Origin of the sequence: Streptomyces sp. NPDC017940, from assembly GCF_044328435.1 — a bacterium.
Classification (GTDB): Bacteria; Actinomycetota; Actinomycetes; order Streptomycetales; family Streptomycetaceae; genus Streptomyces.
Genome location: NZ_JBIRHJ010000007.1, coordinates 57,672 through 115,342 on the forward strand (window position 1 = coordinate 57,672; position 57,671 = coordinate 115,342).

At 72.9% G+C, this 57,671-nt stretch carries 44 protein-coding genes (2 of these 44 cut by a window edge); 22 read left to right on the forward strand and 22 right to left on the reverse strand.

Annotation, left to right across the window (positions count from 1 at the left end; all coding sequences use genetic code 11):
- Window positions 1-454, reverse strand: the 5' portion of a protein-coding gene (locus ACH4DX_RS23950; protein ID WP_398156624.1) for a hypothetical protein. It extends 362 nt beyond the left edge of the window; only the first 454 of its 816 coding nucleotides appear in the window; it begins with the start codon at window positions 452-454; the stop codon falls past the left edge of the window.
- Between the two features lie 369 nt (window positions 455-823).
- Between ACH4DX_RS23950 and ACH4DX_RS23955 the strand changes: the two genes are divergently transcribed.
- Together ACH4DX_RS23955 and ACH4DX_RS23960 are read left to right on the forward strand one after the other, a co-directional pair.
- The gene (locus tag ACH4DX_RS23955; protein WP_398156981.1) at window positions 824-1,981 is read left to right on the forward strand and encodes an MFS transporter; all 1,158 of its coding nucleotides are present in this window, start codon (window positions 824-826) and stop codon (window positions 1,979-1,981) included.
- 538 nt (window positions 1,982-2,519) lie between these two features.
- Window positions 2,520-3,866 (forward strand): sugar ABC transporter permease, encoded by a 1,347-nt coding sequence (locus ACH4DX_RS23960; RefSeq protein ID WP_398156625.1) that lies wholly within the window; start codon window positions 2,520-2,522, stop codon window positions 3,864-3,866.
- Between the two features lie 46 nt (window positions 3,867-3,912).
- On the opposite strand, the gene ACH4DX_RS23965 is transcribed toward ACH4DX_RS23960, so the two are convergent.
- The gene (locus ACH4DX_RS23965; RefSeq protein ID WP_398156626.1) at window positions 3,913-5,025 is read right to left on the reverse strand and encodes an acyl-CoA dehydrogenase family protein; all 1,113 of its coding nucleotides are present in this window, start codon (window positions 5,023-5,025) and stop codon (window positions 3,913-3,915) included.
- A gap of 455 nt (window positions 5,026-5,480) precedes the next feature.
- Between ACH4DX_RS23965 and ACH4DX_RS23970 the strand changes: the two genes are divergently transcribed.
- Together ACH4DX_RS23970 and ACH4DX_RS23975 are read left to right on the forward strand one after the other, a co-directional pair.
- Window positions 5,481-7,379 carry a CoA transferase gene (locus ACH4DX_RS23970; protein WP_398156627.1) on the forward strand — a complete coding sequence of 633 codons (1,899 nt, stop codon included), beginning with the start codon at window positions 5,481-5,483 and terminating at the stop codon, window positions 7,377-7,379.
- A gap of 386 nt (window positions 7,380-7,765) precedes the next feature.
- Window positions 7,766-9,487, forward strand: coding sequence for a class I adenylate-forming enzyme family protein (locus ACH4DX_RS23975; protein ID WP_398156628.1), 1,722 nt, complete (start codon window positions 7,766-7,768; stop codon window positions 9,485-9,487).
- A gap of 97 nt (window positions 9,488-9,584) precedes the next feature.
- On the opposite strand, the gene ACH4DX_RS23980 is transcribed toward ACH4DX_RS23975, so the two are convergent.
- The 6 genes from ACH4DX_RS23980 to ACH4DX_RS24005 form a co-directional block, all read right to left on the reverse strand.
- Window positions 9,585-10,454: a metal ABC transporter solute-binding protein, Zn/Mn family gene (locus ACH4DX_RS23980; RefSeq protein ID WP_398156629.1), complete on the reverse strand. Its 870-nt coding sequence runs from the start codon at window positions 10,452-10,454 to the stop codon at window positions 9,585-9,587.
- Window positions 10,373-11,278, reverse strand: coding sequence for a metal ABC transporter permease (locus ACH4DX_RS23985; protein ID WP_398156630.1), 906 nt, complete (start codon window positions 11,276-11,278; stop codon window positions 10,373-10,375). The genes ACH4DX_RS23980 and ACH4DX_RS23985 overlap by 82 nt, the downstream gene beginning before the upstream one ends.
- A gap of 61 nt (window positions 11,279-11,339) precedes the next feature.
- On the reverse strand, window positions 11,340-11,978 hold the full coding sequence (locus tag ACH4DX_RS23990) for an ATP-binding cassette domain-containing protein (RefSeq protein WP_398156631.1): 639 nt from the start codon (window positions 11,976-11,978) through the stop codon (window positions 11,340-11,342).
- Window positions 11,979-12,089: 111 nt separating this feature from the next.
- Complete coding sequence (locus ACH4DX_RS23995) at window positions 12,090-12,539, reverse strand: copper chaperone PCu(A)C (RefSeq protein WP_398156632.1); 450 nt, start codon at window positions 12,537-12,539, stop codon at window positions 12,090-12,092.
- Between the two features lie 239 nt (window positions 12,540-12,778).
- The gene (locus ACH4DX_RS24000) at window positions 12,779-15,130 is read right to left on the reverse strand and encodes a heavy metal translocating P-type ATPase (RefSeq protein WP_398156982.1); all 2,352 of its coding nucleotides are present in this window, start codon (window positions 15,128-15,130) and stop codon (window positions 12,779-12,781) included.
- Between the two features lie 74 nt (window positions 15,131-15,204).
- On the reverse strand, window positions 15,205-15,471 hold the full coding sequence (locus tag ACH4DX_RS24005) for a hypothetical protein (protein ID WP_398156633.1): 267 nt from the start codon (window positions 15,469-15,471) through the stop codon (window positions 15,205-15,207).
- 225 nt (window positions 15,472-15,696) lie between these two features.
- Here ACH4DX_RS24005 and ACH4DX_RS24010 point away from each other — a divergent pair, with 225 nt between their 5' ends.
- From ACH4DX_RS24010 to ACH4DX_RS24055, 10 genes are all read left to right on the forward strand, one after another.
- Window positions 15,697-16,080 (forward strand): cell division protein SepF, encoded by a 384-nt coding sequence (locus ACH4DX_RS24010; RefSeq protein ID WP_398115689.1) that lies wholly within the window; start codon window positions 15,697-15,699, stop codon window positions 16,078-16,080.
- Window positions 16,081-16,214: 134 nt separating this feature from the next.
- Window positions 16,215-17,399: an AAA family ATPase gene (locus tag ACH4DX_RS24015; protein WP_398115687.1), complete on the forward strand. Its 1,185-nt coding sequence runs from the start codon at window positions 16,215-16,217 to the stop codon at window positions 17,397-17,399.
- A gap of 13 nt (window positions 17,400-17,412) precedes the next feature.
- Window positions 17,413-17,736, forward strand: coding sequence for a nucleotide pyrophosphohydrolase (locus ACH4DX_RS24020; RefSeq protein ID WP_398115685.1), 324 nt, complete (start codon window positions 17,413-17,415; stop codon window positions 17,734-17,736).
- Between the two features lie 404 nt (window positions 17,737-18,140).
- Window positions 18,141-18,623, forward strand: a complete 483-nt coding sequence (locus ACH4DX_RS24025) for a DUF6099 family protein (protein WP_398115683.1) — start codon at window positions 18,141-18,143, stop codon at window positions 18,621-18,623.
- Window positions 18,624-19,042: 419 nt separating this feature from the next.
- Window positions 19,043-19,966, forward strand: a complete 924-nt coding sequence (locus tag ACH4DX_RS24030) for an LLM class F420-dependent oxidoreductase (RefSeq protein WP_398156634.1) — start codon at window positions 19,043-19,045, stop codon at window positions 19,964-19,966.
- 178 nt (window positions 19,967-20,144) lie between these two features.
- A complete protein-coding gene (locus ACH4DX_RS24035; protein WP_398156635.1) occupies window positions 20,145-21,731 on the forward strand; it encodes a 3' terminal RNA ribose 2'-O-methyltransferase Hen1 in 1,587 nt (528 codons plus the stop codon).
- Window positions 21,728-24,280 carry a polynucleotide kinase-phosphatase gene (locus ACH4DX_RS24040; RefSeq protein WP_398156636.1) on the forward strand — a complete coding sequence of 851 codons (2,553 nt, stop codon included), beginning with the start codon at window positions 21,728-21,730 and terminating at the stop codon, window positions 24,278-24,280. Before ACH4DX_RS24035 ends, ACH4DX_RS24040 begins: the two co-directional genes overlap by 4 nt.
- A 126-nt stretch (window positions 24,281-24,406) precedes the next feature.
- Window positions 24,407-25,636 (forward strand): arginine deiminase, encoded by a 1,230-nt coding sequence (locus ACH4DX_RS24045; protein WP_398115676.1) that lies wholly within the window; start codon window positions 24,407-24,409, stop codon window positions 25,634-25,636.
- A gap of 112 nt (window positions 25,637-25,748) precedes the next feature.
- On the forward strand, window positions 25,749-26,756 hold the full coding sequence (argF, locus tag ACH4DX_RS24050; protein WP_398156637.1) for an ornithine carbamoyltransferase: 1,008 nt from the start codon (window positions 25,749-25,751) through the stop codon (window positions 26,754-26,756).
- 171 nt (window positions 26,757-26,927) lie between these two features.
- On the forward strand, window positions 26,928-28,403 hold the full coding sequence (locus ACH4DX_RS24055) for an amino acid permease (protein WP_398156638.1): 1,476 nt from the start codon (window positions 26,928-26,930) through the stop codon (window positions 28,401-28,403).
- On the opposite strand, the gene ACH4DX_RS24060 is transcribed toward ACH4DX_RS24055, so the two are convergent.
- On the reverse strand, window positions 28,375-28,800 hold the full coding sequence (locus ACH4DX_RS24060; RefSeq protein ID WP_398115670.1) for an ATP-binding protein: 426 nt from the start codon (window positions 28,798-28,800) through the stop codon (window positions 28,375-28,377). The two genes, ACH4DX_RS24055 and ACH4DX_RS24060, sit on opposite strands and share 29 nt — an antisense overlap.
- A gap of 378 nt (window positions 28,801-29,178) precedes the next feature.
- Here ACH4DX_RS24060 and ACH4DX_RS24065 point away from each other — a divergent pair, with 378 nt between their 5' ends.
- A complete protein-coding gene (locus ACH4DX_RS24065) occupies window positions 29,179-30,006 on the forward strand; it encodes an enoyl-CoA hydratase family protein (RefSeq protein ID WP_398115668.1) in 828 nt (275 codons plus the stop codon).
- On the forward strand, window positions 30,003-32,333 hold the full coding sequence (locus ACH4DX_RS24070; protein ID WP_398156639.1) for a bifunctional salicylyl-CoA 5-hydroxylase/oxidoreductase: 2,331 nt from the start codon (window positions 30,003-30,005) through the stop codon (window positions 32,331-32,333). Before ACH4DX_RS24065 ends, ACH4DX_RS24070 begins: the two co-directional genes overlap by 4 nt.
- 106 nt (window positions 32,334-32,439) lie before the next feature.
- Here the strand turns inward: ACH4DX_RS24070 and ACH4DX_RS24075 are convergent, their stop codons facing one another.
- Entirely contained in the window at window positions 32,440-33,258 is an 819-nt protein-coding gene (locus tag ACH4DX_RS24075; RefSeq protein ID WP_398156640.1) for a PaaX family transcriptional regulator C-terminal domain-containing protein, read from the reverse strand.
- A gap of 9 nt (window positions 33,259-33,267) precedes the next feature.
- Window positions 33,268-34,896 carry an AMP-binding protein gene (locus ACH4DX_RS24080; RefSeq protein ID WP_398156641.1) on the reverse strand — a complete coding sequence of 543 codons (1,629 nt, stop codon included), beginning with the start codon at window positions 34,894-34,896 and terminating at the stop codon, window positions 33,268-33,270.
- 131 nt (window positions 34,897-35,027) lie between these two features.
- Between ACH4DX_RS24080 and ACH4DX_RS24085 the strand changes: the two genes are divergently transcribed.
- Complete coding sequence (locus ACH4DX_RS24085; protein WP_398156642.1) at window positions 35,028-36,212, forward strand: acyl-CoA dehydrogenase family protein; 1,185 nt, start codon at window positions 35,028-35,030, stop codon at window positions 36,210-36,212.
- Window positions 36,209-36,607 (forward strand): RidA family protein, encoded by a 399-nt coding sequence (locus ACH4DX_RS24090; RefSeq protein ID WP_398156643.1) that lies wholly within the window; start codon window positions 36,209-36,211, stop codon window positions 36,605-36,607. Before ACH4DX_RS24085 ends, ACH4DX_RS24090 begins: the two co-directional genes overlap by 4 nt.
- A gap of 34 nt (window positions 36,608-36,641) precedes the next feature.
- Here the strand turns inward: ACH4DX_RS24090 and ACH4DX_RS24095 are convergent, their stop codons facing one another.
- Window positions 36,642-38,171, reverse strand: a complete 1,530-nt coding sequence (locus tag ACH4DX_RS24095; RefSeq protein ID WP_398115656.1) for a helix-turn-helix domain-containing protein — start codon at window positions 38,169-38,171, stop codon at window positions 36,642-36,644.
- Between the two features lie 530 nt (window positions 38,172-38,701).
- On the opposite strand from ACH4DX_RS24095, the gene acnA reads away from it, so the two are divergent.
- On the forward strand, window positions 38,702-41,443 hold the full coding sequence (gene acnA, locus ACH4DX_RS24100) for an aconitate hydratase AcnA (protein ID WP_398156644.1): 2,742 nt from the start codon (window positions 38,702-38,704) through the stop codon (window positions 41,441-41,443).
- A 69-nt stretch (window positions 41,444-41,512) separates the two neighbouring features.
- On the opposite strand, the gene ACH4DX_RS24105 is transcribed toward acnA, so the two are convergent.
- Entirely contained in the window at window positions 41,513-42,283 is a 771-nt protein-coding gene (locus ACH4DX_RS24105) for a hypothetical protein (RefSeq protein WP_398156645.1), read from the reverse strand.
- A gap of 491 nt (window positions 42,284-42,774) precedes the next feature.
- Here ACH4DX_RS24105 and ACH4DX_RS24110 point away from each other — a divergent pair, with 491 nt between their 5' ends.
- On the forward strand, window positions 42,775-46,092 hold the full coding sequence (locus ACH4DX_RS24110; RefSeq protein ID WP_398156983.1) for an RHS repeat-associated core domain-containing protein: 3,318 nt from the start codon (window positions 42,775-42,777) through the stop codon (window positions 46,090-46,092).
- A gap of 52 nt (window positions 46,093-46,144) precedes the next feature.
- On the forward strand, window positions 46,145-46,348 hold the full coding sequence (locus ACH4DX_RS24115) for a hypothetical protein (RefSeq protein ID WP_398115650.1): 204 nt from the start codon (window positions 46,145-46,147) through the stop codon (window positions 46,346-46,348).
- 468 nt (window positions 46,349-46,816) lie between these two features.
- On the opposite strand, the gene ACH4DX_RS24120 is transcribed toward ACH4DX_RS24115, so the two are convergent.
- The 6 genes from ACH4DX_RS24120 to ACH4DX_RS24145 all read right to left on the reverse strand — a co-directional run bounded on the left by ACH4DX_RS24120 (window position 46,817) and on the right by ACH4DX_RS24145 (window position 51,887).
- Window positions 46,817-47,209 (reverse strand): VOC family protein, encoded by a 393-nt coding sequence (locus ACH4DX_RS24120; RefSeq protein ID WP_398156646.1) that lies wholly within the window; start codon window positions 47,207-47,209, stop codon window positions 46,817-46,819.
- 162 nt (window positions 47,210-47,371) lie between these two features.
- Window positions 47,372-47,986: a Uma2 family endonuclease gene (locus ACH4DX_RS24125; RefSeq protein ID WP_398156647.1), complete on the reverse strand. Its 615-nt coding sequence runs from the start codon at window positions 47,984-47,986 to the stop codon at window positions 47,372-47,374.
- A 117-nt stretch (window positions 47,987-48,103) separates the two neighbouring features.
- Window positions 48,104-50,140, reverse strand: coding sequence for a HEAT repeat domain-containing protein (locus ACH4DX_RS24130; protein WP_398156648.1), 2,037 nt, complete (start codon window positions 50,138-50,140; stop codon window positions 48,104-48,106).
- Window positions 50,141-50,821: a DUF7019 family protein gene (locus tag ACH4DX_RS24135; protein ID WP_398156649.1), complete on the reverse strand. Its 681-nt coding sequence runs from the start codon at window positions 50,819-50,821 to the stop codon at window positions 50,141-50,143.
- Between the two features lie 8 nt (window positions 50,822-50,829).
- The gene (locus ACH4DX_RS24140; protein WP_398156650.1) at window positions 50,830-51,069 is read right to left on the reverse strand and encodes a DUF397 domain-containing protein; all 240 of its coding nucleotides are present in this window, start codon (window positions 51,067-51,069) and stop codon (window positions 50,830-50,832) included.
- Window positions 51,066-51,887: a Scr1 family TA system antitoxin-like transcriptional regulator gene (locus ACH4DX_RS24145; protein ID WP_398156651.1), complete on the reverse strand. Its 822-nt coding sequence runs from the start codon at window positions 51,885-51,887 to the stop codon at window positions 51,066-51,068. The genes ACH4DX_RS24140 and ACH4DX_RS24145 overlap by 4 nt, the downstream gene beginning before the upstream one ends.
- Window positions 51,888-51,998: 111 nt before the next feature.
- Here ACH4DX_RS24145 and ACH4DX_RS24150 point away from each other — a divergent pair, with 111 nt between their 5' ends.
- Window positions 51,999-52,460: an ATP-binding protein gene (locus ACH4DX_RS24150; RefSeq protein ID WP_398115637.1), complete on the forward strand. Its 462-nt coding sequence runs from the start codon at window positions 51,999-52,001 to the stop codon at window positions 52,458-52,460.
- Here the strand turns inward: ACH4DX_RS24150 and ACH4DX_RS24155 are convergent.
- From ACH4DX_RS24155 to ACH4DX_RS24165, 3 genes are all read right to left on the reverse strand, one after another.
- Entirely contained in the window at window positions 52,414-56,313 is a 3,900-nt protein-coding gene (locus ACH4DX_RS24155) for a GH92 family glycosyl hydrolase (RefSeq protein WP_398156652.1), read from the reverse strand. The genes ACH4DX_RS24150 and ACH4DX_RS24155 overlap by 47 nt on opposite strands.
- Before the next feature lie 227 nt (window positions 56,314-56,540).
- Entirely contained in the window at window positions 56,541-56,984 is a 444-nt protein-coding gene (locus ACH4DX_RS24160) for an NUDIX domain-containing protein (RefSeq protein WP_398156984.1), read from the reverse strand.
- A 76-nt stretch (window positions 56,985-57,060) separates the two neighbouring features.
- On the reverse strand, window positions 57,061-57,671 hold the 3' portion of the coding sequence (locus ACH4DX_RS24165; protein ID WP_398156653.1) for a tetratricopeptide repeat protein. It continues 757 nt past the right edge of the window; the window shows 611 of its 1,368 coding nt (coding positions 758-1,368); the start codon falls outside the window, past its right edge; it ends in the stop codon at window positions 57,061-57,063.

A 57,671-nucleotide genomic window follows, 5' to 3' on the forward strand; every position in this document is an offset into this window, starting at 1 on the left:
CCGGTGCGAGCGTCTCCTGCATGCCCATGGAGTGCTGGGTGTGCCCGGGCGGCGGCCCTGCCAGCCGGTCCGCGAACCCCGCGTCGGTGACGGCGCGCACCGCGTCCGCCTCCGGCACGGTCCCCGAACCCGCCGCCCCGCAGAGCAGATGACGCGCCCACTGCTGGGCGAGCGACGCACCGCCGGACGGCGTCTGGTGCAGGGCCTGGGCCAGCGAGAACCAGGTGTGCAGCGCCGCCTGGGCCACGACGGACGCGCAGGTGACGACGAGGACGCCCCGTTCGCGCCCGGCAAGGAGCCAGGCGCCCGCGAAGGTGGTGACGGCCGCGCCGGGCAGCGCCCACCAGGGCAGCGGCGTACTCGACATGAGCGCGTGGCCGGTGGCCGCGAGCAGCACGCAGGAGGCCGCGAACACCGCAGCCCGTACCGCGCGACAGCTTCGGCCCCCAGTCATGGCGGCCTCATCTTTGCATCCGACCCGCGGTGCCAGCGGCTGGGTCCGTAATGTTCCGAGGTCGACGCGGGGGTGTGGCCCGGGTCACGAAGACCACCGGGAACCAGCCGGGGCACGGATCCGACTTCTGCGACGGCCTGTTCGGCCGTACGGGACGTATGCGTGCGTACGGGGTGACGCAGGCGTACGGGACAGAGCGGGGGCGGGCGCATGGATCCGGAGCGTGCAGGGGGCGGCAGGACCGGCGCCGGAGCCGGAGCCGGGGCAGGAGCAGGAGCAGGAACCGAGGCCGGGCCTGGAGCCGAGGCCGGGCCTGGAGCCGGGCCCGGGGCGGGCGCCCGGGTGCCCACCGCCCTCCTCACCTGCGCCATGGCCTTCTCCATGCTCCAGTTGTTCCTCCTGGGGGCGCTCGGCCCCCGCCTGGTGGACGAGTTGGATATCTCACCCACCGTCCTCGGCCTGACCACGACGATCGGCTTCGGCACCGCGGCGGTCCTCTCACCGGCGGGCGGCGGCATCGTCGACCGGGTGGGCCCGCGCCGCGCCCTGGCCGCGCTGCTGTTCCTGTCGGCCGTGGCACTCGCGCTGATCGGTGCGGCTCCCGGGGCGGGCCTCCTGCTGGCGGCGGTCGCCCTGGGCGGGTTGCCGCAGGCGCTCGCCAACCCGGCGACGAACAAGGCGATCCTGGCCGCGGTGGAACCCGCGCGCCGGGGCGCGGTCACCGGTGTGAAGCAGTCCGGCGTCCAACTGGGCGCGTTCGCCGCGGGCCTGCCGCTCGCGGCCCTCGCAGCAGGGATCGGCTGGCGGGGCGCGGTGTGGACGGCGGCGGGCGCGGCGGTGGTGACCGCGGTGTGGGCGCTGCGATCGCTGCCCCCGGACCCACGGGCGGACCCGCCCGCACGGACCGGCGCCGGGCCCGCGGCCGCCGTGGTCCCGCGGGGCGCCATCGCCTGGCTGACGGTCTTCTCCCTGTTCCTGGGCTGCGGTATCGCGTCCGTGAACACGTACCTGGCGCTGTACGGGGTCCATCGTCTGGATCTGGGGCCCGGTGCGGCGGGTGCGTTGGTCGCGGTGCTCGGGGTGGCCGGGGTGGCGGGCAGGGTGGCCTGGTCGAGGGCGGCCACACCCGGACGCGCGGAGTGGCTGCCGGGCGGGCTCGCGGTGGGCGCGGTGGGTGCGGCGCTGCTGCTCGCCGGGGCTGCTGCGGCGGGGCCGCTGGTGTGGTTCGGGGCGGTGGCGGTGGGGGTGTTCGCGGTGTCGGCCAACGCGGTGTCCATGGTCCTGGTCATGCGGCGCGCCGCCCCCCGCCGCGCGGGCCGGGACTCCGCCCTGGTCTCGGCAGGCTTCTTCACCGGCTTCGCCACGGGCCCGCCCTTGTTCGGCCTGCTCGCGACGGCGGGCCACTACGGGTGGGGGTGGACCCTGGTGGCGACGGAGTTCGCTGCGGCGGGCGCGGTGGGACTGGGTTGGGCGGTACGGGAGCGGGGGCGGCTGCCGGGCGGGGGCGGTGGGGTGCGGGGCGGTTAGGGGGCGGGGGCGCGTACCGGTTGCCCGCGCCCCCAGGCGGGGCGAGCCGCAGTCGCCCCTGCGGGTTTCCCGGGGCGGAGCGTGTCGTGCCCCGTCAGGGGCGCGGGGAACGGCGCGGCCAGCCACCGACGAGCCGCGGTCGCGGTTGCGGGGTATGCGGCAGTCGCGTCTGCGGGTTTTCTGGGGCGGGGCGTGTCGTGCCCCGTTAGGGGCGCGGGGAACGGCGCGGCCAGCCACCGACGAGCCGCGGTCGCGTGTGCGGGGTATGCGGCAGTCGCGCCTGCGGGTTTTCTGGGGCGGGGCGTGTCGTGCCCCGTTAGGGGCGCGGGGAACGGCGCGGCCAGCCACCGACGAGCCGCAGTCGCGGTTGCGGGGTATTCGGCAGACGCGTCTGCGGGTTTTCTGTGGCTGAGCGCGCCGTTCCCCGCGCCCCTGACGGGGCGCCCCGCAAGGGACGTAGGGATGCGGGGACGCGGGGAACGGCGCGCCCAACAGGGCGCCGAGGACATCTACGGCGTGCGGAGTCAGTGAGGACGGAGTGAACGGAGTGGAGGGAGTGGACGACGGGTGGAGCGGGGCGGCGTTGGGGGCCGTGCTCGGGCGGGTCACCGTCGGCCTGGGCGAGGTGGGGGCACGGTTCCCACTGTCCGCCGATCCGGCCACCGGTAGGTGGACGACGACCCGTCGAGGCTCCTGGACCGGCGGCTTCTGGGCGGGACTGCTGTGGCTGCGAGCCCGGCACACCGGCTCGGCAACAGACAGGACCGCAGCCGAGGCATGCACGGCCCGGCTCACCGACTGGACCGGCGCCGACACCGCGACGCGCGGTCTGATCCTCTGGTACGGCACCGCACTCGCCCCGGACTCCGCACCCGCGAGGCGGCTCCGCGACCACGCGGCGCGCACCTGCCTCACCGCGTACGACCCGGAACTGGGCCTCGTCCCCTGGGGCGCGGCATTCGGCGGCCCCCGCGAACTGGCCCGCGCGGACGCCGTACCGGGTCTGGTCCCGCTCCTCGCGTCGGCGGGCCCGCACGGCGGCAAGGCGGCGATGTCCCATCTGTACCGGCACTTGGACCTCTGCCTCGGGACCGGGGCCGGGGCCGGGTCCGGGGCCGACGAGCCCGTGCCTGGGCAGGACGAAGCGCCAGCCCCGGCACCGCTGCGCGCGACAGCCTGGCGGCACGACCCCCGCACCGGCTGGCATCCGCTCACGGACCCGCCCCCGGGCTGGAGCCGCGGCCGGGCCTGGCTCCTGCTCGCCGTCGCGGACGCGCTGACGCTGCCAGGGGGCGCCGCCGGAACCGCCCCGACCACCGGGACCGCCTCGTCCGCCGGGGTTGCCGGGAGCGCTGAGGCTGCCGGGAACGGTGGGGCCGCCTCGACCGCCGGGGCCGACAGGACCACCGGGACCACCGAGGACCACGCACAACTACGCGCGGCAGCGAGACGCTTGGGAGCACCCCTCGACACCACCTCACCGCCCGCAGGGGCCACGCCCGAAGCAATAACGCCCGAATCAACAACACGCGCCGGGGCACCCCTCGTCCCGCCCGCCGACGAGGCACACCCCGGCGGCCCGGTGGACACCTCCGCCGCGGCCATCACCGCCGTCGCCCTGCTCAAGCTCGCGTCCCTGCCCGGCGGCGAGGACTGCGGGCGCCGGGCGGTAGCCGTCCTCCGCCGCCTGGTCACCGCGCACCTGAGCGGCAGCGACGGCAGCGGCGGCAGCGGCAACAGGCGGCCACCGTCCGGCATGTTGCTCGACGGGTGCCACGACGCCACGACCGGGACCGCCGTCCGGCACGAACTCGTCTGGGGCGACTTCTTCCTGGCCCTCGGCCTCGCCGCCCTGACGGGCCTGGTGGACCTGCGCGACGTATGACGCGCAGGTACGCGGGGGCGTGCCGGGGACGGGAGGCGCGGGGGCGTCAGACGTACCCGCGCAGCACCCGCCGAGCCACCGAGGTGATGTGCAACTCGTCGGGACCGTCGAGGATGCGGGCAGCCCGCCCCGTACGCAGCAGCGCGGGCAGCACGGTGTCGGGGCCGAGCCCGGCGGCACCGTGCACCTGGATCGCGGCGTCCACGACCTGCTGGAGGGTGCGTGCCGCCGCGACCTTGGCGAGGCCCACCTCGACGTGGGCGTCGGCTCCCGCGGCGAGCAGCGCCACCGCCTCGTGCACCAGCGGACGCGCCGTACGCAGCGCGAGCAGCGACTCGAAGACATGGGCCTGCACGAGTTGGTGGGCCGCGAGCGGGCCGCGGGACCCGGTGCGGGTCGCCGCGCGGGCGGCCATCAGGTCGAATGCCCGCTGCGCCTGCCCCAGCCAGCGCAGACACCGCAACGTCCGGCCGAGCTGGAGCCGTTCCCCGGCGACGGCGAGCGCGGCACCGCGCTCGCCCACGAGCTGATCGCCGGGCACGTGGACGTCCTCGAACGCGATCTCCCACTGCCCGCCCGCGCCGGCCGCCCCCAGGACGGGCAGTTCGCGTACGACGCGGAAACCGGGCGCCGATGTGGGGACCAGGAAGAGGGACAGGCCGCCGCGGTCCGGCGGCGCGCCGTCGGTGCGGGCGAGCACGGTCACGAGATCGGCGCGGGACGCGCCGGAGGTGAACCACTTGCGGCCGGTGAGGCGCCAGCTCCCGTCCGGGCGTGCGACGGCGCGGGTCGTGGTGAGGACGGGGTCCGTGCCGGGTACGTCGGGCTCGGTCATGGCGTAACAGGTGCGGAGGTCGCCCGTGACCAGGCGGGGCAGCCATTCCTCGCGGACGCGCGGGGTGCCGTGCCCGCGCAGCATCAGGACGTCGAGGAGGGGCGCGGAGCCGAGCGCGGCGGGCCCGTGGTCGCTGGCACCCTCCGCCTCCGCGTACGCGGCGTACTGGACCAGGCCGAGCCCCTGCCCACCCAGTTCGGCGGGCAGCGGCAACGCCCACAGCCCCGCCCGCCGGGCCCGCTCCTGCACCTCCCGAAGCACGGCATCGGCCTCAGGCCCACCCGCGTCCAGAACGCCCTCGCACGGCATGACGTGATCACGCACAAACGCAGCCACCCGCCCCCGAAGCCGCTCAACACCGAGACCGTCTCCCAGGGCCCCGCACACCCCCCTGCCGCCCCCGCCACCGCTACCGCCTCCGTCCCCGCTGGTGCCGGTGCCGCAGCCGGAGCCGCACCCGGAGGCACAGCCGCACCCCCCTCCCACGCTCCCGCACCCCAAGCCCCCCGCACCGTCCTCCCGCCCGCCCGACTTCGCCACTGCTCCCACCGCCCCCACAGCTCCCCGCGCCCCGCCCAGCGCATCCAGCGCACCCACTGCACCCACCCCACCCACCACATCCACCACTTCCACCAGTTCCTCCCTCTCGCCGGGAACCCGCGGGCCCGGGCGCCCGACTGTCTCTGCACGGAACTGGTCGGCTGCCGACGGCCCCGGGTTCCCGTTCGGAACGACCCCGGCGGGGGCTGCCCCGCGTGGGGAGAGGAGACACCACCGACATGACGTCACCAGCCCTCACCACCGCACAGGCCGCCGCCCGCCCCCTGGACGCGCTCCGCTGCGATGTCGCCGGGCCGCCGGAGCTGACGTGGCCGGCCGCCGAACACCTGCGGCTGCTCGGCGCCACGCCCCGCGAGGGTGCGGGCGCCGACGGAGCGGCGGGTCCGTACGGACTGTCCGGCGGTCACCTCACCCTCGACGGCGCCGGGTTCGGGCCGGTCACAGCGGACGTGCGCTGGGCGGATCCGGCGGGCCCGGTACGTACCGAAGCCACTGCGGCGTACGACACGACCCCCGGGCACGGGGGAGTCCAGGACGAGGCCACCGCGCAGGCGGCCACCGGCGTGATGGCCGTGCACGGCCGCCGCGACGGCACCCCGCGGGGCCTCGCCGCCGACTACACCGCCACCGCCGCGAGCGTCCTCGCCGTGCAGGGCCTACTGGCGCAACTCTTCGCCCGGGCCCGCGGCGGCGACCCCGCCACGAGCGGCACCGGAACCGCCGGGCCCGGCGTGACCGTCAGCGCCACCCGCGCCGGACTCCTCTCCGTCTCCCAGTACTTCGCCGCCACCGGCGCCGACGAGGACGAAGCCACCGAACTCGCCCCCGGCGGGCCCCCGTTCACCTCCGCCGACGGCACCCTCTTCGAGCTGGAGACCCTCGACCCCGGCGCCTGGGCCGCGTTCTGGCGGGCCCTGGGCGCCCCCGCAGAGGCGATACGCGCGGGGTGGCGCCCCTTCCAGTTCCGGTACGCGACCGCCTGCGCGCCCTTCCCCGACGCGCTGCACGCCGCCACCCGCGGCCACCGCTGGCCGCGCCTCCTGGAAGCCGCCGCGGCCTCCGGCACGGAGGTGTGCGCGCTGCGCACCCTCGCCGAGCGCGCCGCGGAGCACGACGCCGCCGCCCCCTGGTCGCTGTCCCGGCTCGGCCCCGCCGCCGTCCCCGCGGGCCGCCCCCGCTCCCACCCGGCCACGCCCGGCCACCCGCTGGCCGGCGTCACCGTCCTGGAGGCGGGCCGCCGCATCCAGGCGCCGCTCGCCGCCCATCTGTTGCGGCTCCTCGGCGCCGACGTCGTACGCGTCGAGCCCCCGGGCGGCGACCCGCTCCGGGGCATGCCGCCCGCCTGCGGCGGCGTCTCGGCCCGCTGGCTGGCCCTCAACCGGGGCAAGCGCGCCGTCGAGGCCGACATCAAGGCCCCCTCCGGGCGCCGCCGCCTTCGCGGACTGGTCGCGGAGGCGGACGTGTTCCTGCACAACTGGGCACCGGGCAAGGCCGCGCAACTCGGCCTCGACGCGGCCGACCTGTCGGCCGTCAACCCCGGCATCGTGTACGCGTACACCAGCGGCTGGGCCGGTCGCCTGGACCCCGCTCCCATCGGTACGGACTTCATGGTGCAGGCCCGCACCGGCGTCGGCGCGGCGGTGCGTCCCGCCGACGAGCCGCCCGCGCCCTCCCTGATGACCCTGCTCGACGTACTCGGCGGCCTGCTCGGCGCGGAGGCCGTCCTCGCGGGGCTGCTGCTGCGCGAGCGGAACGGGGGCCGCGGCGTACGCGTGGACTCCTCCCTGCTCGGCGCCGCCGACGCGCTCACCGCGCCCGCCCTGCGCCGCGCGGCCCGCGGCGGCGGGCCCCGGCGCCCCGCGGGGTTCCGCCGCCCGCTGCGCACGGCGGACGGCTGGGTGGCACCGGCGGACCGGTGCGCGGCCGCCGCGGCGGCGTACGACCTGACCGGTCTGCCCACGGCGGACGCGCTGCGCCTGCTCGGCACGCACGGTCTGACGGCGACGGCCGTCACCACGGATCTCGCGTCCCTGCACGGCGACGCGCGCTTCGCGGGAACCATCGGCCGCGACGCACTCGGCGCACCGAAGGTCCCGACCCCCTGGACCTTCACCTGACACCGCCACCACCCGCACACGGGCCGCCTGGCACCGTCCGGCAACCGGCAACCGGCGTCCACCTGCCACCGACCACCACCGGAACACCGGCCACCCGGCACCGCCCCCCCGGGGGTACCGACTACCGGCACCGGTCACCTGCCGCCGACCACTAACGGAACCTCGGCCACCCGGCATCGACCACCGCCCACCCAACCTCGATCACCCAACACACCCGCGAACCCGCCTCCACCCCGCACCGCCCAGCCGAGGGCGCGCCCCGGACGGCGCCCACCTCCCGGCGCCCCCCTCGCCCCCGGCAACGGCGCCGTCACCAGTGTCCGAATCCCGCAGCACCCCAGCCCAGCCCACCTCAGTCCACCCCACCCCACCGCCAGGAGCCCCGCATGGCCCAGCCCCTCCCCGACCTGCTTCCCGCCGCCCTGCGTCGTTCGTGGGCGCTCGACGGCACCTGTCCCGACCTCGACCTGTACAGCCTGTTCCGGGCGCGGCAGATCAGCGACCTGCATCGCACCGCGGTCGTCGACGGCAAGGGAAAGCTCTGCTACACGGCGCTCGACCGCAAGGTGCGATGTCTGGCCGTCGGGCTCAGAGAGCTCGGCGTCGGGGCCGAAGACGTGGTCGGCGTGCAGCTGCCCAACGGCCGCAACGCCGTGATCGCCGATCTGGCGGTCGCCGCGGTCGGCGCGGTCGCGCTGCCGTTCCCGGTGGGCCGGGGGGCGGCGGAGGCCGCGAGCCTGCTGCGCCGGGCCGGAGCGGTGGCGGTCGTCGCCGCCACGGAGCACCGCGGTGCCCGGCCCGCGGCGGAGCTGATGGCCTCGGTGGCCGGGCCCGCCCCGTCGGCGGCCCCGGCCCTCCGCCACGTCATAGCGGCGGGCCCGGGCCCGGCCCCCGAAGGGGCCGTCCCCTTCGCCGAGTTGCTGCGGCGCAGCGACCCGACGGCGTTCGTGGCCGCACGGCCGGACCCGGACGGCGCGGCCCGCATCCTCGTCTCCTCGGGGTCCGAGGCGGAGCCGAAGATGGTCGCGTACTCGCACAACGCCCTGGCCGGCGGCCGCGGCAACTTCCTCGCCTCGCTGATGCCGGACCCGGCCACCCCGCCGCGCTGCCTCTTCCTCGTGCCGCTGGCCTCCGCCTTCGGATCCAACGGCACGGCCGTAGCCCTCGCCCGGCACGGCGGCACCCTCGTACTGCTCGACCACTTCACCCCGCGGGCGGCGGTCGACGCCCTCCGGGAGCACGAGCCCACCCACGTCCTCGGCGTACCGACGATGGCCCGCATGGTCCTGGACCTCCTGGAACAGGAGCGGCGGGAGGGACACCCGCAGGCCGGGAAGCTGCCCGCCCCGACGGCCCTGGTCCTCGGCGGCGCCCCCCTCGACGCCGCCACGGCCGCCGAGGCGCACCGCGCGTTCGGCTGCGCCGTGGTGAACCTGTACGGCTCCGCGGACGGCGTCAACTGCCATACGGGACTGGGAGAACCCGACCCCCTTGCCGTCGGGCCGGGTGACGGGCCGGGCGGCGGCTCCGCGGGGCAGGGCATCGTCGCGGGCCGCCCGGACCCCCGCGTCGCCGACATCCGGGTGGCCGACCCCACCACCCACGAGCCCCTGCCCGCGGGCACGGTCGGCGAGATCGTCGCGCGCGGCCCCATGACCCCGCTCTGCTACGTGGGCGCCCCCGAACTGGACGCCCGCTACCGCACCCCCGACGGCTGGGTGCGCACCGGCGACCTCGGTCTCCTGGACGAGCACGGCGTGCTGCACGTCGTGGGACGGCACAAGGACGTGGTGATACGGGGCGGCGCGAACATCAGCCCGGCGGAGGTCGAACGCGAGCTGAGCGCGCACCCGTCGGTACGGGACGTGGTGTGCGTGGGCGTACCCGACCCGCTGATGGGGGAGCGCCTCGCTGCCTGCGTGGTGCCGTCCGCCCACGCCGCGGGCACGGGGGCACCCACCCTCGACGACCTGGGCCGCCACCTCACCGTCCGCGGCCTCGAACGCGCCAAGCACCCCGAACGGCTCCTGCTCGTCCCCGAACTGCCCCTGACCCCCGCGGGCAAACCGGACCGCACGGCCCTGCGCGAACGCGCCGCCCGCGCCTGAGCCCTGGCCGCCGTACGCCCCCCGAGGAGCGTACGGCGGCCACCACCGGGCGCAGCCGATGCCGGACCAGGCCCGGGCCGGGCCGACTTGCGGGTGCTCAGGCGCTCTTCATCGCCTTCTTCAGCTGCTCCGCCGCCCCCCGGTACACCGGCAGCAGATCCATGTCCTCGCCGGGATAGTTGACGATCCCCACCTGCTCGGCGCCGGAGTCCGGCAGGACCTTGCCGGTGGACATGTGCGCGTTGTCCAGGACGAGCGCGGGCTTCTTCGCGGACAGGGCGGCGAGCTGGGACGCGGTCACGGCCTCGGGGCCGTACGTGCCGACGGTCCGCGCGCCCGCCATGCGTGCCGACCACGTGGTGAACACCTGGCTGACGACGGCCGGGCTCTTCCCGCCGGGCCAGGACGCCTTGAGGTCCGCGGACAGCCGCGCGTACTCGCGGTCGAAGGTCCTGCGCCAGCTCGCCGCCGCGCCCTCGGTGCCGAACAGCTCGCCGAGGCGGGCCACTTCGCGCCGCACCTTGGCGGCGTCGTTGTCCAGGTCCACCTGCACCAGGTCGGCCTTCGAGCCCGCCGCGTCCTTGATCTTCCCCGCGTACGGCTCGAACGGCGCGTACAGCACGAAGTCCGCCTCGGAGACCGCCGCGAGGTCGGACGGCTTCGGGTCGTAGTCCGGCGCGTGCTGCGTGGAGGCCGGGACCAGGACCGTGACGTCCTTCGCGCCCGCCGCCTTCGCGAACGCGCCCTCCCACGTGGTGGTGGCGACGACGACAGGCCCGTCCTTCTTGCCGCCGGAGCCACCGGAGCCACCGGATCCGCCGGATCCGCCACCGGAGTCGTCGGAGCAGCCCGCGGCCGTCAGCGCGAGCGCGGCGCTCAGCGCGATCAGCGGGACGCGGGCGGAGACGCGGGAGGAGACGCGGGAGGTGGGGCGGAGGGGAGGGGTGGGGACGCCGGTGCGCGCCATGAGGTGATGCTCCGTTCGGGAATGAGATGGACGGCGAGGACGACGGCCCCCGCGGTCAGGACGAGGACGGGGCCGGGCGGCCAGTCCAGCCAGAGGGCGACGAGGAAACCCGTGACGTTCACGGTGACGCCGATGGCCACGGCCCACAGCGCGATGGTGGTGAGCCGGTTGCCGAGGCGGCGCGCGGCGAGCGCGGGCAGCAGGGTGAGCGCGTCCACGAGCAGCGCCCCGGTCAGCTTGATCGCACCTGCCACGGCCACGGCGACGAGGACGAGCAGGACGAGGGTGAGCACGCCGACGGGGACGCCGGAGCACTGGGCCAGTTCGCGGTCGTGCAGGAGCAGCGCCAGGTCGCGGCGGCGCCACCAGAACAGCGCCGGGACGACCACGGCGAGCACCCCGACCACCACGAGGTCGGCGCTGCCCACGGACAGGATCGACCCCCACAGCAGCGCGAACGCACCGGAGGCGTTCACCCCGGACACGGACAGGACGAGCAGGGCCGCCGCGATGGCCATGCTCATCAGGAGCCCCATCGCGCCCGAGAGACCGGCGGGGGACCGGGCGAGCGGGGCCACGCCGGCTCCGGCGAGCGCGCAGGCCACCAGGGCGCACAGCATCGGGTCCAGGCCGGTGAGCAGCCCGACGGCGATGCCGAGCAGCGCGACGTGCATCATCGCGAACCGCACCGGCATGATGTCGAGCCCCACGATCACGACCCCGACGATCGGGAGCCCCACGGCGGCGAGCAGCAGCGCCCACCCGGCCCGCTGCACCGGCACGAGGTGCAGCAGCGCGCCGACATCGGCGGTGGCGAGGGTCATCGGGGGTCCTCCGGAGGGGGAGTCACGGCGTCGGGTCCGGGCGCGGAAGGGTCCGGGTACGTCACGGCGTCACCTCCCGCAGCCGCCCCGCCGCCATGTCCACGACCCGGTCGCAGCGGGCGGCGAGGGCACGGTCGTGGGTGACGACGACGAGCGTGACCGGCAGTGCCGTGAGGGCCGCCGCGGCCTCCTCCTGGCCCGCGAAGTCGAGGGCGGCGGTGGGCTCGTCGGCGAGCAGTACGCCCGCCCCCGCGGCCACGCACCCGATGGCGCGGGCCAGGTACACACGTTGCAACTGGCCGCCGGACAGCGTGTCGAGGGGCTGGCGCCGCAGCTCGCCCACGCCGAGGTCGCGGGCCGCGGCGGCCGCCTGCTCGGGCGCGCCCGCGGAGTCGAGGAGTTCGCCCGCGAGCAGCGGGAACCGCCCGGCCGCCGGCTTCTGCGGCACCCAGGCGCAGGCCCGGCGGCGCCACGCCCGGTCCGCCGCCGACGCCGTACCGCGGCCGCCGACCAGGACGGTGCCCCGGTGCGGCCGGTGCAGTCCGAGGACGGCCCGCAGCAGGGTCGACTTGCCGGAGCCGTTCGTCCCGGTGAGGGCGAGTCGCTCCCCGGCGGCGATGTCGAGGTCCACGCCGTCGACGGCGACCAGGCGCCCGTGCCCGCAGGTCACGCCCCGCATACGTACGTCGAGCCCACCCATCCGCTTCCCCGCACCTCTTCCGGGGCCGCCCGTCCGGCGGCTCCCCGCGCGCCAGTAGTCGCACGGGGGGCGCGGGGAGTTCCCGTACCCCTGCGGCGGATCCGCGGCGGCTCAGCTGCCGGGCCTGACCACCACCGCCCGCACCCGTACGTCCCCGGCGTGCCGGAAGCGCAGCACGAAGGGCACCTCGTCGCCGACCCGCAGGGGCCGCCGGGGGCGCAGCATCACGTCCAGGCCCTCGGGGGCCATCCGCAGCACGGACCGCGCGGGCACCGCCGCGGAGTCGACCATCCGCATCGACTCCACGTTCCCCGCCCGCTCCACGGTCCGGCTCAGCATCACGTCGTCGGCCACGGGCGAGCCCACGGACAGCAGGGTGTCGCCGGACTCCCCGCTGTTGGTGATCCGGAAGAAGGCCGCCGTCTCCGCCTTGCCGCCGTACGGCAGGAACACCCGACCGTCACCGACCGCGACCCGCGCGGGCCCGCCCGCGGCCCCGGCGGCGACCCAGGCGGAGAGACCGGCGAGCGCCACGGCACAGGCGAACACGGGCGCGACCACGCCGGGCAGAGCGCGCCGAGCCCACGCGAACACAGCGCCGGTACCAGCACCGAGTCCGACATCAGTGCCGCGGACTCCGGGAGCAGCGCTGGTTCCGGAGAGGACTTCGGCCCCGGGGTTGGCCCCGACCCCGGCCTCGGCCCCGACCCCGGGACCGACCCCGGGACCGACCCCGACATCACCCCCGGCCCCGCGACGCACACCGCCCACACCCACCACCCCCACCGGCTCCACCCCGCTCACCGCCCCCCACCCCCGGCGCCCGCCCGTCCGCGTCCCGTCGCAACCCGTGCCGGTTCCCACGTACGCAGCCGCAGGCTGTTCCCGACCACGAGCAGGGAGCTGAACGACATCGCCACGGCCGCCGTCATCGGCCCGATGCGGCCGACCGCGGCGAGTGGTACGGCGAGCGCGTTGTAGCCGAACGCCCAGACCAGGTTGGTGCGGATGGTGGCCATGGTGCGGCGGGCGAGCCGGACCGCTACGGCGGCGGTGGTGATGTCACCGGCGGTGAGCGTCACATCGGCCGCGCCGATCGCGGCGTCGCTGCCGCGGCCCATGGCGATGCCCAGATCGGCGCGGGCGAGCGCCGCCGCGTCGTTCACGCCGTCGCCGAGCACCGCGACCCGGCGGCCCCCGGCCCGCAGCCGCCCGACCAGGTCGGCCTTGTCCCGCGGTGTGCAGCGCGCGTGCACCTCGTCGATGCCAAGATCGGCGGCCACGGCGTGCGCGACCGCGGGGCGGTCCCCGGTGGCGAGCACCGGGCGCACGCCGAGGCGCCGCAGCCGGTCCACGGCGCGGTAGCTCCCGGGCCGCAGCACGTCGCCCACGGCGAGGACGGCCTCGACGACGCCGTCCACCCGTACGAGGACCACGGTCCGCGCCGCCGACTCGGCCTCGGCGAGGGCGCGGCCGAGCGCCTCGGGCAGCGCGCCACCCGGGTCGGCGCCCGGCGTGCACACCTCCACCTCGCGCCCCTCGACCACCCCGCGCACACCCTGCCCGGGCGTCGCGCGGAAGTCGGTGACCCGCGGCAACTCCCCCTCCGACAGCTCCTGTCGGGCGTACGCGAGCACGGCGCGCCCCAGCGGGTGCTCGGAGCCGCCCTCGACGGCCCCGGCGAGCCGCAGCACCCCGTCGCGGCCGAGGCCGCCCGGTGCGGCGGTGACGTCGGTGACGGTCATACGGCCCGTCGTCAGCGTGCCGGTCTTGTCGAGCACGACGGTGTCGACGGCGCGCAGCGTCTCCAGGGCGCGCGGCCCGCCGATCAGCACACCGAGCCGGGCGCCGCGCCCGGTGGCGGCGAGCAGCGCGGTGGGCGTCGCGAGGCCGAGCGCGCAGGGGCAGGCGACGACGAGGACCGCCACGGCCGCGGTGACCGCGGCCTCGGGTGCGGCGCCCGCGCCGAGCCAGAACCCGAGGACGGTCACGGCCAGCGTCAGGACCACGGGGACGAAGACGCCCGCCGCGGCGTCCGCGAGCCGCTGGGCGCGCGCCTTGCCCGCCTGGGCGTCCGTCACCATGCGCGTGATGCGGGCGAGTCGCGTGCCGGCGCCCACCGCCGTCGCGCGGACCGTGAGGAGCCCGCCCGCGTTCACGGCGGCACCGACGACCTCCGCACCGGGCCCCGCCGCCACCGGCTCACTCTCACCGGTGACGAGCGACAGGTCGAGCGCGGACGTCCCCGACACCACCACGCCGTCGGTGGCCACCCGCTCCCCGGGCCGCACCACGAACTCCTGCCCCACCCGCAGCCGCCCGGCCGGGATCCGCCGCTCCGTGCCGTCCGCGTCCCGCACCGCGACGTCCTTGACGGCGAGCGAGGCGAGGGAGCGCAGCGCCGCGCCCGTGCCGTGCCGCGCCCGTGACTCCAGGAAGCGTCCCGCGAGCACGGAGAGGGGCACCCCGACCGCCGCCTCCAGGTACACGTGGTGGGCGCCACCGCCCGCGGCGGGCAGTAATTCGAACGGCATCCGCATCCCCGGCTCGCCCGCACCGCCGAGGAACAGGGCGTACACCGACCACGAGAAGGAGGCGGCGACACCGAGCGACACCAGCGTGTCCATGGTCGCGGCGGCGTGCCGCAGGCCGCGCAGCGCCCGCCGGTGGAACGGCCACGCGCTCCACACCGCCACCGGCGCCGTGAGCACGAAGCACAGCCACTGCCAGTTGCGGAACTGCCAGGCGGGCACCATGGACAGGACGAGCACGGGCAGCGAGAGCGCGGCGGTGACAAGGAGCCGGTGCCGCTCGGCACGCCGCTCCCTCGCGGCACGCGAGTCCTGTGCGCCTTCGGTGCCACCTACGGCGTACGTGGGCGACGCGTCGACCGGCGTCACTCGTTCCGGTTCCAGGGTCGGCGGCGGCAGTTCGGTCTCCACGGCCGGCGGCGACAGTTCGGCCTCCATGGCCGGCGGCGACAGTTCTGCGGTGTACCCGGCCCGTACGACGGCGTCGACGAGCGCGTCCGGTGCGGTGCCCGGGGGGTGGCGCACGCGGGCCCGCCCGGTGGCGAGGTTCACGGTGGCGCTGACCCCGGGGAGCCTGCCCAGCTTCTTCTCGACCCGGTTCACACAGGCCGCGCAGGTCATGCCGCCGACGAGCAGGTCGGTGGTCGTGCCGCCGCCGGTCGCGGGGGCCGCCGCCGGGGCCGTGGACCCGGCGGTCACCGGCCGTGCCCGCCGTGCGGACCGCCGTGCCCCCCGCCGTCACCGGTGCCGCCCTCGCGGCCCGTGTCGCCGCTGGGGTCCGACGACCGCATGCCCGGCGCGACCGGCCCCACCGCCGAGCCGACCCGGTGGGCGACGGCGAAGACGACGACGAGCAGCACGACGAAGCCGAGCAGCGCGGGCGGCGGCCGCCACCACCGCACACCTGACGGTGCGCGGTCGGAACCCGCCGTACGCGCGGTGGTTGGACGCTCGTCTGCCATCGAGGCTCCCGTGACTGGTTTGGCGGTACGGGGCTGCGGACACCCGGCACGGGCAGGTGGTCGTGCGGGCGGGGCGGCGGGTTCCCGGGTGTTGTCGGGGTGTTGTCGCGCCGCCCGCACATGTGACACGTGCCATGCGACCGTGTCGTGGTTGGGCCGATCGGGTGACTTGCGTAAGAATTGCCGGGTGCAGACGTTGAGGACGAGCCAGGACGGGGTTGCTCTGTGACCAGCCACGAAGCCACCGACGAACAGTGGGAGGGGCTCGCCCAGGTAGTACCGCTGCGCGGCCGCAACGAGTGGCCGTCGTGGCCGGGACACGACGCCCTGCCCGACGCGGAGACGGAGGCGCGCCGGCGCTTCATCGTCACGCGCGTGAACATCTTCGCGGACGCCCGCGACGTCGCCGAGTACCTCATGGCGCAGACTCCGGTCCTGCTCGACCTGTCCGGCGCCGAGACCGAAGTCGCCAAACGCGTCCTGGACTTCAGCAGCGGCGTGGTCTTCGGCCTCGGCTGCGGCATGCACCGCGTGGAGAAGAACGTCTTCCTCCTGTCACCGCCCGACACGGAGGTCCAGGGCCTCGTGGAGGCGGCGACCGGCATCTGACCGGCGCTCTCCGCGCTCGGGTGATCTAGCCCACCCCACCCCGCCACGTGGGACTTCGGGGCGTGATCCCTCGATCGTGCGAAGGTCCTGCGGACGGAACGGTTCGGCTGCGACGGCGGTCATAACGTCCGGTCATGAGTGTGCACTCCCGCCGGGCGCCCGCGCAGGAGCGGACGGCCCGCGCCAGGCCCCGCGTCACCGAGCTGCGTCTCTCCGCCTTCGAGGGACATCGGCGTGCCGCGTTCCCGCTCGGTCCGCTCACTCTGTTCGCGGGGCCGAGCGGCAGCGGGAAGACCAGCGCGCTCCGGGCGTACGAGGCGTTGGCGCTGCTCGGTGCGGGCGCCGAACTGATCGACGTCTTCCCGCAGCCCGCCCGCTGTGTGCCCGAGCGGGCGCGCGCCGACGGCCAGGCCCGCCGCGGCTTCCGCATCGGCTGCACGGTCGACGGCCCCGCTGGCCCCGTACGCCTCGACGTGGCCGTCCAGGCCGAACCGGAACTGCGCATCGCGGGCGAGCGGTTGACGCGCGACGGACTCACCCTCCTGGAGACGGCCCTGCGCGACCCCGGCCGCCGCGCCGTCCAGGCGGCCTGGCACACCGCGGGCGCCGCGCCCGTCACTCGCGCGCCCCTGCCCGACGACCGCCTCGGCACGGCCCTGCTGCCGCTGCGCGTCGCGGGCAAGACCGACGGCCAGCGCCTGGTGCTCGCCGCCGCCGAACAGGTCGTCGTCGCCCTGCGCTCGGTGTTCGCCTGCGACCCCCACCCCACCCGCATGCGCGAGCCCGTGCCGCCGGGACTCGTCGGCACCGGCCGCCTCCTCGGGGGCTGCGACAACCTCGCGGAGGTCCTGTGGCGCACCCGTACCGAGTGCGGCACCCGGCACGCCCAGCTCGTGACCGCGCTGCGCGCCGGGTGCGCGGGGCCCGTCGCCGACGTACGCGCCGAGGAGACGCGGGACGGCGCCCTGCGGGCACTGCTCGACCGCGGTGACGGCGTACGCACCTCCATGGGCCGCCTCGGCGACGGCGAACTGCGCTATCTGGCCCTCGCCCTGGTCCTGCTCACCGGCCCCCGGGTCCTCGAGGTCGACCCGGCGGCGGAGGTCCCCGAGGCCTACCAGAGCCTCACGGTCCTCGCCGACGGCTTCGACCGCTGTCTGGACCAGCGCCAGAAGCGGGCCATCGCCGACCTCGCGGCCCGTATGTGCGCCCGCGGCCACCTGCGCCTGATCGGTGCCGTGGCCGACGCCGCCTGGGCCGCGACGGCGGACGGCGTGACCGTGGTGGACCTGGGGCGGCCCGGGCCCGCCGGGATGTAGTTGACTGGGGGCCGTGACAGATCATGACGTAGCGGGACTGCAACGCAGGCTGGCCGAGTTCGCGGCCGCGCGCGACTGGGAGCGCTATCACACGCCCAAGAACCTGGCCGCCGCGCTCAGCGTGGAGGCCGCCGAACTCGTGGAGATCTTCCAGTGGCTGACCCCGGAGGAGTCGGCGCGCATCATGGAAGACCCGGAGTCGGCGCACCGCGTGACCGACGAGGTCGCCGACGTCCTCGCCTATCTGCTCCAGTTCTGCGGCAGGCTCGGCATCGACCCGCTCACGGCGCTCGCGGCGAAGATCGACCGGAACGAGCACCGCTTCCCCGTGCCCTAGCCCCGCTCCCGTCCCACCCCGTGGGTCCCGGCGGCTCCACCGCATGACGGCCGCACCGCTCGACCGCACCGCCCAGCCGCACCGCTCGACCGCACCGCTCGACCGCACCGTTCGGCCGCTCCAGGGCGCAACCGGTGCTGAGCCCCCGGCATTCACGGCGCACTCGGTGCGCACCCCCGCCCCTCAAGTCCTGCGCCGTCACCACCCGTTGGACATGCCGAAAGCCCCCCAAAGACACCTCTTCGTCACTCTCCGAAGTCAATGCATTGTCCATTGGCGAATTTTTGTCCACAGATTTCAGGCTTCCTCTGGCTTTTCGTCCTGAAGGCGCTCACTGTGGGTAGTGGTTAGGGGAGTTCGGTTGCACGTGCTGTGTGTGGGCGCGGAATGAATGGGGACGGCGCATGGATGCGATGCGACTCATCGAGGCGAGCAGGTGCGCCCTGGCGCGAAGTCGGGAGTCCGCCTCCCTGGTGGCGGAGGTGTGGCAATCCCAGGCTCTGGCGCAGGCGATCGGCAGCCGCCTCGCGGTCGCGGGCCCCCCGGAGTTACGGGGCGAGGCCCTCGGCCTCAGCGAGCTGAGCGGCCGGGGCTGCGCGGTCCTGAGCCACCCCCCGCCGACGCCCCAGGAGATACGGGCGGCGAAGCTCACGACGATAGGCGATGCCCACGACACCCTCCTCCGCCTCGGCGTGCTCCTCGGTGAAGTGGGCATCGCCCTGGTCACGGTGGCGATGGGCGCCGAGGACGAGGGGGTGTACTGGCAGTGCATGGAGGCCATCGACGCGGCGGACGAGGCCAGGGACCGCGTCCTGGAGATGCTCCGCAGACTCGCCGCACGGGCGCGCGACACCCCCGAGCCCTCGGGGACCCGCCCCGTCTGCTGAGCCGGACCACCACCCTCGCCCCCCCGCGGGCGCCGCCAGCCCTACCCGCGACCGTTCCGCGTGCCTTCGCCGTTCTGGGCCCCTCGGGCGTTGCGTGCGCCTTCGCTGTTGCGCGCCCATCGGCCGTTGCGTGCGCCTTCGCCGTTCCGGGCCCCTCGGCCGTTCCGCGCGCCTTCGCTGTTGCGCGCCCGTCCGCCGTTGTGCGCCCGCTCACCCTTCCGCCGCCGCGACACGTCGCCCCCTCGACCCGTACCCCGCCCCCGCGGGAGGCGCACCCCGGCCCACGATCCCCCGCGCGGCACGATCACCGGGACGCCCGCGCCCCCGCCGCCGTACGCACGGTTCCCACCCGACCGGGGCGGCGGCGCCCGCCCGGGCCGGAGAACGTCCACGGGCGTTCGAGCGTGCAGGATGGACCCATGGACCTTCGCATCTTCACCGAGCCCCAGCAGGGGGCCACCTATGACACGCTGCTCACCGTCGCCAAGGCCACCGAGGACCTGGGCTTCGACGCCTTCTTCCGCTCCGACCACTATCTGCGCATGGGTTCGGCCGACGGCCTGCCGGGACCCACGGACGCCTGGATCACGCTGGCGGGCCTCGCACGCGAGACGAAGCGCATCCGGCTCGGGACGCTCATGACGGCCGGTACCTTCCGGCTGCCGGGCGTGCTCGCCATCCAGGTGGCCCAGGTCGACCAGATGTCCGGCGGCCGGGTGGAGCTCGGACTCGGAGCGGGCTGGTTCGAGGAGGAGCACAAGGCGTACGGCATCCCGTTCCCGAAGGCGAAGTTCGCGCGCCTGGAGGAGCAGCTGGCGATCGTCACCGGCCTGTGGGCGACGGAGCCCGGCCGCACGTTCTCGTACGAGGGCACCCACTACCAGCTCACCGAATCGCCCGCGCTGCCCAAGCCCGCGCAGACCAAGGTGCCGGTCCTGATCGGCGGCCACGGCGCGACGCGCACACCCCGCCTCACCGCGCAGTACGCGGACGAGTTCAACATCCCGTTCGCCTCGATCGAGGACAGCGAGCGGCAGTTCGGCCGGGTGCGGGCCGCGGCCGAGCAGGCCGGGCGCAAGCCCGACGACCTGGTGTACTCCAGCGCCCTTGTGGCGTGCGTCGGCAAGGACGACGCCGAGGTCGCCCGGCGCGCGGCGGTCATCGGCCGCGATGTGGAGGAGCTGAAGGCCAACGGCCTCGCGGGCTCCCCGGCCGAGGTCGTCGACAAGATCGGCCGGTACGCGGAGATCGGTGCGAGCCGCGTCTACCTCCAGTGCCTGGACCTGGCCGACCTGGACCACCTCGAACTGATCTCGGCACAGGTGCAGTCGCAACTGGCCTGACCCGGGCGAGCCGGCCCGGCCCGGGGGAGCCGCTCCCACCCGGGCGAGCCCGGCCCGGCCCGGGCCGTGGGTGGACGCCGCCGCCGCACCCGGCAACCGCCCGCGACCTGCGGTCCTGCCCGCCGGAGCCGGAAAATCCTGGGTGCGGCCCGGGGGGCTTCGCTGTACGTTTGTGCAGGTGTTTCTGACCCTCACCACCACAGGCTCCGCCGAACGCCCCGCCACCGACCTCGGGTTCCTGCTGCACAAGCATCCCGACAAGGCGCAGGCGTTCACCACGTCCTACGGGCAGGCGCACGTCTTCTACCCCGAGGCGACCGAGGAGCGCTGCACGGCCGCGCTCCTCCTCGAAGTCGACCCCGTGGCGCTGGTACGGCGCGGCGGGGGCGGTGGGGGCAGGGGTCGCGGCGGCGCCCCGGACGCGGCGCTCGCGCAGTACGTGAACGACCGGCCGTACGCGGCGTCCTCGCTGCTTGCCGTCGCCCTGGGCGGAGTGTTCTCCAGCGCGCTGCGCGGTGTCTGCAAGGCCCTGCCCGAGCGGGCCGGACAGCCGCTGCCGCTGCGCGTGGAGGTGCCCGCGCTGCCCGCGCGCGGCGGCCCCGAGCTGGTGCGGGCGCTGTTCGAGCCGCTGGGCTGGACGGTCACGGCCGATCCCGTACCGCTCGACGCGCGCTTCCCCGACTGGGGCGACTCGCGGTACGTGCGCCTGGTCATCGAGGTGCCGGACGGCGTGCTGACCCTCGGCGCCGCCCTGCGCCACCTGTACGTACTCCTTCCGGTGCTCGACGACGCCAAGCACTACTGGGTCTCGGCCGACGAGGTCGACAAGCTGCTCCGCGCCGGCTCGGGCTGGCTCGCGGACCACCCCGAGCAGCGCCTGATCACCAGCCGCTACCTCGCGCGCCGCTGGTCCCTGACGCGTGCGGCCACCGAGCGACTCGAACTGGTCAGGCTCGCCGACGCCGACGACACGGACGTCGACGAGATCGACAACGCCGTCGCCGACGACGGCCCGGAAGAGGAACCGCCGGTGCCGCTCGCCGTGCGGCGCCGCGAGACGATCCTCGCCGCACTCGGCGCGACGGGCGCCACCCGCGTGCTCGACCTCGGCTGCGGCCAGGGCCAGTTGGTGCAGGCGCTCCTCAAGGACACGCGGTACACCCGGATCGTGGGTGTCGACGTGTCGATGCGCGCCCTGACCGTCGCCGCCCGGCGGCTGAAGCTGGAGCACCTGGGCGAGCGCCAGGCGGACCGCGTGGCACTCCTCCAGGGCTCGCTCGCGTACACCGACAAACGCCTCAAGGGGTACGACGCTGCGGTGCTCAGCGAGGTCGTCGAGCACGTCGACCCGGAGCGCCTTCCCGCCCTGGAGTACGCGGTGTTCGGCTCGGCGCGTCCGCGCACCGTCCTCGTGACGACGCCGAACGTCGAGTACAACGTCCGCTGGGAGTCCCTCCCGGCAGGCCACGTCCGCCACGGCGACCACCGCTTCGAGTGGACCCGCGAGGAGTTCCGCGCCTGGGCGGACGGGGTCGCCCGGCGGCACGCGTACACGGTGGAGTTCGCCCCCGTGGGCCCCGACGACCCCGAGGTGGGCCCGCCGACACAGATGGCGGTCTTCACCCGCACGGACGACGAGTCGCCGCGCACGGACGGCGGTGCGACACGCACGGACGACGGCGCGACACGCACGGACGAGAGCACCGGAAACGGAAACGAAAACGGAACCGGAACCGGAACCGGAAAGGGAGCGCAGGCCGCATGACGATGGAAAGAATCCGCCTCGCCGTCACCGACCTCTCCCTCGTCGTGCTCGTCGGCGCCACCGGATCGGGCAAGTCCACCTTCGCCCGGCGGCACTTCGCGCCCACCGAGGTGCTCTCCAGCGACTTCTGCCGGGGCCTGGTCGCCGACGACGAGAACGACCAGAGCGCGAGCGGCGACGCCTTCGACGTACTGCACTACATCGCGGGCAAGCGGCTGGCCGCAGGCCGCCGTACCGTCGTCGACGCCACCAACGTGCAGTCCGACAGCCGCAAGCAGCTCATCGAGCTGGCCAAGCGGCACGACGTGCTGCCCCTCGCCATCGTGCTGGACGTCCCCGAGGAGGTGTGCGCGGAGCGGAACGCCGCGCGCGCCGACCGCGCCGGACTGCCGCGCCGCGTCATCCAGCGCCACCAGCGCGAGCTGCGCCGCTCCGTCAAGCACCTGGAGCGCGAGGGCTTCCGCAAGGTGCACGTCCTGCGGGGCGTCGCGGAGATCGACCGCGCCGAGATCGTCACCGAGCGGCGCTACAACGACCTCAGACACCTCAGTGGCCCCTTCGACATCGTCGGCGACATCCACGGCTGCGCGAGCGAGCTGGAGACCCTGCTCGGCAAGCTCGGCTACGTCGACGGCGCGCACCCCGAGGGCCGCACCGCCGTGTTCGTCGGCGACCTCGTCGACCGCGGCCCGGACAGCCCCGGCGTCCTGCGCCGCGTCATGAGCATGGTCGCGAACGGCACCGCCCTGTGCGTACCCGGCAACCACGAGAACAAGCTCGGCCGCTATCTGAGGGGCCGGGGCGTGCAGCACACCCACGGCCTCGCCGAGACGATCGCGCAGCTTCAGGCGGAGGACGCCCGCGACCCCGACTTCCGGGCCCGGGTGCGGGAGTTCGTGGACGGCCTCGTCAGCCACTACGTCCTGGACGGCGGCAAGCTGGTGGTGTGCCACGCGGGTCTGCCGGAGAAGTACCACGGCCGCACCTCGGGCCGGGTGCGCTCGCACGCCCTGTACGGCGACACCACCGGCGAGACCGACGAGTTCGGCCTCCCCGTGCGCTACCCGTGGGCGGAGGACTACCGCGGCAGGGCCGCCGTCGTCTACGGCCACACACCGGTGCCCACGGCGACCTGGCTGAACAACACCATCTGCCTGGACACCGGCGCGGTCTTCGGCGGCAGACTCACCGCGCTGCGCTGGCCGGAGCGCGAGCTCGTCGACGTCCCCGCGGAGCGGGTCTGGTACGAACCCGCGAAGCCGCTGCGCACGGACGCGCCCGGCGGCCACGACGGCCGCCCCCTCGACCTCGGTGACGTGCACGGCCGCCGCGTCGTGGAGACCCGGCACGCGGGACGCGTCACCGTCCGCGAGGAGAACGCGGCGGCGGCCCTCGAGGTCATGAGCCGCTTCGCCGCCGACCCGCGCCTGGTGCCGTACCTGCCGCCCACGATGGCGCCGACGGCCACCTCGCGGCGCGAAGGCTACTTGGAGCACCCGGAGGAGGCCTTCGCGCAGTACCGGGCGGACGGCGTCGGGCGCGTCGTGTGCGAGGAGAAGCACATGGGCTCCCGCGCGGTGGTCCTGGTGTGCAAGGACGCGGACGCGGCCCGCGCCCGCTTCGGCGTCGACGGCCCCACGGGCGCGCTCTACACCCGCACGGGGCGCCCCTTCCTCGACGACGCCGCGCTCACCGACGAGGTGCTCGCCCGGGTACGGGCGGCCGTCGGCGCGGCCGGGCTGTGGAGGGACCTCGCGACCGACTGGCTGCTGCTCGACGCCGAGCTGATGCCGTGGTCCCTGAAGGCGGGGGGCCTGCTGCGCACGCAGTACGCCGCCGTGGGCGCCGCGGCCCGCGCGGTCTTCCCCGGCGCGCTCGCCGCCCTGGAGGCAGCCGCCGCGCGGGGCGTCGGCGGCGTCGGCATCCAGGACCTGCTCGACAAGCAGCGGCAACGCGCCGCGGACGCGTCCTCCTTCACCGACGCCTACCGCCGCTACTGCTGGCCGACCGACGGTCTCGACGGCGTGCACCTCGCGCCGTTCCAGATCCTGGCCGCCCGGGGCAGGAGCCTCGCCGCGCTGCCCCACGACGAGCAACTGGCACTGCTCGACCGCATGGTGGAGCACGACGGCACGGGCCTGCTGCGCACCACGCGCCGCCTGTACGTCGACACCGGCGACGAGGAGTCGGTGCGGGCGGGTGTCGACTGGTGGCTGGAGATGACGGGGCGCGGCGGCGAGGGCATGGTCGTCAAGCCCGCGGGCGCGCTGGCGCGCGACGGCAGGGGACGGCTCGTACAGCCCGGCATCAAGTGCCGGGGCCGCGAGTACCTGCGGATCGTCTACGGCCCGGAGTACACCCGTCCGGAGAACCTGGCGAGGCTCCGCGACCGCTCCCTCGGCCACAAGCGCTCGCTCGCCGTCCGGGAGTACGCACTCGGCCTCGAAGCCCTCGACCGGCTCGCGGACGGCGAGCCGCTGTGGCGGGTGCACGAGGCCGTGTTCGCGGTCCTCGCGCTCGAGTCGGAGCCGGTGGACCCGCGGCTGTGACGTGTACGTGGCCGCCCGCCCCCGGGACCCTGTCCCGGCGGGAGGGACGGCGGCCCCGGCACGTGCCGGGCGTCACTTGTCGTAGTTCGACGCGTGCGGGGGCGCCGGGCAGGTGAGGATGGTGGCATGGCATTCCACGTCGACTCCGAGGCCGGGCGGCTGCGCCGCGTCATACTGCACCGCCCCGATCTGGAGCTGAAACGGCTCACACCCACCAACAAGGACGCGCTGCTCTTCGACGACCTCCTGTGGGTGCGCAGGGCGAGGCAGGAACACGACGGCTTCGCCGACGTGCTGCGCGACCGCGGCGTCACGGTGCACCTCTTCGGCGACCTGCTGACCGAGGCACTGGACGTACCCGCGGCCCGGCTCCTCGTCCTGGACCGCGTCTTCGACGAGAAGGAGTACGGCCCGCTGGCCACCGACCACCTGCGGGCCTCCTTCGAGCCGCTGCCGTCGGCGGAGCTGGCCGAGGCGCTGATCGGCGGCATGACGAAGCGGGAGTACCTGGACCGGCACCCGGAGCCGACGTCCGTGCGCTTCCACTGCATGGACATGGACGACTTCCTGCTCCGGCCGCTGCCCAACCACCTGTTCACACGGGACACCTCCGCGTGGATCTACGACGGCGTGTCCATCAACGCGATGCGCTGGCCGGCCCGGCAGCGCGAGACCGTCCACTTCGAGGCGATCTACCAGTACCACCCGCTCTTCCACGGCCAGGGCTTCCACCTCTGGTCGCAGGGCCAGTCCGACTACCCCTCCACCATCGAGGGCGGTGACGTCCTGGTCCTCGGCAACGGCGCGGTGCTCATCGGCATGAGCGAGCGCACCACCCCGCAGGCCGTCGAGATGCTGGCGCACAAGCTGTTCGCCGCCGGGTCCGCGACCTCGATCGTGGCGCTCGACATGCCCAAGCGCCGGGCCTTCATGCACCTGGACACGGTCATGACGATGGTCGACGGCGACACGTTCACGCAGTACGCGGGCCTCGGCATGCTCCGCTCGTACACCATCGAGCCGGGTGTCGACGAGCGCGAGCTGAAGGTCACCGACCATCCGCCGGAGCACATGCACCGCGCCATCGCCGCCGCGCTCGGCCTCGGCGGCATCCGGGTCCTCACGGCCACCCAGGACGTGCACGCCGCCGAGCGCGAGCAGTGGGACGACGGCTGCAACGTGCTCGCGGTCGAGCCGGGCGTGGTCGTGGCCTACGAGCGGAACGCGACCACCAACACGTATCTGCGCAAGCAGGGCCTCGAAGTGATCGAGATCCTCGGCAGCGAGCTGGGCCGCGGCCGGGGCGGCCCGCGGTGCATGAGCTGTCCGGTGGAGCGGGGGCCGGTGGGGGGCTGAGGCGGGGCCGCACGGCTGACGGCACGGGGTCTGCATATAAATGTGAAAGGTCGTATAGACTTTCAAGGGTTCCCCCGCCCGCCTCTCCGCATGTGTACCTCAGGAGCGCCCCATGGCGACTGCCACCACCGGCCTCACCGGCCGCCACTTCCTCAAGGAGCTGGACTTCACGGCCGACGAGTTCCGCGGCCTGCTGGCCCTGGCCGCGGAACTGAAGGCGGCCAAGCGGGCCGGGGCGGAGACACGGCGCCTGAGCGGGCGGAACATCGCGCTGATCTTCGAGAAGGCGTCGACCCGCACCCGGTGCGCCTTCGAGGTGGCCGCCGCCGACCAGGGTGCCTCCACGACGTACATCGACCCCAGCGGGGCGCACATCGGCAAGAAGGAGTCCGTGCGGGACACCGCCCGGGTGCTCGGCCGGATGTACGACGCCATCCAGTTCCGCGGCGACGCCCAGGCCACCGTCGAGTCGCTCGCCGCCCACGCGGGCGTGCCCGTCTACAACGGCCTGACCGACGCCTGGCACCCCACCCAGATGCTCGCCGACGTCCTGACCATGACCGAGCACTGCGCCGAGCCCCTGGAGCGCATCGCCTATGCCTACCTCGGTGACGCCCGTCTGAACATGGGCAACTCCTACCTGGTCACCGGCGCCCTGCTCGGCATGGACGTGCGGATCGTGGCGCCCCGAGCGTACTGGCCCGCGGAGGCCGTCGTGGCCCGCGCCCGGACGCTCGCCGAGGCCAGCGGTGCGCGGATCACGCTCACCGAGGACATCTCCGAGGGCGTCGTGGGCGCCGACTTCGTCGCCACCGACGTCTGGGTGTCGATGGGGGAGCCCGCCGGCGTCTGGGACGAGCGGGTCGCTGACCTCGCGCCGTACGCGGTGACGATGGACGTGCTGCGCGCCACCGGCAACCCCGAGGTGAAGTTCCTGCACTGCCTGCCCGCCTTCCACGACCTGTCCACGCAGGTCGGACGCGAGGTCTGCGAGCGGCACGGCCTTTCGTCGCTGGAGGTGACCGACGAGGTCTTCGAGTCGGAGTGCTCGGTCGTCTTCGACGAGGCGGAGAATCGGATGCACACGATCAAGGCGGTCCTGGTGGCGACGCTCACCTGAGGACCCCCCGGCCCGCGCCTCCCGACCCGCGCCTCCCGCACCCCCCGGGTAGCCTCACCCGCACGAAACGCACCACCCGCACGAGCCGCACCGCCCGCACAAAACGCGATACCCGCACAGAACGCGATACCCGCACCACCGCACCACCGCACCAGAATCGAGTACCACCCCATGGGCCCCAACCGCCCGCCTGCCGCCTCCCGGCCGGGACGGCGTCTCAAGTCCCCGGACCTCCTCGTCGCCGAGTCCGGCGCGGACCTGGAGGGGCACGGCCTCGAGCGCACGATGGGCCTGTTCCAGCTCGTCTGCTTCGGTGTCGGCGCGATCGTCGGCACCGGCATCTTCGTCGGCCTGTCCGACAGCGTCGCCGAAGCCGGGCCCGCGGTCGCGGTGTCCTATGTCCTGGCGGCCGTGACCTGCGTCTTCACCGCGTTCTCGTTCGCGGAGCTGGGCGGCGCGATCCCCGTGTCGGGCAGCTCGTACTCGTTCGCGTACGCGACGCTCGGCGAGCGCACCGCGTTCCTGGTCGGCTGGTGCCTGCTGCTCGAGTACGGGGTCTCGGTGTCGGCCGTCGCGGTCGGCTGGAGCCAGTACCTGAACGAGCTGCTCGACAGCCTCACCGGATGGCGGCTGCCCGCCGCCCTGTCCGCGGGCCCGGGCGACGGCGGCGCCGTCAACCTCCCCGCCGTCGTGGTGATCGCCCTCGCCGCCGTGCTCCTCGTCCGCGGGGTGCGCGAGAGCGCGCGGGCCACCGCCGCGATGGCGGTCCTGAAGATCGGCGTCCTGCTGCTGTTCCTGGCCATCGCCTTCACGGCGTTCCGGGACGGCAACCTCACGCCGTTCGCGGGCGCCGGGGTCTCCGGCGTCACGGCGGGCGCCTCGCTCGCGTTCTTCTCGTTCATCGGCTTCGACGCGGTGACGACGGCGGGCGAGGAGGTGCGCGAGCCGCGCAGGAACATCCCCCTCGCCATCCTGATCTGCATCGGCGTGGTGACCCTGCTGTACGTCGCCGTGGCGCTCGCGGCCGTCGGCGCGCTCGGCGCGGACGAGGTCGCCGCCAGGCCCGCGGCGCTCTCGCTGATCGTCGACCAGGTCACCGGGTCCGCCGTGGGCGGCGGCGTCATCGCCTTCGGCGCGGTCGTGGCCATCGCTTCCGTGGTGCTCGCGGTCATGTACGGCCAGACCCGCATCCTGATGTCGATGTCCCGGGACGGCCTGATGCCGCGCGTCTTCGAACGGGTGTCGCCGCGGACCGCGACGCCCGCCGCGGGCACCTGGATCGTGGCCGCCGCCGTGGCCGTCCCCGCCGCCTTCTCGTCCCTGGACGTGGTCGTCGGCCTGACCACCATCGGCACGCTCGCGATCATGGCCGTGGTCAATGTGGCGGTACTGGCACTGCGCCGTGCGCACCCGGGGCTCGAACGGACGTTCAGGGTGCCGCTGTACCCGCTGAGCCCGCTCGCCGGCGTGGGCTTCTGCCTCTACCTGATCTGGGGTACGGGGTGGTCCACCTGGACGCAGTTCGCCGTGTTCCTGGCGGTGGGGGCCGGGGTGTACGCGCTGTACGGGCGCGGGCACTCGCGGCTCGGGCGCACGCGGGAGTCCGCGGCGGCCCCGCTCAGCGGTCCGCGGGCGCCGAGAGGGTGAACCAGACGGCCTTGCCGGACGCGGTGGGGCGGTGCCCGCACGACGAGCTGAGGGTGCGGATCAGGAGCAGGCCGCGCCCGTGCTCCTGCCAGGGGTCGGGCGCGGAGTCCGCCGACGGATCGGTCAGTTCGTACGGCGGTACGGGGCTGGAGTCGCGCACCTCGACCTGGCAGAGCGTCGGAAGCAGCTCGATGACTAGCTCTATCGGGTCGCGGCCCGCCGTGTGCTCGACGGCGTTGGCGACCAGCTCCGCCGTGAGCAGCTCCGCGGTGTCGGTGTCCGCGGTGGAGCCGATGTCCGTGAGGGCCGTGCGGACCAGGGCACGTGCGATCGGCACCGCTGCCGTGGTGTGCGGCAGGGCGATGCGCCACGAGGCGGGGGAGTGATCGTCGGCCAAAGCGGGTCCGTTCGAGGTGCGGGTGGTCCGAGCAGGCGGCCTTTGTGCGGTCCTGTCTTCAACCGTACGAATCCTAAGCGGAGCGGCGACAGGGACCACCGTCGGCCGGTTCGGCGGCCCATGCCGGGAAATGAGAGGACGTATGCCTCTGATGAAGGACGTATACCCCTCGCTATATCGCGTACTCATGACGACAGTCATCGATGGGTGATAACTTCGGAGGGAAGAGGGACAGAAACGGGACGTGACGGGCACTCCCTTGTCATCCCGTCATCCCGTCATCCCGTCATCCCGTCATTACGTCGTCCCGTCACCCTGTCGTCCCGAGACGCCCGTCACCGCCGGCTCCGCCGCCCCCGTCCGAGGAGGCCGCACGTCATGAGTCCCTTCACCGGATCCACCGCCCGCACCCCCGAGTGGCGCCATCTGAACCTGGCGGTCGACGACGGCGTCGCGACCGTCACCCTCGCCCGCCCCGAGAAGCTGAACGCGCTCACCTTCGGCGCGTACGCCGACCTGCGCGACCTGCTCGCCGAACTGTCCCGGGAGCGGTCCGTGCGGGCGCTCGTCCTCGGCGGCGAGGGGCGCGGCTTCTGCTCCGGCGGTGACGTGGACGAGATCATCGGCGCGACGCTCGCCATGGACACCGCGCAGCTGCTCGACTTCAACCGCATGACGGGCCAGGTCGTGCGGGCCCTGCGCGAGTGCCCGTTCCCGGTGGTGGCCGCGGTGCACGGGGTGGCCGCGGGCGCGGGCGCGGTGCTCGCGCTCGCCGCGGACTTCCGGGTCGCCGACCCCTCGGCCCGGTTCGCGTTCCTGTTCACCAAGGTCGGGCTCTCCGGCGGTGACATGGGCGCCGCCTATCTGCTGCCGCGCGTCGTCGGGCTCGGCCACGCCACGCGACTGCTGATGCTGGGGGAGCCGGTGCGGGCACCCGAGGCCGAACGGATCGGCCTGATCAGCGAGCTGACGGACGAGGGCAGGGCCGCCGGGTCCGCGGCCGCCCTGGCCCGCCGCCTCGCCGAGGGCCCCGCCCTCGCGTACGCCCAGACGAAGGCGCTGCTCACCGCCGAACTCGACATGCCGCTCGCGGCCGCCGTCGAGATGGACGCGGCCACCCAGGCACTCCTGATGAACGGCGAGGACTACGCCGAGTTCCACGCGGCGTTCACCGGGAAGCGGCCGCCGCAGTGGCGGGGGCGGTGACCGCGGTGGCCCCGGGGGAGCGGGGCGCGGGGCGGGCGGCCCGCCGCGTCGCCGTCATCGGGGGCGGCCCCGGCGGCCTGTACGCGGCCGCCCTGCTCAAGCGGCTCGCCCCGGAGCGCGAGGTCACCGTCTGGGAGCGGAACGCCCCCGAGGACACCTTCGGCTTCGGCGTGGTCCTCTCCGACGAGACCCTCGGCGGCATCGAGCACGCCGACCCGGTGGTGTACGCGGCGCTGCGCAGGGAGTTCGTCCGCTGGGACGACATCGACATCGTGCACCGCGGCACCCGCCACACCTCCGGCGGCCACGGCTTCGCCGCGCTCGGGCGGCGCACCCTGCTCGCCGTCCTGCACGAGCGCTGCCGCGACCTGGGCGTCGACCTCCGCTTCCGTACCGAGGCGCCGCCCGCCGCCGCGCTCGCCACGGAGTACGACCTGGTGATCGCCGCGGACGGCGTGCACAGCGCGACCCGCGGCGCGCACGCCGACGTCTTCCGCCCCGCCCTCACCACGCACCGCTGCCGCTACATCTGGCTCGCCGCCGACTTCGCCCTCGACGCCTTCCGCTTCGAGATCGCCGAGACCGGGCACGGCGTGATGCAGCTGCACGGCTACCCCTACGAGGCGGCGACGGACACGGCACCCGGCGCGTCCACGGTCATCGTCGAGATGCGCGAGGAGGTGTGGCGGGCGGCCGGGTTCCCCGACCTGGACGCCGCCCAGTCCGTCGAACGCTGCGCCAAGCTCTTCGCGGACACCCTCGGCGGCCGCCCGCTGCGCTCTAACAACTCCTCCTGGCTCACCTTCCGCACGGTCGTCAACGACCACTGGTCGCACGGCAACATCGTCCTGCTCGGCGACGCCGCCCACACCGCGCACTTCTCCATCGGCTCCGGCACCAAGCTCGCCGTGGAGGACGCCCTCGCCCTCGTCGCCTGCCTGCACGAGCACGGTGACCTGGCCGCGGCCCTCACCGCGTACGAGGCCGAGCGCCGCCCCGTGGTCGCCTCCACGCAGCGTGCCGCCCGCGCCAGCCTCCAGTGGTTCGAGGAACTGCCGCTGTACCTGGACCAGCAGCCCCGGCAGTTCGCGTTCAACCTGCTCACCCGCAGCCGCCGCGTCACGCACGACAACCTGCGCCTGCGCGACGCGTGCTTCACCGCGGCCGTGGAGCGGGACTTCGGCTGTCCGCCCGGCACCCCGCCCATGTTCACGCCCTTCCGCCTCCGCGACCTCGAACTGCGCAACCGCGTCGTCGTCTCCCCCATGGACATGTACTCCGCCGTGGACGGTGTGCCCGGCGACTTCCACCTGGTCCACCTGGGGGCGCGGGCACTCGGCGGGGCGGGCCTCGTCATGACGGAGATGGTGTGCGTGAGCGAGCGCGGCCGGATCACGCCGGGCTGCGCGGGCCTGTACACCGACGCGCAGGCCGCCGCCTGGACCCGGATCGTCGACTTCGCCCACACCCAGGCGCCCGGCACGGCCCTCGGTGTCCAGCTCGGCCACTCCGGGCGCAAGGGCTCCACGAAACTGATGTGGGAGGGCATCGACGAGCCGCTGCCCGCCGCCAACTGGCCGCTCCTCGCCCCGTCCCCCCTTCCGTACGGCCCCCTGAGCCAGACCCCCGAGGAACTGGACGCGGCCGGTCTGTCCGCGATCCGCGAGGAGTTCACCACCGCGGCCCGCCGCGCCGCCGACTGCGGCTTCGACCTCCTCGAACTCCACTGCGCCCACGGCTACCTCCTCTCCTCCTTCCTCTCCCCGCTCACCAACCACCGCACGGACGCCTACGGCGGCTCGCTCGAGGCGCGCCTCCGCTTCCCCCTCGAGGTCTTCGACGCGGTACGCGAGGTCTGGCCGGCCTCGCGCCCCATGACCGTCCGCGTCTCCGCCACGGACTGGGCGCGGGGCGGCACCACGGCGGACGACGCGGTCGCCGTGGCCCGCGCGTTCGCCGCGCACGGCGCCGACGCCGTCGACGTCTCCACCGGCCAGGTCGTCCCCGGCGAACGCCCCGCCTACGGCCGCTCCTACCAGACCCCGTTCGCCGACCGCATCCGCAACGAGACGGGCATCCCCGTCATCGCCGTCGGCGCCATCTCCTCCTGGGACGACGTCAACTCCCTGCTCCTCGCGGGCCGCACCGACCTCTGCGCCCTCGCCCGCCCCCACCTCTACGACCCGAACTGGACCCTGCACGCGGCAGCCGAACAGAACTACACGGGCCCCGGCGTCTCCTGGCCCGTCCAGTACCGCGCGGGCAGCCGCCGCCCCCAGACAGGCCGCACGGACGCCCCGAAGCCCCGCCTCTCCCTGACCCCATGACCTGGCGAAGCCCCGCCAGGCACGCCTGGCAGGGCCGCGGCGTACTGCTCCGGCACCCCCATTCCCGTCAGGTCCTCGTTCTGACCGCCGAACGGCTGCACCACGGTCAAGACCCCGCCACGAACTGGGCCCCCGCCCCCCGCAGCCGCCCGTCCAACCCCCGGAACACCTCCGCCGCCCTGCTCCCCGGCCACCCCTCCGGCAGGAGCTCCGCGGGTAGGCCCGGGTCGGCGTAGGGGAGGTGGCGCCAGGAGTCGAGGGCCAGGAGGTGGTCCCGGTAGGCCTCCTCGGGTGGGGTGTCGGGGCGGGACTGCCAGGCGCGCAGGACCGGTTCGTGGCGGTCGAGGAAGGTCTCGTGCTGCTTGGCGAGGGAGGCGAGGTCCCACCAGCGGGCCACGGCCTCGGCGGTGGGCGTGAAGCCGAGGTGGGTGCCGCGGAACAGGTCGACGTAGGGGGTGAGGCGCAGGCGGGTCAGGGTGTGGCGGGTCTCCTCGTGGAGGTGGGCGGGGGCGATCCACACGCCGGGCGCCGCCGCGCCGAAGCCGAGGCCCGCGAGGCGGGAGCGCAGCACGTGCCGCTTGCTGCGCTCGGCCTCGGGGACCGAGAAGACGGCGATGACCCAGCCGGAGTCGGACCGGTCGTCGCGCGGCGCGTAGATGCGGCGGTCGCCGTCCTCCAGGAGCTGGCGGGCGTCGGCGGAGAGGGCGTACCCCGCCCCGCCCGTCTCCGTACGCGCGGGAACCAGCAGCCCCCTGCGCTTCAGCCGCGACACCGACGAGCGCACGGACGGCGCGTCCACGCCCACCGGGGCGAGGAGGCGAACCAGTTCGGCGACCGCGACGGGACCGGGCGCGGCCCGTCCGTACGCGCCGTAGAAGCTGACGATCAGGGACCTGGGAGTGTGCTGCGGGTGCTGCTCGGACACGTGATCACTCTAGGCCCCGCCCGCGGGCCCCGGCTCCCGCAGCCGGAACCGCTGTAGCTTGCCCGTCGCCGTCCGCGGCAGCGCGGCGAGGAACACCACCTCGCGCGGGCACTTGTACGGCACCAGCTCCGCCTTGACGAACTCCCGCAGCCGCTCGGCGTCCGCCACCGCGCCCGCGCGCAGCACCACGTACGCCACCACCACCTGCCCGCGCCGCTCGTCGGGGCGGCCCACGACGGCCGTCTCCACCACGTCCGGATGGCGGAGCAGGGCCTCCTCGACCTCCGGGCCCGCGATGTTGTACCCCGCCGATATGATCATGTCGTCCGCGCGCGCCACGTAACGGAAGTAGCCGTCGGCGTCCCGTACATAGGTGTCGCCGGTGATGTTCCAGCCGTGGCGGACGTACTCCCGCTGCCGCGGGTCGGCGAGGTACCGGCAGCCGATGGGCCCGCGCACCGCGAGCAGACCGGGCTCGCCGTCCGGTACCGGCGTGCCGCGGTCGTCGACCACGCGCGCGTGCCAGCCGGGCACGGGCAGGCCCGTCGTGCCGGGGCGGATCGCGTCGTCGGCCGCGGAGATGAAGATGTGGAGCAGCTCCGTCGCGCCGATGCCGTTGATGACGCGCAGGCCCGTGCGCTCGTGCCAGGCCCGCCAGGTCGCGGCGGGCAGGTTCTCGCCCGCGGAGACGCAGCGCCGCAGCGAGGACATGTCCTGGGGGGACGCGGAGTCCTCCAGCGCCTCCAGCATGGCGCGGTACGCCGTCGGTGCCGTGAACAGCACGCTCACGCGGTGTTCGGCGATCGCGGGCAGCAGCTGTTTGGGCCCCGCCTGCTCCAGGAGGAGCGAGGACGCGCCCACCCGCAAGGGAAAGACGACCAGGCCGCCGAGGCCGAAGGTGAAGCCCAGCGGGGGACTGCCCGCGAACACGTCGTCGGGACCGGCCTTGAGGACGTGGCGCCCGAAGGTGTCCGCGATCGCGAGCACGTCCCGGTGGAAGTGCATACAGCCCTTGGGGCGGCCCGTCGTACCCGAGGTGAACGCGATGAGCGCCACGTCGTCGGCCGCCGTGTCCACGGCCTCGTACGCTGACAACGGCGCTGCCGCCGTACGGGCGAGCAGGTCGTCGGGGCCCTCGCCGCCGTACGTCGTCACACGCAGCCCCGGCACCCCGGCCTTGGTCAGGTCGTCGACCGCGCGGACGTCGCACAGCGCGTGCGAGACCTGCGCGATCTCGCAGATCGTGGCCAGCTCCTGGGTGCGCTGCCGGTCCAGGACGGTCACCGCGACCGCCCCCGCCTTCATCACCGCGAGCCAGCAGGCGGCGAGCCACGGGGAGGTGGCGCCGCGCAGCAGCACCCGGTTGCCGGGGACGACGCCGAGTGCGCCGGTCAGCACGTGCGCGATGCGGTCGACCCGCTCCTGGAGCCCGCCGTACGTCCATACGGTGCCGTCGCCCGCGCGGAACGCGGGACGGTCCGCGCCGAACCGGCTCGCCGAGCGGTCGAGCAGTTCGACGCCGCAGTTCAGGCGGTCGGGACAGCGCAGCTCTGGCCGGTCGCGCAGCAGCACGGGCCACTGTTCGGGGGGCGGGAGATGCTCGCGCGCGAAGGTGTCGACGTGGCCTGAACGCTCCATGGTGCTTCGCCCCCTCGCCGGTCGGGCGTACGGGCCGGTCGGGCGTGGTGATGGCCGGCCCAACGAGCGTATCGTGATGGTGACGACAGTCAACGGTGCGCGATAAACCCGCGCGAGGGGAGAGGCCCGGGATGACGGCATTCTCGCTCGATCCTGAACAGACCGCCCGCTGTGCCCGACTGCGGGAGCAGGCCGCGGAACGGCTGCTGCCCCTGGTGGAGAAGCCGGAGGGGGAGGGCGGGGGTGCGGCGGCCGGCGCGCCCGGCCGGGTGAACCGGCCGCTGGTCGCCGCGCTCGGCGAACTCGGCCTCCTGGAGGGCCTGTTCACCTCCGGCGCCCTCGATCTGTGCCTGATGCGCGAGTCCCTCGCCCGGGTCTGTACGGAGGCCGAGACCGCCCTCGCCCTCCAGGGCCTCGGCGGGCACCCCGTGCACGCGTACGGCACCCCCGCGCAGCGCGAGCGCTGGCTGCCCGCCGTGGGGGCGGGCCGCGCGGTCGCGGCCTTCGCCCTGTCCGAGCCGGGAGCCGGGTCCGACGCCGCCGCCCTGGCCCTGGGCGCCGCCCCCGACGGTCCTTCGGCCTGGCGCCTGACGGGCGAGAAGTCCTGGATCTCGAACGCCCCGGAGGCCGACTTCTACACCGTCTTCGCCCGCACCGCACCGGACGCGGGCGCCCGCGGCGTCACCGCTTTCCTGGTCCCTGCCGACCGCGCGGGCCTCACCGGCGCCCCCCTCGCGATGCTCTCGCCGCATCCGATCGGCACGCTGTCCTTCGACGGCGTCCGCGTCGGCGCCGACGACGTGCTCGGCGAGGTCGACCGCGGGTTCCGGGTCGCCATGACGACCCTCAACCGCTTCCGTCCGAGCGTCGGCGCGTTCGCCGTCGGCATGGCGCAGGCCGCCCTGGACGCCACCCTCGCCCACACGGCGGCCCGGGACGCCTTCGGCGGCAAGCTGAAGGACCTCCAGGCGGTGTCCCACCAGGTGGCGGAGATGGCGACGCGCACGGAGGCGGCACGCCTTCTCGTGTACGCGGCCGCGGCGGCGTACGACCGCGGCGAGCCGGACATCGCCGGACGCGCGGCGATGGCGAAGCTCTTCGCCACGGAGACCGCCCAGTTCGTGGTCGACACCGCGGTCCAGCTGCACGGCGCCCGCGGCCTCCTGCACGGGCACCTCCTGGAGCACCTCTACCGCGAGGTGCGGGCACCGCGCATCTACGAGGGCGCGAGCGAGGTCCAACGGACCGTCATCGCCAAGGAGCTGTACGGGGCCCGCCCCCCGCAGCCGCAGCAGAAGGGGACCCCCACCGCATGAGCCTCGACCGTCTCAACCCCGCCGACCTCTCCCCGCCGGCCGGCTTCTCGCACGCCGTCGTCGCCACCGGCGGCCGCCTGGTCTTCCTCGCCGGGCAGACCGCCCTTGACGCCGAGGGCAAGGTGGTCGGCACCACCCTGCCCGAGCAGTTCGAGAAGGCCCTGACCAACCTCCTCACGGCCCTCCACGCGGCCGGCGGCACCCCCGCCGACCTCGCCCGCGTCACCGTCTACGCCACCGACGTCGCCGACTACCGCGCCCACGCCCGGGAACTGGGCCGCGTCTGGAAGGACCTCGCGGGCCGCGACTACCCCGCGATGGCGGTGATCGGCGCGGTGCGGCTGTGGGACGAGGAGTGCCTGGTGGAACTGGACGGCTTCGCGGTGCTGCCGTGAACCCAAGACGCTCCGCACCCAAGACGCTCCGGCCCTAGATGTCCCGGAACGTCTCGATCTGCGCCCCCACCGAGTTGAGCCGCTCCGCCAGGTCCTCGTACCCGCGATTGATCACGTAGACGTTGCGCAGCACGGAGGTGCCCTCGGCCGCCATCATGGCGAGCAGGACGACCACGGCGGGGCGCAGCGCGGGCGGGCACATCATCTCGGCGGCGCGCCAGCGGGTCGGGCCCTCGACCAGGACGCGGTGCGGGTCCAGGAGCTGGAGGCGGCCGCCGAGGCGGTTGAGGTCGGTGAGGTAGATCGCGCGGTTGTCGTAGACCCAGTCGTGGATGAGGGTCTTGCCCTGGGCGGCCGCGGCGATCGCCGCGAAGAACGGGACGTTGTCGATGTTCAGGCCGGGGAACGGCATCGGGTGGATCTTGTCGATGGGCGCCTCCAGCTTGGAGGGCCGCACGGTGAGGTCGATGAGGCGGGTGCGGCCGTTGTCCGCCGCGTACTCCGCCGAGCGGTCGTGGTCGAGGCCCATCTCCTCCAGGACCGCCAGCTCGATCTCCAGGAACTCGATCGGCACCCGCCTGACCGTCAGTTCGGACTCGGTGACGACGGCGGCCGCCAGCAGGCTCATCGCCTCGACCGGGTCCTCGGACGGCGAGTAGTCCACGTCCACGTCGATGGTCGGCACGCCGTGCACGGTCAGGGTCGTGGTGCCGATGCCCTCGACCTCGACGCCGAGCGCCTCCAGGAAGAAGCACAGGTCCTGGACCATGTAGTTGGAGGACGCGTTGCGGATGACGGTGGTGCCCGCGCTGCGGGCGGCGGCGAGCAGGGCGTTCTCGGTGACCGTGTCGCCGCGCTCGGTCAGCACGATCGGGCGGTCGGGCGTGACGTCCCTGGCGACCTCCGCGTGGTAGAGGCCCTCGGTGGCGGCGATGTCCAGGCCGAAGCGGCGCAGCGCGATCATGTGCGGCTCGATCGTGCGGGTGCCGAGGTCGCAGCCGCCCGCGTACGGCAGCCGGAAGTGGTCCATGCGGTGCAGGAGCGGGCCGAGGAACATGATGATCGAGCGGGTGCGGCGGGCGGCCTCCGCGTCCATGGCGTCCATGTCGAGCCGCGCGGGCGGCACGATCTCCAGGTCGACGCCGTCGTTGATCCAGCGGGTGCGCACACCGATGGAGTTGAGCACCTCCAGGAGGCGGTAGACCTCCTCGATGCGGGCGACCCGCCGCAGCACGGTGCGGCCCTTGTTGAGCAGCGTCGCGCAGAGCAGCGCCACGCACGCGTTCTTGCTCGTCTTGACGTCGATGGAGCCGGAGAGGCGGCGGTTGCCGACGACCCGCAGATGCATCGGGCCCGCGTAACCGAGCGAGACGATCTCACTGTCGAGCGCCTCGCCGATACGGGCGATCATCTCAAGGCTGATGTTCTGGTTTCCGCGCTCGATGCGATTGACGGCGCTCTGGCTGGTGTTGAGCGCCTCGGCCAGCTGCGACTGGGTCCAGCCACGGTGCTGCCGGGCGTCACGGATGAGCTTGCCGATGCGTACGAGGTAGTCGTCTGCCATAGGCGCAGGTTATCTCAGATATGAGATGACGCACGCGCTGGGGTAGGCCATTGGTGGAGTGACTGGTTCCGGTCCACGAGTTCGGCCTCCCGACCCGCCCGTTCGACCCGAGTGGGCCTCAGGCGCCGCAGCGTGCACGCGAGTTCACCTGCGGTCCGCGCCGCCTCGCCCTGCACCACTGTGCGGCCCAGGGGAACGCCCCGCACGTCCGGACCGCACCCATTCGGCCATCCAGCGGCTCGCCGCCCGCTCCGGCGCGGCGCATGCTGGAGGGGCGGGGGCGGACGGACGGGTGGAGGCGGGCGCAAGGGTATGGCGATATGGCGCACAGCACAGGCGCGCCTCGTCGCTACGCGCGGGGATGTACTAGAGTTATCTCGACATCGAGATATCTGCCGAGGCGCACCGCGGCCGCACGCATCGCCAGTCCGGCGGTAAGGGCTACCTAACTTAGCCTTACCTTAGCGGATCGGCCGGAAGGCGTGACGGCAGGATGCGGTGGAACGCGCACACATATGAAGGAGACTGTCGTGTCGGCGAACAGCTTCGACGCCCGCAGCACGCTGCGCGTGGGCGACGAGTCGTACGAGATCTTCAAGCTGGACAAGGTCGAGGGCTCCGCACGCCTTCCCTACAGCCTGAAGGTTCTCCTGGAGAACCTGCTCCGCACCGAGGACGGCGCGAACATCACCGCCGACCACATCCGCGCGCTCGGCAACTGGGACTCCCAGGCCAAGCCGAGCCAGGAGATCCAGTTCACGCCGGCCCGCGTGATCATGCAGGACTTCACCGGCGTCCCCTGCGTCGTGGACCTCGCCACGATGCGTGAGGCCGTGAAGGAGCTGGGCGGCGACCCGGCGAAGATCAATCCGCTGGCCCCGGCCGAGCTGGTCATCGACCACTCGGTGATCGCCGACAAGTTCGGCACGAACGACGCCTTCACGCAGAACGTGGAGCTGGAGTACGGCCGCAACAAGGAGCGCTACCAGTTCCTGCGCTGGGGCCAGACCGCCTTCGACGAGTTCAAGGTCGTCCCGCCCGGCACCGGCATCGTCCACCAGGTCAACATCGAGCACCTGGCCCGCACGGTCATGGTCCGGGGCGGCCAGGCCTACCCCGACACCCTCGTCGGCACCGACTCGCACACCACGATGGTCAACGGCCTCGGCGTGCTCGGCTGGGGCGTCGGCGGCATCGAGGCCGAGGCCGCGATGCTCGGCCAGCCGGTCTCCATGCTGATCCCGCGCGTCGTCGGCTTCAAGCTGACCGGCGAGCTGAAGCCGGGCACGACCGCCACCGACCTGGTGCTCACGATCACCGAGATGCTGCGCAAGCACGGCGTCGTCGGCAAGTTCGTCGAGTTCTACGGCGAGGGCGTCGCCGCCACGAGCCTCGCCAACCGCGCCACCATCGGCAACATGTCGCCGGAGTTCGGCTCCACCGCCGCGATCTTCCCGATCGACGACGAGACCCTGAAGTACCTGCGCCTGACCGGCCGCGACGAGCAGCAGGTCGCACTCGTCGAGGCGTACGCCAAGGAGCAGGGCCTGTGGCTGGACCCGGCCGCCGAGCCCGACTTCTCCGAGAAGCTGGAGCTCGACCTGTCGACGGTCGTGCCGTCGATCGCCGGCCCCAAGCGCCCGCAGGACCGCATCGTCCTCGCCAACGCCGCCGAGCAGTTCGCGACGGACGTCCGCAACTACGTCGACGGCGTGGACGAGGCGGGCAAGGAGTCCTTCCCGGCCTCCGACGCCCCGGCGGTCGCGCCGAACGGCGCCCCGTCGAACCCGGTCACCGTGACCGCCCCCGACGGCTCGACGTACGAGATCGACCACGGTGCGGTGACGGTCGCGGCCATCACCTCCTGCACCAACACCTCGAACCCGTACGTGATGGTCGCCGCCGCGCTCGTCGCGAAGAAGGCCGTCGAGAAGGGCCTGACCCGCAAGCCGTGGGTCAAGACCACCCTCGCCCCGGGCTCGAAGGTCGTCACCGACTACTTCGACAAGGCGGGTCTGACCCCGTACCTGGACAAGGTCGGCTTCAACCTCGTCGGTTACGGCTGCACCACCTGCATCGGCAACTCGGGCCCGCTGCCCGAGGAGGTCTCCAAGGCCGTCAACGACCACGACCTGGCCGTGACGTCCGTCCTCTCCGGCAACCGGAACTTCGAGGGCCGCATCAACCCCGACGTCAAGATGAACTACCTGGCGTCCCCGCCGCTGGTCGTCGCGTACGCCATCGCGGGTTCGATGAAGGTGGACATCACCACCGAGGCGCTCGGCATCGACCAGGACGGCAACCCGGTCCACCTCAAGGACATCTGGCCGAGCGAGGCCGAGGTCAACGACGTCGTCGCCAACTCCATCGGCGAGGACATGTTCAACAAGTCCTACTCCGACGTGTTCGCGGGCGACGCCCAGTGGCAGGCCCTGCCGATCCCGACCGGCGACACCTTCGAGTGGGACAGCGAGTCCACCTACGTCCGCAAGCCCCCGTACTTCGAGGGCATGACGATGGAGACCACCCCGGTCTCCGACATCACGGGCGCCCGTGTCCTCGCCAAGCTGGGCGACTCGGTCACCACCGACCACATCTCCCCGGCCGGTGCCATCAAGGCCGACACCCCGGCGGGGCAGTACCTCACGGAGCACGGCGTCGCCCGCCGCGACTTCAACAGCTACGGCTCGCGCCGCGGCAACCACGAGGTCATGATCCGCGGTACGTTCGCCAACATCCGCCTGCGCAACCAGATCGCGCCGGGCACCGAGGGCGGCTACACCCGCGACTTCACGAAGGAGGACGCCCCGGTCTCCTTCATCTACGACGCCTCGCGCAACTACATCGAGCAGGGCACCCCGCTGGTCATCCTGGCCGGCAAGGAGTACGGCTCGGGATCGTCCCGCGACTGGGCCGCCAAGGGCACCGCGCTCCTCGGCGTCAAGGCCGTCATCGCCGAGTCCTACGAGCGCATCCACCGCTCGAACCTCATCGGCATGGGCGTCCTGCCGCTCCAGTTCCCCGAGGGCGCGACCGCCGAGTCCCTCGGTCTGACCGGCGAGGAGACCTTCTCCTTCACCGGCGTCGAGGAGCTGAACAACGGCACCACGCCGAGCACCGTCAACGTCACCACCGACACGGCCCCCGGCGAAGCCGATAATGTGCGCCGTGAGTTCGACGCGGTCGTCCGCATCGACACCCCCGGTGAGGCGGACTACTACCGCAACGGCGGCATCATGCAGTACGTGCTGCGTTCGCTGATCCGCAAGTAGGCGACGCCACACAGCTGATGAGGGCCGCACCCCGGGGCAGGGGTGCGGCCCTCGGTCTTTTCCCGCCCGTCAGCCGAGCGCCACGCTCTTGACGCCCGACAGGATCGGGATCTGGACGTAGTCACCGTTGCCGGGGCCGCAGACGGGCCTGGTGTCGGCGGTGCCGGAGACGTTCGTCCCGGTCGAGTAGCGGGCGTCGGGTGCCGTCACCACACTCGTGAGGTGGCTCTTGAGCCGCTCCGAGTAGTACACGCACTGGTGCAGATTGAGGTAGCGGCCCGCGTTGAGGTCGAGGGCCTCGGCGCCCGAGAGCCCCGGGTTGGGTACGTGGCTGCCGTTGCCGGGCCCGCAGGTGGGGCTCGTCTCCGGGGTGTTGGAGACCTTCGTGCCCGTGGAGTACCTGCCGTCGCCGCTCGGCGTCACCAGCGTGGTGAAGCGGTCGGTGCTGGCGACCCGGTAGTAGTCGCACTGCTGGAGGTTGAGGTAGCGGCCGCTGCCGAGGTTCAGCGCCTTGACGCCGTGCAGGACCGGGATCGGTACGTGATTGCCGTTGCCGGGGCCGCAGGTGGCGGTGGTGTCGGCGGTGCTCGCGCGCTTGGTGCCGGTGGTGTACCGGTTGTCGGCGCTCGGCGTCACGAAGGTGCTGAAGTGGTCGTCGAGGGAGCTCGCGTAGTACGCGCACTGGTGCAGGTTCAGATAGCCGGAGGCGGCGGCGCCCCCCGTTGTCCCCGCCGCCGCCCCCTTCGCCGAAGCCGGGGCGCCCGTGCCCGTAAGTGCGCCCACGCCGAGTACGACCGTGAGCACCGGTCCCGCCACGCGTCCGGCCGTCCATCGCCTCATGTCCTGGTCCTCCCGCTGTAGTGGTTCGTGCCACAAAGGTCGCAGGAGCCGGTGGGCCGCCGGTATCCCGAGAACTGGGGGATTGACTCGACGGCTTCGCTGGTGTTTGCGCCCGCATCGGATGGCGTGCGTTTGCGCCATTCCGTTTGTGCGGTGCGTAGTTGCCCCGTGCATGTTCTCGTCCCCGGGGGGAGGCGCGTCGCGGTGCCTGGCACCGAACGACCAGGACAGCGGGTGGAAAACGGCGAGGAGGAGGCCGCTGTGCGTCACCCTTCGGGCCCCCGCGACCGTGCCCGTACTTGACCTGTTTCAGTGTGCATGGTGTGCAAATTCGGGGGCACGGCACACCGGTTTGTGAAGGGGCTGTGGCAACGTGTGCGCCTCCAGTGACCGCCGTGGTCGCTGTGATGTCTCTTCTTGTGGGGGAAGACATGTCCAGACGTGCCTCGGGCACGCCTTTTCGGCGTGCCCGCAGATCGACCCGCTACGGCATGGTGGCGGCGGTGGCGGCGCTGTCGCTCGCCGCGTCGGGAACGGCGGCCCTCGCGGCCCCCGCGGCTCCCGACCCGGGGCCGTCGTCCGTGTGGGGCAAGCCCAAGGAGCCCTTCGCCGTTCCGCCGGTGAAGGTCGGGGGGACCGAACCCGTGGCCCCGGTCGCGGAGGCGGAGCCCACGCCGGAGCAGGCGGCGTGGCGGGCCGAGCAGAAGCAGCGGGCCCGGACCGGCGAGGCCGCCGGGGCGCTGAAGTCCCGCGCCGGCAGCCGCGTCTACGTGCCTGAGGGGCAGGGGGCCGTGCCCTGGCACGAGATGTCCGACTTCCGTGTCACCGACTCCCTGGTGGCGCGGATCAACCTGTCCAACGGCAACCTGATGCTGGCGGCGACGGACTTCGACGTCGCCGGGGTCGGCCAGAAGCTGCGCCTCGCCCGTACGTACAACTCGCTGGACGCGCCCTCGGGGAAGGTGTCGCAGCGGTGGTGGCAGGAGTACGAGCGCTATCTGCACGTGTTCACGAACGAGGTGGTGGTGTACGACGCCACGGGCGACGCGGTGCGCTTCGCGAAGAAGGCCGACGGCACCCTCACCACGCCCAAGGGCTACTCCAAGGACCTGAAGAAGAACGCCGACGGCACCTACACCCTCACGAGCCGCAAGTCGGGCGTGAAGGACACCTACGACGCCAACGGCACCCTGACCAAGGTCACCGACAAGAACAAGGGCACCATCACCGTCGACCAGCACGACAAGGGCGAGGAGCACAAGGGCTTCAAGCTGACCGAGACCCGCTCCGGGCGCTGGATCGACCTGGTCAAGACGTACGGCAACCAGTGGCAGGCCAAGGACCACACCGGCCGCACAGCCGTCCTCGACCTCAACGAGGACGGTGATCTGGCGAAGACGACGGACACCGAGGGCAAGGCGACCCGCTTCGGCTACGACTCCGCCGGCCGCCTGACCAAGATCACCACCCCGGAGGGCCGGGTCACCGCCTTCACCTACGACGCCGAGAACCGCGTCACCTCCATGCTGCGCGCCACTCAGACGGGTGGCGACGGTCACACCGGCCCCACGTACACCTACAAGTACTCCGCCGACAGCCACGCGTCCGCCGGGACGACGACGGTCACGGACCCCGAGCAGCACGTGACGAAGTACGAGCACAACGGCGACGGCGGGGTCACGAAGGTGACGGACGCCTTCGGCCACTCGCGCTCGCGCACGTTCGACGCGAACCACAACGTCGACACGGCGACCGACGCGATGGGTGTGGGCGGCAGCGGCGGCAACGTCACCGCCTACGGCTGGGACGCCCGCAACAACCCGACCTCCGCCAAACTGCCCACCGGTGCTACGGCCTCCCTGACCGGTTACCAGACGATCGCGGGCACGGACCTGCCGAAGTCCTTCACCAGCGCGGACGAGGAGAAGACCGACTTCACCTACGACACGGCGGGCAACACCAAGTCCGTCGCGGTCACCGGCACGGGTGGTGGCAAGCGCACCTTCGACTACAACGGTGCCACCCCCGACTGCGGCGGCTTCGAGGGCCAGCGCTGCAAGGCGACGACCACGATGAGCGACACCAAGTCGGTGTCCACGTCCTTCCGTTACGACGACAAGGGCAACCTCACCAAGGCGACCCCGCCCGCCCCGCTCAAGCCCACCATGTACACCTATGACGCCCTGGGCCGCCCGGCGGCGGTCACGGACGGGCGCGGCATCAAGTCGGTGTACACCTACGACGAGCGCGACCGGATCACGAAGGTGTCCTCGCCGCAGGCCACGGTGGCGTACTCCTACGACGGCGACGGCAACATGACGCAGCGCTCGGACGGCACCGGCGTGATCAAGTACGCCTTCGATCCGCTGTCCCGCGAGACGGTCCGCACGCTCCAGAACGGCTCGCAGACCAGGCTGACGTACACGCCCGCGGGCAACGTGGACACCTACGAGGACCCGGCCGGGGTCACCGACTACACCTGGAACAAGGTCAACAAGCTGGAGAAGCTGAAGGACCCGACGGGGAAGACCACCACGTACGAGTACGACAGCAACGACATCCGCACGAAGACCACCTACCCCGGCGGCACGGTGCAGACGGTGACGCCGGACAAGGCGAGCCGCCCCGAGAAGATCAAGGCCACCTCGCCCAAGGGCACGCTGGTCGAGCTGACCTACGACTACAAGAAGGCGGGCAAGGACAGCACGAAGATCCGCACCCGTACGGACGCGGTCGCCGGTCTGAGGACCAGCTACACCTACGACAGCGCGGGCCGCTTCTCCTACGCCAAGGAGGAGAAGGGCGACACGGTCAACTCCTCCTGGCAGTACTGCTACGACCAGGCGGGGAACCTCACCTCGCAGGGCGTGGAGCAGGGCTGCCCGCGCGGCACCACGTACACCGTCAACGACGCCCAGGAGATCACCGCGAAGAACGGGGACTCCACCAACTGGTCCTACGACGCGTCCGGGAACGAGACCGCCGGGGCGTCGACGCCGGAGGCCACGCGCACCAAGGAGAACTGGTCGGACTTCAGCCAGTTGACGTCCCTGACCGTCGGCGGCAAGACCTACGACGGCCAGTACGGCTCCACCGACCAGAGCGAGCGCATCCGGCTCGGGGACACGTTCTTCCACAACGGGCCGCTGGGCCTTTCGGCGAAGAGCACTGCCGGTGTGGACACGGGATTCAACCGGGAGCCCGGGGGCACGCTGAACTCCATGACGACCGGGGGCAAGTCGTACTACTACCTCACCGACGCGCTCGGTTCGGTCGTCGCGCTCGCCGACGAAGCGGGCACCAAGGTCAACACCTACAGCTACAGCCCCCGCGGCGTGGAACGCGCGGCGACCTCGGAGAAGGTCTCCCAGCCCTACCGCTTCGCGGGCGGCTACCAGGACCCGACGGGCCTGTACCACTTCGCGGCGCGCTACTACGACCCGAACATCGGCCGCTTCACCCAGCCCGACCCCTCGGGCCAGGAGAAGAACCCGTACCTGTACGCGGAGGGCGACCCGGTCAACCGGATCGACCCGAGCGGCCTCGCGCCGTGGGACAGCCTGGGAGCCGCCGGTGACCTCATAGGCGCCGGAGCGAAGCTGCTCCAGGGCGACACCAAGGGGCTCTGGGGTGACGTCGTCGGGTTCGTGGCGGGCGCCGGCTTCGGTCTGGCGTGCGAGTCCGTCATGCTGGGCGGGTCCGTGGCGACGGCCGGGGCGTCGGCCGTCGGGGGCCAGGCCGTGTGCTTCTCCGGAGCGTGGGCCGCCGGGCAAGTGGCTTCCAACACCTTCAACTCCGCCGTCGGCTGACCGCGACCGCGGGGCCCGGCGGCGAAACCCAGCAAGCGGAGGAGCGAACGACATGCAGGATGACTACTTCGGGAGAAAGAAGACGTCCTCCCTGCTCTTCACGCTCGCCACGGTGCTCCTGGTGTGCGGCGCGGGCGTCGGCCTGGCCCTGGTTCTCGCCGGGAAACCGGCGGGCCTCGGCCTGGTGGCGCTCTTCGCCGCCATCTGGGGAGTCAGCTATCTGGCCCGGCGGAAGGTCACGCGCGGCGAACTGTGAGCGGCAGCCGGGACGACGCGAGGGGACTCTTGCCGGTGTGCGTAACCGCAGAGAGGAAGAGTGGTTTCGATGGGGAACGGTAAAGGTTCATCACTGGCCGAGGGCATGGTCGATCTCGCTCGCGCGCGTGGGGGCGGGGGTGGGAGCGGAGGCGGAGGTTCCATGCCTGCGTGGCTGATCGTGCTGCTCGCGGTGGTCGTCGTGGTGTGCATCGTCCTGACGGTGCGCGCCAGGCGCAGGTAGGCGGCCAGGCTCCGTGCCCGGATCGCCCCCCGCGGCGGCACAGCGCTTGGCCGCGGGAACATACCGGTACGGGCTCGACCGCGCCTACGCTCGGCAACGGACTCCTCGGAGTCCCCGTCGATCCCCTCGCCCTTTTGTGAGGGATGGGAGGGCGAGGAGCCGGGGGGTTGCACTACCTGTGGGGGGAGTGCAACCCGCCCGCGCGCCCTGGGGCGGCCGTACGTCCTACCGCTGCGGCCGGCCGCCGTACGGCACCGTGATCAGCTCCATGTAGTGGCCCGCGGGGTCGGTGAAGTAGACCCCCTTGCCGCCGTCATTGCGGTTGATGGCACCGGGCTGCTTGCCGTGCGGGTCGGCCCAGTGCTCGGTGCCACGCGCCGTGATCTTCTCGTACGCCGCGTCGAACTCCTCCTCGGACACGAGGAAGGCGTAGTGCTGCGGCGCGATGTCGGCTTCGGGGACGGTGGCGAAGTCGAGCGTGACGCCGTTGTCCAGTTCGACCGCGACGAACGGCCCCCATTCGGTACCGACTACGAGTCCCAGCAGGTCCGCGAAGAAGGCGGCGGACTCCCGGTTGTCCCGGGCGTGGACGATCGTGTGGTTGAGCTGTACTGCCAAGGAATGCCTCCGAGGGCATCTCCCACACCTCCATGCCTCACCCGGACGGTGACCGGCACGCGATGCTGGCGGGGATTTTAGGCAGGGATCCGCCGCGCTGTCGAGACACGGCACTCGTGCCGTCGCGCCCCAGAGCTCCCTCAGGGCTTCCCCAGAGCCCCCTCAGAACTCCAGCAGCGCCGCGAGATCGATCTCCACGGGGAAGGGCAGCTCGGTGCTCAACTTCTCGTGGTGCACGGGGTGCAGGGGGGCGGGGATGTATGCCCGGGTCTCGGCGTGCCGCCAGTACTCGTGCACGGCGAGGCGGTTGTCCCTCTCCAGTTCCACGCGCCAGTAGCACGCCACTCTCGCCTCGGCGAACAGCGCGGGCTTGCGGACCCGGTCGTCCTGCCGTGAGCCGGGAGAGACCACCTCGACGACCAGGGAGACCCGGTCGACCGGTACGCACTCGACCTCGAAGAAGTCGAGTCCCCGGGGGTCGAACACGATCACGTCGGGCTTCGGGACGTTCTGGTCGCCCACCATGACGCACTGCTCGAGGACCACGGAGTACGGCTCGGCGCGAGCTGCCTTCAACGCGTCCGCGATGCCGTCCCGCACCCGGTTGTGCCAGAACCTGGTCTGCCCACGAACCACGACCACTCCGTCCACGAGTTCCCAGTCGAAGGGCAGCTCCAAGTGCTTGACCTGGTCGAAGGTCCAGCCGTCCGTCGGCGGGAACATCCAGGTCTCCTCGGTGGCCCGCCCCTGCCCGGGTGTGGTCATCACTGCTCCCATGGGTGCGAGTGTGGACGCGGGTACGCGCCGTGGTCCTGCGTACGACGGTACCGGCACTCGAAGTGATGACGGGTGGGTCCGGGCCCGGGGCGCGTCGGGCCGAGGGCGGCCGCCCGGCTAGGGACCGAGCCGGATTCCGCGAGCTGTGGCGACGGCGTCCAGGGCGTCGACGTGCCAGGGGTAGAAGTGCTTCGTGCCGTAGCAGAACGCCAGTACGTGTTCGTACGCCTCTTCGGTGCCGATCCGCAACAGGGCCTGGACGGCGGGCTCGTGGGCGCGGAACCAGGTGTCGGGGCCCAGGACTGCCGTCAGGGGGGTGAGGTCCCGCGCCGATCCGCGTTCGATGAGGGCGAGGGACGCCGCCTCCCTGGCCGGGGTCGATCGGGACAGCCGGCGCTCACCGGAGGTCGCGTACGTCTCCCCGTCCCGCAAGCCCGGCGGCGGCGCCGTGGCGAGCCCGAGCAGCGCCCCGGTCGCCTCCGCCTCGGGGCGGGCGGCGAGCGCATCGACGAGCCGGTGGCCGACGTCCTCGGGCAGGCGGTCCGCTCCGGGGGCGAGCCGGACGAGGACCGGCAGCGCCGGGCCGCCGATGTCCCGCAGCGCCCGCACGGCGGCGCGCGCGAGGTCCGGGTCTGCGCCGGGCGTGACGAACTTCCCGAGCGCGCGGGCGGTCTCCGGCTCCGGGAACGCGCCCAGGGCCACGACCGCCCGCCCCCGCACCGCCTCGTGCGGCGACCGCGCGCAGGCGAGCACCACCGGCAGCGTGTCCGGCACACCGAGCGAACCGAGGGCCCGCACGGCGTGCGCCCGGAGGGTGCCGGGCTGCTCCTCGTCCGTGGCCAGGGCCGCGAGGGGCGGGGCGGCGGCCGTGTGCCGCAGGGCGGCCAGCGCGTCGGCGGCGGACACGCGAACCCCGACCAGCGTCGTGTCGTCCGTCAGGGCCGACAGGAGCACCGGGGCCGCGTCCGTGCGTCCGGCGAGGCCCAGCACGCGTGCCGCGCCGCGCCGCCGGGCGACGGCTTCCTCGGGGCGCGCGAGCAGGTCCGCCAGCGCGGGCAGCACCAGTACGGACAGCACCGGCTCCGGCAGCGCGGCGACGAGGTCCGCCACGGTGTCGCCGATGTGCGCGTCGCCCAGCGCCGCCACCAGCGCACCGGCCGCCCCGGCCCCCGCGTACGCCGCGAGTGCCCGGGCGGCGGCCCGGCGTACGGGCGGTGCCGCCGCCTCGCGCAGATGGCGCGTGAGCAGGGCGTGGTGTTCGCCGGGCTCCGGTACGGCGAAGAGGCCGGGCTCCGCCGCGATGTGCGCGCAGACCGCCGCCACGGCGTGGGGCGGGCAGCCGGTGCCGGAGGGGTCCGCCACCCCGCGCAGCACGTCCCACAGGTGGGACCGGCCGTCCTCGGTCCGGGCGAGCAGGGCCGTGGCGAGGCGGGCCGTTTCGGGGTCCGGGTCGCGCTGGGCGGTGTGGAGGAGTTCCTCGGCGGCCGGGTAGCGGTGCGGGGGCGGCCACCCGGCGGCGGGCAGCGCGTGCAACGCCTCGACGGCGGCGCGGCGCAGGTGCGTGTCCGAGGCCGGGGAGTGCGCGAGGACGAGCAGGGCGGAGGCGGCCCGGGGGTCCCCGATCGCGCCGAGCGTGCGCACGGCGCGTTCCGCCAGCTCGGGCAGATATCCCCACAGCATGGCCAGGAGGGGCGTCACGGCTTCCGGTGCCCGCAGTGCGGCCAGGGCGTCGAGCACCCGTACCGTCCAGTATCCCCGGCCGTGCGGCAACCGCTCGCACAGGTCCACGAGACCGCGGACGACCGCCGGGCCACCGATGGCCAGCAGGGCCTCGCACGCCACCTCGTCCAGTTGCCGGTGGTTGTGGTCCGACTCGGCCAGGGTACGAAGAAGCAGGGGCACGGCCGTCTCCACGCGCAGCCTGCCCAGGGACGCGAGGGCGTGCCAGTGCAGACCGGGGAGCCGCTCGCCCTCCCGCGTGGCACAGAGGTGCAGCGTCCCCACGACCGCCGGTGTGCGTACGGCGGCGCCCAGCATCGCGGTGGCGTACACGGCGGCGTCGTGGTTCTCCGACCGCGTGGCCCGGCAGAGGCCCGCGACGTCGCCCGCCATGCGCAGGCGCATCACGTCGGAGATGGACGCCGCCCGCTCCACTCAGGCCCCCTCGCCCTCGTCCACCTGGTCCGACATCGCCACGTACAGCGGTGTCCCGACGACGATCGTCAGCTCCTCGCCGTCCTCCCGCGTCACGGTGGAACGCAGCAACCGCCGCGCCAGGAACTCGCAGTACACCGGCGGCACCGTCAGCGTCTCGGCGGCGTGCAGCACCTCGTGCGCCACGCTTCCCCGGCTCGGCATCCGGCCGCCGAGCGAGCGTACGTTGAACTGGCTCTCCCACTCCGGCGGGGTGTCCTGGAGCAGCCGGAAGAGCGACGGCAGTCCCGAGAAGCCGATGCGGCCCATTTCCGGCGGCGCCTCGTAGCCCACCAGGTGGTGGGCGGAGCCGATGAGCGCGACCACGGTGTCGCCGTCGCGGCCCGTCATCAGGGTCGGCTTGTTCACCTCGCCGTACCCGGCGATGCGCAGGGCGAGGTCGCCCCGGAACCAGGCGGTGGGTTCCGTCATCCAGCCGACGTCGGACTCCCGCTCCAGGTACGACTCCACGAGGTCGAGTCGGTCGTACGTGCTTACTTCGGTACGCGGCGACTGTACGGCGAGGCTGAGCACCTTCAGGTCGACCTTGGCCTCGACGGCGAGGCGCTTGAGCAGCTTGGGCGGGATCTGCCCGTACAGCATGTCCACCTTGGCGGTGGAGAGGTAGAGGTAGTAGCGCATCTGGGGGTTCAGGTGCGCGGCAGCGCGAGGAAGGCCGCCCAGGCGTCGGGGCTGACGGTGAGGTGCGCTCCGCGCGGGTTCTTGGAGTCCCGGATGTGGATGGCCGACGGGGCTGCGGCTATCTCCAGACAGGCGCCACCCTGTTCGGTGCTGTAGCTGGACTTGATCCGCCGATATGCGACTTCGAGGCACTGGCCGCCCTGTTCGCTGCTGTAGCTAGACTTAAACCACTGCAATGCGGTGCTCATTGCTCTCCTAGCAGACGGTCCAACAGGGCCCTGGTCTCCTCGGGGTTGAGGGCCTGTGTCCGCAGCATCGCATACTTGCGCTCCAGAATGGACACGTCGTCAGGAGCGGCGATTAGCTGGCTGCCGCGCTGGGCTTCGGTGTAGCCGAGTCGCTGGTGCTCGGGGGTCTCGATCAAAGTGAACGGGCCGGACAGCCCAGCGTGGAAGCTGCGACCGACTGGCATCACCTGGAGGGTGACGCCCGGCAGAACCGCCGCCTCGCGGAGGTGGCGCAACTGCGCCCTGTGGACCTCAGTCCCGCCGAGACGGTCCAGCAATGTCGCCTCCGAGATGACGAAGCTGACTGTCGGCGGTTCCTTGCGTTGCAGAATCTCCTGGCGCTCCATGCGTGCGGCGGTACGCAGTGCGATCTCGTCATCGCTAAGCACCGGAACCTCGTTGTGGAACACCGCTCGTGCGTAGTCTGGCGTCTGAAGCAGTCCTGGCAGGACTTGATTGTCGTACCAAGACAACGCGAGTGCCTCGCGCTCCAGGTCCATGTATTCCTCGGCCCATCGCGGAACGAGGTCCACCTCCGGCATGTTCTCGACCGCAGTCGCCAGAGTCCCGCCAGTCGCCAGCAACTGGTCCAACTGCACCGCGAGGTCCATCTTCAGGGGCCGCCGACCCTGCTCGATGGACGCGACGTGGTCCTCACTGGTGACGATGCGCTCAGCCAGAGTCTTCTGGGTGAACCCCGCCACCTCCCGGTGGAGGGCAAGCAGCGCCCCCACCATCTTCATCGCCGATGCGTTTCGTCGCCGCCTCGCGCCGCTCATGCGGTACAACTCCCCCTGGAACTCGTACGTTCACCGAAGTGGGCCCGTACAGCCAAGCTGTACGACCTCACTCACTGCACCATGATGGCAACGCACTGTGACCCTCGTCACGTGAACGAGGAAACTTCCCCCACGCCCCCGGCGCCCCCGGCGCCCCTCTTCTCCCGGTTCTACCCCCGGGTGCGCCGCTCCGTCCCCGACGCCAGGGCCTTCGCGGGCATGGCCCTGGCCATCTGGGGGGTCCAGGGCGAGGCCGCCGACGCGGTCGTCCTGTGTGTCAGCGAGCTGACGACGAACGCCCTCCTGCACGGAGTCCCCCCGGGCCGCGGCTACTTGCTGCGCATCGGCAAGGCCGGAACCGCAGTCCGTGTGGAGGTGCACGACAGCGGGGACGGCCGGCCCCGGCTCGCCAAGGGGGGAGTGGGCGAGTCGGGGCGCGGCCTGCTACTGGTGTCGGCGCTCGCCGACAAGTGGGGCGTCGAGCCACGCGACCCGGGAAAGGTCGTGTGGGCCGAGTTCACCCACGTCAGTGGAGCAACTCCACCTCCGACAGGGTGGCCCGACCGCCGGTGAACACCAGGCGGTACTTCTTGTAGGAGCCGGGCTTGCCCACGGTAAAGGGCCGAGTCTGCTTGTCCCAGGCGAAGGACTGACCGGACCGCTTGTCGAGGGTGGACCACTCCTCCCCGTCACGGGAGCCCTGGAGCACCCACCCGCGCGGCGCGGACGCCTTGTCCGCCGACGTGAGCGTGTACTGCACGGCCTTGGTGCGGGCCTGCACGGGCAGGACGACCGAGGCGGCGTTCGCGCTGGTCGCGGAGGAGTCGTCGAAGAGTTCGCCCTCCACCCGGAGGGCGTCCTTGCGCGGCGAGGGGACCTTGTCGTCGTCCGTCACGGACACCGGCTGGGCCCCCTTGCCGGTCGCCCAGGCGGACGGCTTCGGCCCCATGTCGAACTCCAGGACGCCGCCCTCGGCGATGGCACGGTGCGGCAGGGCGGTGGAGTTCCACCGCTTGCCGTTGACCTTCAACCCCTGCACGTAGACGTTCTTCGCGCTGTTCCTGGGGGCCTTGACGACCAGGTCGCGCCCGTTGTCCAGGTGCACGGTCATCTTCTTGAACTGCGGCGACCCGATCGCGTACTCCCCGCTGCCCATGACCAGCGGGTAGAGCCCGAGGGAGGAGAACAGGTACCAGGCGGACTGCTCGCCGTTGTCCTCGTCGCCGTGGTAGCCCTGGCCGATCTCGCTGCCGGTGTAGAGGCGGGAGAGGACCTCGCGGACCTTCTCCTGCGTCTTGGCGGGCTGCCCGGCCGCGTCGTACATGTACGCGGCGTGGTGCGCGACCTGGTTGGAGTGCCCGTACATGCCCATGCGTACGTCACGGGCCTCCGTCATCTCGTGGATGACACCGTTGTAGGAACCGGCGAACTCGGGCGACGCGGTCTCCGGTGTCGCGAAGTACGTGTCGAGCTTCTTCGCGAGACCTTTGCGGCCCCCGTACAGATTGGCGAGGCCGCGGGAGTCCTGCGGGGCGGTGAAGGCGTAGCCCCACGCGTTGGTCTCGGTGTAGTCGTGGCCCCATATGCGCGGGTCGAACTTCTCCGCGGGGACGCGCCAGTCGCCCTTCTTGTTCTTGCCCTGGAAGAACCCGGCCTTGGAGTCGAAGAGGTTGACGTAGTCACGGGCGCGGTTCAGGAAGTAGGAGGCCTCTTCCTTGTAGCGCTTCTTGCCCGTCTTCCTGTAGAGGGCCTCGCCCATCTTCGCTATGCCGTAGTCGTTGAGGTACCCCTCGAGCGCCCACGACAGGCCCTCGTGCGTCTCGGACGGCGTGTAGCCGAGGAACGGCGACGTGCCCATGCCCTTGCGGCCGTACCCCGACTTGTCGGGCGCGACCGTCGCGTTCTTGACCGCCGCGTCGTACGCCGCCTTCGCGTCGAAGCCCTTGACGCCCTTCACGTAGGCGTCGGCGAACGCCACGTCCGATGACGTGCCGGTCATCAGGTCCGCGTAGCCGGGCGAGGACCAGCGCGACGTCCAGCCGCCGTCCTTGTAGTGCTGCACGAAGCCGTCCACCAACTCGCCCGCCTTCTTCGGCGTGAGCAGCGAGTACGCGGGCCACGTCGTGCGGTAGGTGTCCCAGAAGCCGTTGTTGACGTACGGCTTGCCCTCGACGATCTTCGCGCCGGTGTGGGTGGGGGTGTCGGGTCCGGTCTGCGCGGAGAAGGGCGAGGCGTACTTGTACTCCGTGCCGACCTTCTCGAAGCCCGAGTTGGGGTAGAGATAGAGGCGGTACAGGCTGGAGTACAGGGACGTCTTCTGGCCCTCGCTCGCGCCCTCCACCTCCACTCGGCCGAGGATGTCGTCCCACTTGTCCTGCGCCCGCTCCTTGACCCTGCCGAAGGACGTGCCGGACGGTATCTCCTGGTCCAGGTTGGCCTTCGCCTGGTCGACACTGATCAGTGAGGTCGCCAGGCGCAGCGAGACACTGCGGTCCTTGCCGGGCGAGAAGCGCAGATAGCCGGTGGCGTCGGTGGTGCCGCCGCCCTTCAGCTTGCCGCCGTCGGTGACCGGGCGGTCGAAGGTGCCGTACACGAACATCCGCGTCGCACCTGTGGACAGGCCCGACTTGACGTCGGAGTACCCGGTCACGACCCCCTTCTCCTTGTCGAGGGTCAGGCCGACATTGTGCTTGGTGTTGCCCGTGACCTCGATGTTGTCGAAGATCATGCTCGCGTCGTCACCGGGATAGGTGAACTTGAACATCGCCGCGTGATCGGTCGGCGTCATCTCGGCCTTCAGCCCGTTCTCGAACGTCACGCCGTAGTAGTGCGGCTTCGCCGTCTCCTTCTCGTGCCGGAACGCCAGCGCCCGCTCGGCGCGGTCCGCCTCCGGGGTGCCCTTCGCCGCCGACGGCATCACCTGGAAGGTCTGCCGGTCGCCCATCCACGGGCTCGGCTCGTGGCTCGCGCTGAACGCCTGCACGGTGGGAAGGTTGTCGTCGTTGTTGCCGCGGTGGTAGTCGTACAGCCAGCTCACGGAGCCCGCGTTGGTCACCGGCGTCCAGAAGTTGAAGCCGTGCGGGACGGCCGTCGCCGGGAAGGTGTTGCCGCGCGAGAAGCCGCCGCTGGAGTGCGTGCCGCGCGTGGTCGAGGCATAGTCGGAGGGGCGGGCCTTCGGCTTCGCGGGCGGGGTCTCCTTCAGCGACACGTCGTCCAGCCAGCCCCGGAACTTCGCCGGGCCCTTGGGGGAGTCGTAGCCGATGAGGACGCGGTCCACCGTCCTGCCCGCGGCGACCTCCCCGATGCGCCCGACGACGTCGTTCCACTGGTTGACGTACAGCACCTTCGCGTCGCCCTGCCCGCGCGGAGTCAGCGGGAAGCCGTGCTGGTCGGTGGCCTTGAGGTCACTCAGATAGGTGCCGTCCGTGAAGGCCAGGTCGACCGCGACGTTCGTGGCGTCGTAGTCGAGGTCGCCGTCCGCCATGGACGGGAACACGCGGTACGACAGCTCCGTGTCCCTGCGCACCTCGACATCCACGTCGAAGACCTTGTTGTACGAGTAGCCGCGCTTCTCGGCGGTGTGCGTGCCCGCGTACCGCAGCGCCTGCCTGCCGGAGAACCCGGCGCGCGCCTTGGCGGTCGGGGACCCGGCGGGGCCGCGGTCGACGAGGCTCAGCATGTCGTCGGGCGGGGCGGGGGTGTCGCTGCCGCCTATGGAGAGCTGCACGTCGGCGAGTTGCAGGGCGTCGCCCGCGCCGTTGTTGGCGGTGATCTCCAGGCGGTAGTGCTTGTACGCCGCCGCGTTCTCGAACTCGTACTTCTTCGTCGTGAAGGGGCTGGCGAACTTCTCCCCCGTACGGCTGTCGAGGTCCTTCCAGTCCTCGCCGTCGCTCGACCCCTGCAACCTCCAGTCCTTGGGGTCGCGCTCCGGGTGGTCGTTGGCGGAGGTGAGCGCGTACCGCACCACCTTCGCGGGCGCGTCCAGTTCGAACTCCACCCAGCCGGTCGACTTGAAGGTCAGCCACTTGGTCGACTGCTCGCCGTCGACCAGCTTCTCCTTGGTCTCCCCGGCACCGGCGTTCTCACCGCTGGCCCGCACGTCCACCACGCGGTCGTTCACGCCGCCCGGAATCCCGGAGCTGAAGCCGCCGTTGACGCCGCCCGCCCGCTTCCTGCCGTCGGGCCCCGTCTCGACCGTGCTCAGCCAGTCGGGCTGCGCGTCGCCCTGCTCGAACGAGGAGCTGAACGCCCGCTCCGCCTCCGGAGTCCGCTCGGGCCCGGCCACGGCGACGCCCTGCGAGGCCGCGAGCACCGCGAGCGCGGTGAACCCGACGGCGGCCGGCGCACGACGCCACCCACTCCCGCCGCGCCCGCCGCCCCGATACCCTGTCGCCCCTCGGCCTCCGTGTCGAGGTCTGTGTCCCATCCCCTGAGTCCCCTCCAAGCACGATCCGGACAACGTTGTCAGTGGTTGCGCCGGGTCCAGTAGGGCTTTAAGTGGGCTGCGGTGTCAAGGGGGTTGAAGGGAGTCCCTGGGCGGTCCTCGGGAGAACCCGGGAAGGCCCCCGGGAGGTCCTGGGAGGAGCAGGACAGATCAGACCAGGAAGCGCTTCATTTAACGGGATTGCCGCGTCGCCTGGTACAGGACGAGCACTAAGGCCAACCATCCAACGAAACGTCTACCCCCTCGTTCAGGTAGTGGTGCAAAGCACTGGCAGTCGTGTCGACAAAAGCGTCGGGGATGGCGTCGGCGTCGACCCAGCGGACCTGGGAGTGCTTGCGGGGTTCGCGGTTCTCGGGTTCGCCGGTCCATTCGTGGGCGGCGAAGACGACGGTGAGGAAGCCGCCCGGGGCTTCGACGCCCCAGGCGCCGTGGATGATGTGGGCGACCTTGAGGGACTCGGGCTTCACCGTGAGGCCGGTCTCCTCGTAGAGCTCGCGGACAGCGGTTTGCGTGATGGGTTCGCCCCGTTCGCTTTTGCCGACGGGCAGGTCCCACATCCCTTGGGCGAACTTCGCGTTCTCGCTGCGCTGGAGGAGGACGACGCGGTGGGCGTCCTTGTCGTGGACGATGACTGCGGCGACCAGCAAGGCTATCGATCAGGGGGCTACGGCTGGTCGTCAAGCTGCTGAGTCACAAGTGTCCCCCTCGTTGTACAGGTTGGGGGACGTGCTAGGCGAGGGCCTCGTGGGCGCGGCGAGCGAGATCAGCGGCGCCGGGAACGCGACGGCGCCGGTAGACCGCAAGGATGGAGCGGATCGAGGTGATCGCCTTGCGTGTGCGGTCGGAGGTCATGCCCTCCATGAGCACCAGGGCCTGGGTCCAGGCGGCGACGGCTTCGTCGGCGCGGGTCTGGGCGGCGAGGCTGTCGCCAAGATCAGCGTACGTAAGGACATGGACGCGCTTGTACTTCACGGGGTCCCAGCGGGTGAGGGCGTCCCGGTGCTGTCGTTCGGTTCCCACGGAGTCATGCATTTCCGTCAGCGCCTTGGCCGTGTGACTGGCGACGGTGCCGGAAACCGGGCCGGTGACGCTGGAGTACGTCGGTTGGTCTCCGGTCTCGCGCAGCAGCGCGTCCTCCGCTGCCAGCAGGGCACGTGCGGCTCGTGCCTTGTCGCCGACTGCGGCGAAAGCGCGGGCGTGCGTGATGCGTAGGAGAGCTTCTGTTCCAGCGTCCACGTGTCCCGCACCACGCACAAGGGCGCCTTCGATCAGGTCGACGCAATGGTGCGGCTGCTTGATCTTCAGGGCCTGGTGGGCGAGGGCGCGCATCATCCAGGCCG

Excerpts from the sequence above, each read along its gene's own strand:
- ACH4DX_RS24145 (WP_398156651.1), bottom strand. The coding sequence starts at position 51,887 with ATGAGCGGCGCGAGGCGGCGACGAAACGCATCGGCGATGAAGATGGTG.
- ACH4DX_RS24015 (WP_398115687.1), top strand. The coding sequence starts at position 16,215 with ATGAGTGTGCACTCCCGCCGGGCGCCCGCGCAGGAGCGGACGGCCCGC.
- ACH4DX_RS24040 (WP_398156636.1), top strand. The coding sequence starts at position 21,728 with ATGACGATGGAAAGAATCCGCCTCGCCGTCACCGACCTCTCCCTCGTC.
- ACH4DX_RS23970 (WP_398156627.1), top strand. The coding sequence starts at position 5,481 with ATGACGTCACCAGCCCTCACCACCGCACAGGCCGCCGCCCGCCCCCTG.
- ACH4DX_RS23980 (WP_398156629.1), bottom strand. The coding sequence starts at position 10,454 with ATGGCGCGCACCGGCGTCCCCACCCCTCCCCTCCGCCCCACCTCCCGC.
- ACH4DX_RS24125 (WP_398156647.1), bottom strand. The coding sequence starts at position 47,986 with ATGGGAGCAGTGATGACCACACCCGGGCAGGGGCGGGCCACCGAGGAG.
- ACH4DX_RS23985 (WP_398156630.1), bottom strand. The coding sequence starts at position 11,278 with ATGACCCTCGCCACCGCCGATGTCGGCGCGCTGCTGCACCTCGTGCCG.
- ACH4DX_RS24110 (WP_398156983.1), top strand. The coding sequence starts at position 42,775 with ATGGTGGCGGCGGTGGCGGCGCTGTCGCTCGCCGCGTCGGGAACGGCG.
- ACH4DX_RS24095 (WP_398115656.1), bottom strand. The coding sequence starts at position 38,171 with ATGGCAGACGACTACCTCGTACGCATCGGCAAGCTCATCCGTGACGCC.
- ACH4DX_RS24105 (WP_398156645.1), bottom strand. The coding sequence starts at position 42,283 with ATGAGGCGATGGACGGCCGGACGCGTGGCGGGACCGGTGCTCACGGTC.
- ACH4DX_RS23975 (WP_398156628.1), top strand. The coding sequence starts at position 7,766 with ATGGCCCAGCCCCTCCCCGACCTGCTTCCCGCCGCCCTGCGTCGTTCG.
- ACH4DX_RS24140 (WP_398156650.1), bottom strand. The coding sequence starts at position 51,069 with ATGAGCACCGCATTGCAGTGGTTTAAGTCTAGCTACAGCAGCGAACAG.
- ACH4DX_RS23990 (WP_398156631.1), bottom strand. The coding sequence starts at position 11,978 with ATGGGTGGGCTCGACGTACGTATGCGGGGCGTGACCTGCGGGCACGGG.
- ACH4DX_RS24055 (WP_398156638.1), top strand. The coding sequence starts at position 26,928 with ATGGGCCCCAACCGCCCGCCTGCCGCCTCCCGGCCGGGACGGCGTCTC.
- ACH4DX_RS24115 (WP_398115650.1), top strand. The coding sequence starts at position 46,145 with ATGCAGGATGACTACTTCGGGAGAAAGAAGACGTCCTCCCTGCTCTTC.
- ACH4DX_RS24155 (WP_398156652.1), bottom strand. The coding sequence starts at position 56,313 with ATGGGACACAGACCTCGACACGGAGGCCGAGGGGCGACAGGGTATCGG.
- ACH4DX_RS24025 (WP_398115683.1), top strand. The coding sequence starts at position 18,141 with ATGGATGCGATGCGACTCATCGAGGCGAGCAGGTGCGCCCTGGCGCGA.
- ACH4DX_RS24080 (WP_398156641.1), bottom strand. The coding sequence starts at position 34,896 with ATGGAGCGTTCAGGCCACGTCGACACCTTCGCGCGCGAGCATCTCCCG.
- ACH4DX_RS24065 (WP_398115668.1), top strand. The coding sequence starts at position 29,179 with ATGAGTCCCTTCACCGGATCCACCGCCCGCACCCCCGAGTGGCGCCAT.
- ACH4DX_RS24085 (WP_398156642.1), top strand. The coding sequence starts at position 35,028 with ATGACGGCATTCTCGCTCGATCCTGAACAGACCGCCCGCTGTGCCCGA.
- ACH4DX_RS24135 (WP_398156649.1), bottom strand. The coding sequence starts at position 50,821 with ATGCGCTACTACCTCTACCTCTCCACCGCCAAGGTGGACATGCTGTAC.
- ACH4DX_RS24030 (WP_398156634.1), top strand. The coding sequence starts at position 19,043 with ATGGACCTTCGCATCTTCACCGAGCCCCAGCAGGGGGCCACCTATGAC.
- ACH4DX_RS23955 (WP_398156981.1), top strand. The coding sequence starts at position 824 with ATGGCCTTCTCCATGCTCCAGTTGTTCCTCCTGGGGGCGCTCGGCCCC.
- ACH4DX_RS24005 (WP_398156633.1), bottom strand. The coding sequence starts at position 15,471 with ATGGCAGACGAGCGTCCAACCACCGCGCGTACGGCGGGTTCCGACCGC.
- ACH4DX_RS24090 (WP_398156643.1), top strand. The coding sequence starts at position 36,209 with ATGAGCCTCGACCGTCTCAACCCCGCCGACCTCTCCCCGCCGGCCGGC.
- ACH4DX_RS24045 (WP_398115676.1), top strand. The coding sequence starts at position 24,407 with ATGGCATTCCACGTCGACTCCGAGGCCGGGCGGCTGCGCCGCGTCATA.
- argF (WP_398156637.1), top strand. The coding sequence starts at position 25,749 with ATGGCGACTGCCACCACCGGCCTCACCGGCCGCCACTTCCTCAAGGAG.
- ACH4DX_RS24000 (WP_398156982.1), bottom strand. The coding sequence starts at position 15,130 with ATGACCTGCGCGGCCTGTGTGAACCGGGTCGAGAAGAAGCTGGGCAGG.